This window comes from Parafrankia irregularis (assembly GCF_001536285.1).
GTDB lineage: Bacteria > Actinomycetota > Actinomycetes > Frankiales > Frankiaceae > Parafrankia > Parafrankia irregularis.
Genome location: NZ_FAOZ01000003.1, coordinates 230426 through 287649, shown reverse-complemented (window position 1 = coordinate 287649; position 57224 = coordinate 230426). Strand labels below are relative to the sequence as shown.

Annotated in this window: 49 protein-coding genes (1 of these 49 cut by a window edge); 15 read left to right on the top strand and 34 right to left on the bottom strand. The window is 70.5% G+C overall.

Features of this window, described 5'->3' with window-relative positions; all coding sequences use genetic code 11:
* Nucleotides 1–29: 29 nt before the first annotated feature.
* Complete coding sequence (locus tag AWX74_RS06170; protein WP_091272529.1) at nt 30–2594, bottom strand: MMPL family transporter; 2565 nt, start codon at nt 2592–2594, stop codon at nt 30–32.
* 518 nt (nt 2595–3112) lie between these two features.
* Between AWX74_RS06170 and AWX74_RS06165 the strand changes: the two genes are divergently transcribed.
* Nucleotides 3113–4750, top strand: a complete 1638-nt coding sequence (locus AWX74_RS06165; protein WP_397313022.1) for a dolichyl-phosphate-mannose--protein mannosyltransferase — start codon at nt 3113–3115, stop codon at nt 4748–4750.
* Between the two features lie 57 nt (nt 4751–4807).
* Here AWX74_RS06165 and AWX74_RS06160 read toward each other — a convergent pair whose 3' ends face one another.
* The 3 genes from AWX74_RS06160 to AWX74_RS06150 are packed head-to-tail and all read right to left on the bottom strand — an operon-like array spanning nt 4808 to nt 7888.
* Complete coding sequence (locus AWX74_RS06160; protein ID WP_242666101.1) at nt 4808–6181, bottom strand: acyl-CoA synthetase; 1374 nt, start codon at nt 6179–6181, stop codon at nt 4808–4810.
* Between the two features lie 38 nt (nt 6182–6219).
* The gene (locus AWX74_RS06155) at nt 6220–7152 is read right to left on the bottom strand and encodes a sigma-70 family RNA polymerase sigma factor (RefSeq protein ID WP_311983562.1); all 933 of its coding nucleotides are present in this window, start codon (nt 7150–7152) and stop codon (nt 6220–6222) included.
* A gap of 40 nt (nt 7153–7192) precedes the next feature.
* Nucleotides 7193–7888, bottom strand: a complete 696-nt coding sequence (locus AWX74_RS06150) for an NAD(P)-dependent oxidoreductase (RefSeq protein WP_091272525.1) — start codon at nt 7886–7888, stop codon at nt 7193–7195.
* Between the two features lie 323 nt (nt 7889–8211).
* Here AWX74_RS06150 and AWX74_RS06145 point away from each other — a divergent pair, with 323 nt between their 5' ends.
* The gene (locus AWX74_RS06145) at nt 8212–9825 is read left to right on the top strand and encodes an acyl-CoA synthetase (RefSeq protein WP_091272523.1); all 1614 of its coding nucleotides are present in this window, start codon (nt 8212–8214) and stop codon (nt 9823–9825) included.
* A gap of 67 nt (nt 9826–9892) precedes the next feature.
* Here AWX74_RS06145 and AWX74_RS06140 read toward each other — a convergent pair whose 3' ends face one another.
* Nucleotides 9893–10261 (bottom strand): hypothetical protein, encoded by a 369-nt coding sequence (locus AWX74_RS06140; protein ID WP_242666100.1) that lies wholly within the window; start codon nt 10259–10261, stop codon nt 9893–9895.
* Nucleotides 10262–10689: 428 nt separating this feature from the next.
* Between AWX74_RS06140 and AWX74_RS06135 the strand changes: the two genes are divergently transcribed.
* The 3 genes from AWX74_RS06135 (at nt 10690) to AWX74_RS06125 (ending at nt 14503) form a co-directional block, all read left to right on the top strand.
* On the top strand, nt 10690–11916 hold the full coding sequence (locus AWX74_RS06135; protein ID WP_091272521.1) for an NAD(P)/FAD-dependent oxidoreductase: 1227 nt from the start codon (nt 10690–10692) through the stop codon (nt 11914–11916).
* A 149-nt stretch (nt 11917–12065) separates the two neighbouring features.
* Entirely contained in the window at nt 12066–13352 is a 1287-nt protein-coding gene (locus AWX74_RS06130; protein ID WP_091272927.1) for an MFS transporter, read from the top strand.
* 119 nt (nt 13353–13471) lie between these two features.
* Complete coding sequence (locus tag AWX74_RS06125; protein ID WP_479724493.1) at nt 13472–14503, top strand: dolichyl-phosphate beta-glucosyltransferase; 1032 nt, start codon at nt 13472–13474, stop codon at nt 14501–14503.
* Nucleotides 14504–14650: 147 nt separating this feature from the next.
* Here the strand turns inward: AWX74_RS06125 and AWX74_RS06120 are convergent, their stop codons facing one another.
* From AWX74_RS06120 to AWX74_RS06055, 14 genes are all read right to left on the bottom strand, one after another.
* Nucleotides 14651–15565, bottom strand: coding sequence for an alpha/beta hydrolase (locus AWX74_RS06120; RefSeq protein ID WP_091272921.1), 915 nt, complete (start codon nt 15563–15565; stop codon nt 14651–14653).
* A 95-nt stretch (nt 15566–15660) separates the two neighbouring features.
* Nucleotides 15661–15984 (bottom strand): helicase associated domain-containing protein, encoded by a 324-nt coding sequence (locus AWX74_RS06115; protein WP_091272518.1) that lies wholly within the window; start codon nt 15982–15984, stop codon nt 15661–15663.
* Between the two features lie 117 nt (nt 15985–16101).
* Nucleotides 16102–17226 (bottom strand): uroporphyrinogen decarboxylase/cobalamine-independent methonine synthase family protein, encoded by a 1125-nt coding sequence (locus tag AWX74_RS06110; protein ID WP_091272516.1) that lies wholly within the window; start codon nt 17224–17226, stop codon nt 16102–16104.
* The gene (locus tag AWX74_RS06105; protein ID WP_091272514.1) at nt 17219–17680 is read right to left on the bottom strand and encodes a GlcG/HbpS family heme-binding protein; all 462 of its coding nucleotides are present in this window, start codon (nt 17678–17680) and stop codon (nt 17219–17221) included. Before AWX74_RS06105 ends, AWX74_RS06110 begins: the two co-directional genes overlap by 8 nt.
* On the bottom strand, nt 17677–18480 hold the full coding sequence (locus tag AWX74_RS06100; protein ID WP_091272511.1) for an alpha/beta fold hydrolase: 804 nt from the start codon (nt 18478–18480) through the stop codon (nt 17677–17679). Before AWX74_RS06100 ends, AWX74_RS06105 begins: the two co-directional genes overlap by 4 nt.
* A gap of 3 nt (nt 18481–18483) precedes the next feature.
* The gene (locus AWX74_RS06095; protein WP_091272508.1) at nt 18484–18960 is read right to left on the bottom strand and encodes a VOC family protein; all 477 of its coding nucleotides are present in this window, start codon (nt 18958–18960) and stop codon (nt 18484–18486) included.
* A complete protein-coding gene (locus tag AWX74_RS06090) occupies nt 18960–19763 on the bottom strand; it encodes a fumarylacetoacetate hydrolase family protein (protein ID WP_091272505.1) in 804 nt (267 codons plus the stop codon). Before AWX74_RS06090 ends, AWX74_RS06095 begins: the two co-directional genes overlap by 1 nt.
* Before the next feature lie 41 nt (nt 19764–19804).
* Complete coding sequence (locus AWX74_RS06085; protein WP_091272503.1) at nt 19805–21292, bottom strand: NAD-dependent succinate-semialdehyde dehydrogenase; 1488 nt, start codon at nt 21290–21292, stop codon at nt 19805–19807.
* Entirely contained in the window at nt 21289–22221 is a 933-nt protein-coding gene (locus AWX74_RS06080) for a VOC family protein (protein WP_091272500.1), read from the bottom strand. The genes AWX74_RS06085 and AWX74_RS06080 overlap by 4 nt, the downstream gene beginning before the upstream one ends.
* A 159-nt stretch (nt 22222–22380) precedes the next feature.
* Nucleotides 22381–23310, bottom strand: coding sequence for a LysR family transcriptional regulator (locus AWX74_RS06075; RefSeq protein WP_076824476.1), 930 nt, complete (start codon nt 23308–23310; stop codon nt 22381–22383).
* Between the two features lie 170 nt (nt 23311–23480).
* On the bottom strand, nt 23481–25487 hold the full coding sequence (locus AWX74_RS06070) for a sugar ABC transporter ATP-binding protein (protein ID WP_242666097.1): 2007 nt from the start codon (nt 25485–25487) through the stop codon (nt 23481–23483).
* 26 nt (nt 25488–25513) lie between these two features.
* Entirely contained in the window at nt 25514–26656 is a 1143-nt protein-coding gene (locus AWX74_RS06065; protein ID WP_242666096.1) for a sugar ABC transporter substrate-binding protein, read from the bottom strand.
* Nucleotides 26657–26828: 172 nt separating this feature from the next.
* Nucleotides 26829–27977 (bottom strand): ABC transporter permease, encoded by a 1149-nt coding sequence (locus tag AWX74_RS06060; protein ID WP_091272492.1) that lies wholly within the window; start codon nt 27975–27977, stop codon nt 26829–26831.
* Nucleotides 27974–28570, bottom strand: a complete 597-nt coding sequence (locus AWX74_RS06055; protein WP_242666095.1) for a carboxymuconolactone decarboxylase family protein — start codon at nt 28568–28570, stop codon at nt 27974–27976. Before AWX74_RS06055 ends, AWX74_RS06060 begins: the two co-directional genes overlap by 4 nt.
* Before the next feature lie 221 nt (nt 28571–28791).
* Here AWX74_RS06055 and AWX74_RS06050 point away from each other — a divergent pair, with 221 nt between their 5' ends.
* Entirely contained in the window at nt 28792–29199 is a 408-nt protein-coding gene (locus AWX74_RS06050; RefSeq protein WP_091272489.1) for a cupin domain-containing protein, read from the top strand.
* Nucleotides 29200–29299: 100 nt separating this feature from the next.
* Here the strand turns inward: AWX74_RS06050 and AWX74_RS06045 are convergent, their stop codons facing one another.
* From AWX74_RS06045 to AWX74_RS06025, 5 genes are all read right to left on the bottom strand, one after another.
* Nucleotides 29300–30361: an Ldh family oxidoreductase gene (locus AWX74_RS06045; RefSeq protein WP_091272488.1), complete on the bottom strand. Its 1062-nt coding sequence runs from the start codon at nt 30359–30361 to the stop codon at nt 29300–29302.
* A 183-nt stretch (nt 30362–30544) separates the two neighbouring features.
* Nucleotides 30545–32242 carry a thiamine pyrophosphate-dependent enzyme gene (locus AWX74_RS06040; RefSeq protein WP_091272486.1) on the bottom strand — a complete coding sequence of 566 codons (1698 nt, stop codon included), beginning with the start codon at nt 32240–32242 and terminating at the stop codon, nt 30545–30547.
* A complete protein-coding gene (locus tag AWX74_RS06035; RefSeq protein ID WP_091272484.1) occupies nt 32239–33147 on the bottom strand; it encodes an amidohydrolase family protein in 909 nt (302 codons plus the stop codon). The genes AWX74_RS06040 and AWX74_RS06035 overlap by 4 nt, the downstream gene beginning before the upstream one ends.
* 103 nt (nt 33148–33250) lie before the next feature.
* Complete coding sequence (gene lhgO / locus AWX74_RS06030; RefSeq protein ID WP_091272482.1) at nt 33251–34483, bottom strand: L-2-hydroxyglutarate oxidase; 1233 nt, start codon at nt 34481–34483, stop codon at nt 33251–33253.
* Complete coding sequence (locus tag AWX74_RS06025) at nt 34480–35949, bottom strand: aldehyde dehydrogenase family protein (protein WP_091272480.1); 1470 nt, start codon at nt 35947–35949, stop codon at nt 34480–34482. The genes lhgO and AWX74_RS06025 overlap by 4 nt, the downstream gene beginning before the upstream one ends.
* 232 nt (nt 35950–36181) lie before the next feature.
* Between AWX74_RS06025 and AWX74_RS06020 the strand changes: the two genes are divergently transcribed.
* Nucleotides 36182–36469 carry a putative quinol monooxygenase gene (locus AWX74_RS06020; protein ID WP_091272478.1) on the top strand — a complete coding sequence of 96 codons (288 nt, stop codon included), beginning with the start codon at nt 36182–36184 and terminating at the stop codon, nt 36467–36469.
* A gap of 89 nt (nt 36470–36558) precedes the next feature.
* Here AWX74_RS06020 and AWX74_RS06015 read toward each other — a convergent pair whose 3' ends face one another.
* Both AWX74_RS06015 and AWX74_RS06010 read right to left on the bottom strand, forming a co-directional pair.
* The gene (locus tag AWX74_RS06015; RefSeq protein ID WP_091272475.1) at nt 36559–37848 is read right to left on the bottom strand and encodes a cytochrome P450; all 1290 of its coding nucleotides are present in this window, start codon (nt 37846–37848) and stop codon (nt 36559–36561) included.
* 306 nt (nt 37849–38154) lie between these two features.
* Complete coding sequence (locus AWX74_RS06010; protein ID WP_091272917.1) at nt 38155–38604, bottom strand: MarR family winged helix-turn-helix transcriptional regulator; 450 nt, start codon at nt 38602–38604, stop codon at nt 38155–38157.
* Nucleotides 38605–38622: 18 nt separating this feature from the next.
* Between AWX74_RS06010 and AWX74_RS06005 the strand changes: the two genes are divergently transcribed.
* Nucleotides 38623–39693, top strand: coding sequence for an extracellular catalytic domain type 1 short-chain-length polyhydroxyalkanoate depolymerase (locus AWX74_RS06005; RefSeq protein ID WP_242666094.1), 1071 nt, complete (start codon nt 38623–38625; stop codon nt 39691–39693).
* Nucleotides 39694–39732: 39 nt separating this feature from the next.
* On the opposite strand, the gene AWX74_RS06000 is transcribed toward AWX74_RS06005, so the two are convergent.
* From AWX74_RS06000 to AWX74_RS05990, 3 genes are all read right to left on the bottom strand, one after another.
* Nucleotides 39733–40398 carry a nitroreductase family protein gene (locus AWX74_RS06000; protein ID WP_091272470.1) on the bottom strand — a complete coding sequence of 222 codons (666 nt, stop codon included), beginning with the start codon at nt 40396–40398 and terminating at the stop codon, nt 39733–39735.
* 67 nt (nt 40399–40465) lie between these two features.
* On the bottom strand, nt 40466–41188 hold the full coding sequence (locus tag AWX74_RS05995) for a metal-dependent hydrolase (RefSeq protein WP_091272467.1): 723 nt from the start codon (nt 41186–41188) through the stop codon (nt 40466–40468).
* 166 nt (nt 41189–41354) lie between these two features.
* Nucleotides 41355–42464, bottom strand: a complete 1110-nt coding sequence (locus AWX74_RS05990; protein WP_242666093.1) for an ABC transporter substrate-binding protein — start codon at nt 42462–42464, stop codon at nt 41355–41357.
* Nucleotides 42465–43768: 1304 nt separating this feature from the next.
* Between AWX74_RS05990 and AWX74_RS05985 the strand changes: the two genes are divergently transcribed.
* Complete coding sequence (locus AWX74_RS05985) at nt 43769–44809, top strand: LLM class F420-dependent oxidoreductase (RefSeq protein ID WP_091272460.1); 1041 nt, start codon at nt 43769–43771, stop codon at nt 44807–44809.
* Nucleotides 44810–45001: 192 nt separating this feature from the next.
* Nucleotides 45002–45925: an alpha/beta fold hydrolase gene (locus tag AWX74_RS05980; protein WP_226930870.1), complete on the top strand. Its 924-nt coding sequence runs from the start codon at nt 45002–45004 to the stop codon at nt 45923–45925.
* Nucleotides 45926–46057: 132 nt separating this feature from the next.
* Here AWX74_RS05980 and tyrS read toward each other — a convergent pair whose 3' ends face one another.
* Nucleotides 46058–47284 carry a tyrosine--tRNA ligase gene (gene tyrS, locus AWX74_RS05975; protein WP_091272457.1) on the bottom strand — a complete coding sequence of 409 codons (1227 nt, stop codon included), beginning with the start codon at nt 47282–47284 and terminating at the stop codon, nt 46058–46060.
* Nucleotides 47285–48140: 856 nt separating this feature from the next.
* On the opposite strand from tyrS, the gene AWX74_RS05970 reads away from it, so the two are divergent.
* From AWX74_RS05970 to AWX74_RS05955, 4 genes are all read left to right on the top strand, one after another.
* Nucleotides 48141–49352 carry an ABC transporter substrate-binding protein gene (locus AWX74_RS05970; protein ID WP_091272455.1) on the top strand — a complete coding sequence of 404 codons (1212 nt, stop codon included), beginning with the start codon at nt 48141–48143 and terminating at the stop codon, nt 49350–49352.
* A 501-nt stretch (nt 49353–49853) separates the two neighbouring features.
* Nucleotides 49854–50717: an SDR family NAD(P)-dependent oxidoreductase gene (locus AWX74_RS05965; protein WP_091272453.1), complete on the top strand. Its 864-nt coding sequence runs from the start codon at nt 49854–49856 to the stop codon at nt 50715–50717.
* 21 nt (nt 50718–50738) lie between these two features.
* Nucleotides 50739–51296 (top strand): nuclear transport factor 2 family protein, encoded by a 558-nt coding sequence (locus tag AWX74_RS05960; protein ID WP_091272451.1) that lies wholly within the window; start codon nt 50739–50741, stop codon nt 51294–51296.
* A gap of 28 nt (nt 51297–51324) precedes the next feature.
* Nucleotides 51325–51879 (top strand): nuclear transport factor 2 family protein, encoded by a 555-nt coding sequence (locus AWX74_RS05955; protein WP_091272448.1) that lies wholly within the window; start codon nt 51325–51327, stop codon nt 51877–51879.
* Between the two features lie 141 nt (nt 51880–52020).
* Here AWX74_RS05955 and AWX74_RS05950 read toward each other — a convergent pair whose 3' ends face one another.
* From AWX74_RS05950 to AWX74_RS05935, 4 genes are all read right to left on the bottom strand, one after another.
* Complete coding sequence (locus AWX74_RS05950) at nt 52021–53205, bottom strand: amidohydrolase family protein (protein WP_091272446.1); 1185 nt, start codon at nt 53203–53205, stop codon at nt 52021–52023.
* Between the two features lie 41 nt (nt 53206–53246).
* The gene (locus AWX74_RS05945) at nt 53247–54515 is read right to left on the bottom strand and encodes an acyl-CoA dehydrogenase family protein (protein WP_091272444.1); all 1269 of its coding nucleotides are present in this window, start codon (nt 54513–54515) and stop codon (nt 53247–53249) included.
* On the bottom strand, nt 54512–55696 hold the full coding sequence (locus AWX74_RS05940; RefSeq protein WP_091272442.1) for an acyl-CoA dehydrogenase family protein: 1185 nt from the start codon (nt 55694–55696) through the stop codon (nt 54512–54514). Before AWX74_RS05940 ends, AWX74_RS05945 begins: the two co-directional genes overlap by 4 nt.
* A 113-nt stretch (nt 55697–55809) precedes the next feature.
* Entirely contained in the window at nt 55810–56418 is a 609-nt protein-coding gene (locus AWX74_RS05935; protein ID WP_091272440.1) for a TetR/AcrR family transcriptional regulator, read from the bottom strand.
* Between the two features lie 381 nt (nt 56419–56799).
* Between AWX74_RS05935 and AWX74_RS05930 the strand changes: the two genes are divergently transcribed.
* Nucleotides 56800–57224 carry the 5' end (the start) of a cytochrome P450 gene (locus AWX74_RS05930; RefSeq protein WP_397311293.1) on the top strand. The gene runs 859 nt beyond the window's last position, so 425 of the gene's 1284 nt are visible here — the first part of the coding sequence; it begins with the start codon at nt 56800–56802; the stop codon falls past the right edge of the window.

The following is a 57224-nucleotide window of genomic DNA, read 5'->3' as shown; positions in this document are numbered from 1 at the left end:
CCGACCTCCCCTGGGGCCGGGCGCAGGCTTCATCGCCGTCCGTCGCGCGGGACGCGGATTTCATAGAAGTAGGGCGTGCCGTTCCCGTGCTGCGCGGCCAGATCGGAGGGGGCCGGCGTGCGCGGTCTGGGCGGCACCCCGGACCTGAGACCCGGAGTCCTGGTTCGGTGGCCGTTCCACTTCTCGTTGCCGCCGGGATCGCCGGCGCGGCCGACGAGAAGCGGGGTGGTGGGTACTGTCTGCCGTTCGACGCTTCCCTCGATTCCTTCGACGGTCACCGGATTCGCCCTGCGTGCCCTTGGCGGTCTGTCCGTCCTGCCCGCGGTGTACGTGTCCTGACGGCTGGTCCGTGACGCGTTCTCGGCGTGTGACAGCCGGAACAGGTGCGCGATCGCCGGCAGTGCGGCCACGCGCAGGACGAGGGCGTCCACCGCGACACCTGCGGCCAGGCCGAAGCCCATCATCTTCAGTGTCCGCGGGGGCTGCGCCGCGATCGCGACGGCCACCAGGAGCATGACCATGTTCATGGTGAGGACGACATGCCCGAGCTCTGCGTGCCCGCGTGCGATGCCGTCCCGGGCGCTGCGGATGATGCTCCTGCGGCCGCCGGCGCGCTCCCGCGGGCGGTCCTGGCCGTTGCCGGAAGGCCCGCCCGCGGATCGGTCACTCGCGGCACGGTTCTGCTCGCGCAGCCGCCCGAGCAGGACGAGGTTCATCCCGGGGGCCAGGCCGAGCACCGCCACGAACACCGGAACGAGGACGAAGGGCTCGACCGGGCTCACCATCACACCGAGCCTCTCGGCGAAACGCTCGTTCTGGAAGAGGATCGTCAGGACGCCGCCCGCAGCCTGGACCGACAGGGTCGCGGACAGGCCGAGGAGGGCGGCCAGCACCGCCGACCGTGACACCACGAACGCCACCAGCGCGACGGTGAGCAGGACGATGCACAGCAGCGCGACCACGCTGCCCCGGAAGCCCGCCGCGGCGTCGTCGAACAGGGCGGTCGGACCACCGACGTCCGCGGTCGTCGCCGTGTCGCGCAGGACTGCCGGGAGAACTTCCGCGCGCAGCTGGTGGATCAGCTCGCTGGCCTCCTCCGACCGTGGGCCCGGCTGGGGGAGGACCCGGATGACCGCCAGCCCTTTGGCGGTGTCCTCCAGCATGACGGCCGCGTTGCGCACCCCGGGAGCCGCGGCGAGCGCGGCGGCGACATCCGCGGAGGTGACGGACCTCGTGGCCGGGCGGGCCTTCGCCGGCGCCTGCCGCACGGCCACCAGGACCGGCCCGTTCAGTCCGGGGAAGAAGCCTTCGCTGACAAGGTCGTACGCCCGTCGCGACGTTGTAGACGTCGGCTCGGCACCCGAGTCGCCACCGCCCAGGCGGATGCTGCTGGCCTGGACCGTCAGCCCCACCAGCAGCATCCCGGCGACCACCGCGACCTGGGCCGGGTATCGGCCGACCTGGGTGGCCCACCACGATCGCAGGCCGGGTCGGCGTCCGAGGCCGGCTCCGGCCACGGACAGGAAGCGTCGCTCGGTCCAGCCGAGCAGCCGCGTGCCGGCCAGCCCGAGCAGCGCGGGCAGCAGGGTGAGTACGACGAGGATGGTGATCGTGCCCACGGCGGCGGCAGCGAGCGCGATGCCACGGAAGCCGCTGAGCCCGACGATGCTCACCACCGCCATGGCCACCGTCAGGCTCAGCCCCCCGACTGCCAGCGCCGCGCCCGAGGTGGCGGTGGCGGTCTCGGCGGCCTGGATGCCGTCCTCGCCGCGCAGCAGGGCTGACTGCGCTCGGTAGACGATGACCACCGCGCCGCCCAGGCAGATGCCGAACGCCAGGAGGCCGGCGACCATCGGCGCGAACGGGGTCATGACCACCGTGTGCGCCAGCTTCGCGGTCGCCGCGACCGCGAGCGTGGCGGCGACCGCTCCCGACACAAGACAGATGAGCAGCCCGGACGGGGAGCGGACCGCGGCAATGACGAGTAGCAGGCCCGCGAGCAGGGCGAAGATCAGCGGAGTGGTCGAGATGCCGGCGGTCTCGATCGCCGTGATGCCTGGCCCGGACATCTCGACCTGGAACTGCGGGTCGTCGTAGGCCAGTGCGAGGTCCTGCACGCGCCGTACCGCGGCCAGGTCGGGTGCGAGGGCGGTGCCCTTCAGCACGACGGAGATCATCGCGGTCCGCCGGTCGGCGCTGATCGGGGTGACCCCGACGGTGGCCGGCCCGAGCGGTCCGCCCGGATCCGCGACGAGGGCGACTCCCGGCAGCTTGCCGACCTGCGCGATGAGCAGGGTCATCCGGTCGCGCGCCATGCGGTCGTCGAGAGTGCCCTCCCGGGCCCGGACCACGATCGTCTCGACATCGGGTAGCTGGCCACCCGGCGAGATCGCCGTCACGTTGGTCAGCGCACGGTCGGATTCCGAGCCCGTCGGCGCCACCTGCTGGGTGTACTGGGCGCCGGCACCGCGCACGTAGAGGGCCGCCGACGCGAGGACGATGATCCAGGCGACCAGCAGGAACCCGCGGTGACGTGCGCAGCCGCGCGCGAGCCTGCCCACCGCACCGGCGAGTGAACTGTCCAGAAAAGCCACTGGCGCACCCTAAAAGGACGTAGTTAAGTCGTATAACTCATTTGGCTCGCGGGGACCTCCTCGAACGCGCTTCGTCGAACGCGCTTCGGGGAACGTGCCGACGCGACCGCGAAGGAGGGTGACCGGACAGGTCATTCCCACCAGCAGGGACCATCACGGAGGTGCGGGGGTGTCGGGTCCTCACCGGCGAGTGGTGGCTACCGCTACCAGGCCAGATCCCCACACGGCCGGATGATCCGCGCAAAACGGACGATAATTCGGTCTTACGGATGAAACAAGTGTGATGGAATGCAGTTAAGCTCGACCGTTGCGTGAAATCTCGCGAGGACGCCCGAAAGTGCCGTCGGCTGGGTGCTTTACTGCCGTGCCGTGAACACCGCCGTCAGAGCGGGGAGGCCGGCGTGGTGCTGCCTGCGACCTGCGCCGCGCCGGCGGGCCCGCGCCGACGGCCATGGGGACAGGGTGGGAAACGCCCTGTCAGCAGGCACAGGCTCACGACCTAGGCTGAGCGCGTGAGCGTGACCGCACTGACGACGGCTGACCCCTCCGCGCCAGAACCCGGCCAGACCGCGCGGGCCGTCGCCGCGTCGGCCGGCACGCTGCGCGCACGGCTCTGCCCGCCGATGCCCGCCGACCGGGTACTGGGCTGGGCCGCCGCGCTCGCCGTCACCCTGCTCGCCGGGATCCTGCGGTTCTGGCGGCTGACCGAGCCGAAGGGCATCTACTTCGACGAGGTCTACTACACCAAGGACGCCTGGGGCCTGATGACCCACGGCTACGAGGTGGACAGCAACACCTGCTCCGGTCCCGCCTTCGTGGTGCACCCGCCGCTGGGCAAGTGGTTCATGGCGGCTTCGGAGAAGCTCTTCGGCTACCAGGACTGTGCCGGCGCGGTGCACGGCAGCCCCGAGCTCGGCTGGCGGTTCGCCTCCGCGTTCTTCGGCACGCTCGCGGTGCTGGTCTTCACCCGGCTCGCCCGCCGCATGTTCCGCTCCACCCTGCTGGGCTGTTTCGCCGGCCTGCTGATGACCCTCGACGGGCTCGAGTTCGTCCAGAGCCGGATCGGCATCCTCGACATCTTCCTGATGACGGGGCTGGTGCTCGCGCTGGCCTGCCTCGTCCTCGACCGTGACCACGGCCGCACCAGGCTCGTCGACCGGCTCACGCGCACCGACGGTACCGAGAGCACCGACGGCACCGACGGCACCTACAGCACTGTGGGAGTTGCGGGCGGAGGCGCCGACGCCCGGTACGGGCCGCGGCTCGGCTGGCGGCCCTGGCGGCTCGCCGCCGGTCTGTGCCTGGGTGCGTCCATGGGCGTGAAGTGGAGCGCCCTCTACACCCTGGTCGGGTTCGCCGCGCTCGCGCTGGCCTGGGACATCGGTGCCCGCCGCACGGCGGGCTTCCCGGCGCCGGTCCGCGGTGCGCTGCGCCGGGACCTGCCCGCCTGGTTCGGCTGCTACATCGCCGTGCCGATCGTGACGTTCCTTTCCACCTGGACGGGCTGGTTCCTCACCGACGGCGGATACGACCGGCACAGGTACGGCGACGGCTTCGTCGCCGCCTGGCGCGGATGGTGGTCCTACCAGCAGGCGATCCTGGAGTTCCACGAACACCTGTCCGCCCGGCACGTCGCGCAGTCCACGCCGATGAGCTGGCTGGTGATGGGCCGGCCGGTGGCCTACGACTACGAGGGCCCGAAGTTCGGCGAGCAGGGCTGCCGGGCGGTCGAGGGCTGCGCCCGGGAGGTGCTGGCGCTGGGCAACCCGGCCGTCTGGTGGGTCGGGACGGCCGCACTGGTCGCGATGATCGCGCTGTGGGTCGTTCGCCGTGACTGGCGGGCCGCTCTCGTGCTGGTCAGCTTCGGGACGTCCTTCCTGCCCTGGCTGGCCTTCCCCAACCGCACGATGTTCTTCTTCTACGCCCTGCCGCTGCTGCCGTTCATGATCCTGGGGATCACCGCCTGCGCGGGCCTGGTGCTCGGCCCACGCGAGGCCTCCGACACCCGCCGCCTCGTCGGGGCACTGATCTTCGGTGTGTACCTGATCGCCGTCGTGCTGCTGTTCGCCTACTACTACCCGATCCTGGCCTGGGAGACGATCCCGCTGGACGACTGGCGCGACCGCATCTGGTTCCCCGCCTGGATCGTCGCCTGAACCCGCGAGCCGCGAGAAACCGGCCGGTGCGGAACTGGCCGGTGCGGAACCGGCCGGTCAGGTGAGCAGCTTCTTCTGGACCTTGCCCAGGGGGTTGCGCGGCAGCGAGGTGACGAAGCGGACCTCCCGCGGGCGCTTGTGCGGGGCGAGGGCCGTGGCGACATGGTCGACGAGCACCGCGGCGTCGACGGTCTCATGCGGGACGACGAACGCGACGATCCGCTGGCCGAGATCGTCGTCGGGAACGCCGATGACAGCGGTCTCGGCGACCGCGGGATGGGCGAGCAGCGCGTTCTCGATCTCCCCGGCCCCGATCTTGTAGCCGCCGGACTTGATGAGGTCGGTGCTCTGACGGCCGACGATGCGCAGCTGGCCGTCCGGCTCGAACAGGCCGAGGTCGCCGGTGGCGAACCACCCGTCGGGCGTCAGCGCCGCCGCGGTCGCGGCCGGGTTGCCGAGATACCCGGAGAACACGTTCGGGCCGCGCACCTCGACCGGCCCGAACTCGTCGGTGCCGGTGACCCGGACGTCGACGCCCGGCAGCGGTGCGCCGACGAGGCCTGGCCGGCGCTCGCCGTCGGCGCGGGCGGCGGTGTTGATGAGGGTCTCGGTCAGCCCGTAGCGTTCCGCCACCCGCTGCCCGGCCAGCGCGACGAGCCGCTCGAACACGGGCACGGGCAGCGCCGCCGAGCCGGAGACGAGCAGCCGGGCGGACGCGAAGGCAGCCGGCTCCGGCACCCGCGACCACATGGTCGGCACCGCGAAGTACAGCGTCCCGCCCGGGGTGGGCGCGAACCGCCCGGTGTGGTGCAGCGCGGACCCTAGGCGCAGCGGGCCGAGCGTCCCGAGCACGAGCCCGTGCACGTGGAACAGCGGCAGGGCGTGCCCGAGGACGTCCTCGGGTGTCCAGGCCCAGGCCTGCGCCAGCGCGTCGATGTTCGCCGCGATGGCGCGGCGCGGGATGACCGCGCCCTTCGGGGGCCCGGTGGTCCCCGAGGTGTAGATGATCAGGGCGGGTGACTCGTCCCCGCCCCGCCCACCCGGCCCGCCCTGCCCGCCCGGCAGGTCCGCCGCTCCCGCCGCGCCGGCCGCCGGTTCGGGCTCCGCCGGCAGCGCGGCGCGGGCGGTGAGGTCGACCTGGTCGAGGATCAGGTCGGGGGCGCTGTCCTGCAGGACGTACGCCCGTTCGGTCTCGCCGGACTGCGGGTTGATCGTGACCACGGTGACCCCGGCCTCGACGGCGCCGGCGATCGCGACGACCGTCTCCATCGTCGGGGTGGCCACCACGGCTACCCGCCGCAGGCCGCGCAACCGCTGCGCGACGGCACCCACCGCGCCCGCGAGATCGTCTCCCTCCAGGGAGACGTCCGACATCTGGACCTTCGCCTCGCCTCGGCGCAACGCAGTCAGCACGCTCTCATTGTCGGGCACGCAAGCCGACCGGGGCGCCGAACTCGGGTCTTCGGGGCTCAGGAACCGGTCGCGATGTGCAGCGCGGCGAGTCGCTCGGGGTCCAGCAGGAGGTCGATCTCGATGATGCGCCCGCCGCTGACCGTGACGCCCGCGACGGCGAGGACGCCGTCCGCCGACGCGGCGAGCACACCGGCCGCGCCGTTGACCAGGGCGGTGCTGCACAGACGGGCGAACCGGATGGCGTGGGTGGAGATGTGGCCGGCGACGTCGGTGGCACCGGCGAGCACCGTGGGGCCGACCCAGGGCCGCGAGCCGGGGTCGACTCGCAGGACGATCGCGGGATCGAGCAGGGTCAGCAGCCGCTCGAAGTCGCCGGCGCGGGTGGCGGCGAGGAAGGCGTCGACGACCTTTCGCTGCCGGGCAAGGTCGGCGTCGGGCGTGGTGACCGTGCCACGCAGCCGGCGCCGGGCCCGGCTGGCGAGCTGCCGGGCCGCCTCTGGGCTGCGTTCGACGATCGGGGCGATCTCGGCGAACGGCACGCCGAACATGTCGTGGAGCACGACGGCGAGGCGCTCGGCCGGTTCGAGGCTGTCGAGCACGACGAGCAGGGCGAGCCCGACGGAGTCCGCGAGCAGGCTGGCCTGTTCGGGGTCGAGGCTCTCGCCGGTGCTCACGACGGGCTCGGGCAGCGTGGTGCCCATGAGGCTTTCCCGGCGGGCGGTGCGGGCCCGGAGCATGTCGATGCAGACCCGTCCGACGAGTGTCACCAGCCAGCCGCTGATGTTGTCGATCACCGTGCTGTCGGCGCGGATCGAGCGGATCCACGCCTCCTGCAGCGCGTCGTCCGCCTCGGTGAGCGAACCGAGCATCCGGTAGGCCACCGCCCGCAGCCGGGCGCGATGCCGGTCGAACTGCTCGGCGAACCAGAGCATGTCATCGTGCTCCGGGGAGGCCCCGCCGCTCACGGCCGGGAGGGATTCGCCAGTCAACGCTTGTCGTCCTTCCGTCGTCGGTCGGGTTGGCGGTGGCTCAGCCGCGGGAGAAGGCCTCGCGGCGCATCATGCCCAGCAGGGTCGGGGCGCCCTCGGTGGTGTTGACCGCGACGCACCTGCCGACCCACTTGTCGTCGCCGGCCAGCGCGAGCATGCTCGCGGCGAGGTCGGCGCGGCTGGTGAAGATCCGGTCGGAATGGTCCTCCTGTAGCTCGTAGGCGGTCGGTTCGGGGGCGTCGAACAGGCCCCCGGGGCGCAGCACCGTCCAGTCCAGGCCGCTGGTGCGCAGGAACTCCTCCATGGCCCGCATGTCGCGGTAGGTGGTCCGCCCCATCGTCGCGGTGAGGAGCGGCTGCATCACCCGGTTCAGCAGGAATCCGCCGTCGGCGTGCCGGGTCGGGTAGGCGGCCGACGAGCTCACCGCGACCACCCGCCGCACATCGTGGCGCCGCATCGCCGTCGCGATGATCTCGATGCCCTCGCTGTAGACCGTGATCTCGCGGCGGCTGAACGGCACACCCAGGGTGGAGAGCACGGCGTCCGCACCGCCGACGATCCGGGTGACGGCCGCCCGATCGTGGACGTCCGCCTCGGCGACGAGCAACCGCGGATCGCTCAAGGGAAACCGGGCGGCGTCGCGGGTCACCGCCACCACGTCGTGCCCGGCGTCGACCGCCTGCTGGCACAGCACCCGTCCGGTGCCGCCGTTCGCTCCGAACACCACGTATCGCATGCCGCCGCTCCTCGCGCCTCGCTCCGGGAGACACCGGGACGTCCCACGCCCGGCGGTGCGCCCCGAGCGAGGCGCACACAGAGGAGTCGAAGCCCGCGGCCCGGATGTGACCGGGCCCGGATGCGACCGGGCGCCGATGCGACCGGGCGCCGATGCGACCGGGCGCCGATGTGACCGGGCGCCGATGTGACCGGGCGCCGATGTGACCGGGCGCGGAGCCGGCCGGCCCGGAGGTGACGGGTGCGGGCAAGGGGTGGGCCGGTGCTCCGGTGGACGGCGACAATGGCGGCGGGGGAGATCACGACGTGGAGGAGAATGAGTCGATGTATCCCGGAACGTTCGCTGCGAGGTTCGCCGACAAACCGGCTGTGATCATCGCGGAGACGGGGGAGCGGCTCACCTACCGTGAGCTCGAGGACAATTCACTACGTTTAGCCCGGTATCTCTACGACGCGGGCTTCCGGCGGGGCGACCATGTCGCGCTGCTGGCGGACAACACTCCGCAGGCCTACGAGGTGTACTGGGCGGCGGTGCGTTCGGGCTTCTACATCACCGCGGTCAACTGGCATCTCGCGGTGCCGGAGATCAGCTACATCGTGAACGACTGCGGGGCGCGGGTACTGATCGCCTCGGCCGCGCTGCGGGACGTCGCGGCCACCGTCGTCATGGACACGCCCGCCGTGGATGTCCGGCTGATGTTCGGTGCCCAGGCCCAGGCCCAGGCCCAGGCCCAGGCCCAGGCCCAGGCCCAGGCGCAGCCGCAGGCGCAGACCCAGGCACAGCCGCAGCCGAGCGGATCCCTTCCGGGTGGCTTCGGCTCCTATGAGGCGGCGTTGGCGGGCGCCTCGCCGGAGCCGCTGCCGGCGCAGCCCCGCGGGGCCGACATGCTGTACTCGTCAGGCACCACCGGCCGGCCGAAGGGAATCAAGAAGCCGTTGCCGGAACGGCAGGTCGACGAGCCGGGCGACCTCTACACCGAGCTTCTCCCGCGTATGTACGGCTTCGACGCCGACACCGTGTACCTGTCTCCCGCGCCGGTCTACCACGCGGCGCCCCTGCGGTACTCGACCGTCATCCACGCCGTTGGTGGAACGGTCGTCCTGATGCGTGCTTTCGACGCGCAGTCCGCGCTGGCTGCCATCGAACGCCACCGGGTCACGCACAGCCAGTGGGTGCCCACGATGTTCGTCCGAATGCTGAAGCTGCCAGCCGAGGCGCGGGAACAGTACGACCTGTCGAGCCATCGGGTCGCCGTGCACGCCGCGGCGCCGTGCCCCGTCACGGTGAAACAGGCGATGATCGACTGGTGGGGCCCGATCCTCCACGAGTACTACGCCGCCACCGAGGCCATCGGCACGACGCTCGCCAGCAGCGAGGAATGGCTGCACCGTCCGGGAACGGTGGGGAAGGCGACGCTCGGCATTCTGCACATCTGCGCGGATGACGGTACGCCGCTGCCGCCGGGCGAGACCGGGACCGTGTACTTCGAACGCCACGACCCGCTGTTCGAATACCACAACGACCCGGAGAAGACGGCCCAGGCACGGCATCCGGACCACCCGACCTGGAACACGACAGGTGACGTCGGGTATCTCGACGCCGACGGCTATCTCTACCTCACCGACCGGAAGGTGTTCCTCATCATCTCCGGCGGTGTGAACATCTATCCGCAGGAGATCGAGGACAGTCTCGTCCTGCACCCCAAGGTGTTCGACGTCGCCGTCGTCGGAATGCCCGACGAGGAGATGGGTGAATCCGTCCGGGCGGTGGTGCAGCCCGCCGCGGGCATCATGCCGGGGCCCGGTCTGGCGGCCGAGCTGACGGAGTTCCTGCGCGGGCGGATCGCCTCCTACAAGATCCCGCGCAGGTTCGACTTCGTGACCGAGCTGCCGCGTACACCGACCGGCAAGATGGCCAAGAAGGCGCTGCGCGGCTGATCCGCTCCTGCGGTGGCCGAGGGCGGAGGCCGAGCGCGGAACGTGGTGCTCGGCCTCCGCGTCGGGCTCAGGCGAGGGCGGGCATCACCCTGTCGACGACGATCCGCAGGTAACGCCACGCGATCTCGGGGGGCAGGCCGCCCACCAGCGGGTGCAGGTTGATCGTCTGGCCGCCGCGGGCCAACTCGACCGCCTCCTCGACGGTCATCACGCGGTGGCTGCGGTTCTCGGCTCGCAGCTCGTCCACCGTCGTCGCGAAGGAGAGACTGGTGGTGGTGGTGTCGGTGCGCTGATCAGCCTCGTTCCAGCTGGCGTAGCTGACGGCGTCGTGCAGCAGGTGCGGGCCGACCTCCTCCCACGCCCGGTCGACTCCCGGGACGGGCGGTCGGCCGTGCGGGCACCCCTGGGTGTGGCGACCCGGTTTGGAGAGTCGCAAGAGTGAACGATTGTGGTCGTTCCAACGACCAAAATCCTTCTTTCTTGCGGGTGGCCGGGTGAAGCTTCGCCTTTTTTGTTGCTTTTGATGTGAATTTCCGGTGCTGCGTGGTGGCGGTTTGGGGTTGGCGATCTCATCCGCGCCCTCCCGGCTGTCGATCTTGTTCGACGTCCGGCAGGTGTCAGGAAGTTCCGGGGCGGGTTGTCGCGGCCGTGCGCGGCACCGACGCAGGCGTACACGGCGTCGACGCGGCGGACCCGACGTACCGCGGCCGCTGAGCCGTCTGGCCTGCCCGGCCCGTCCGGGTGCCTTGTCCGCCACTACGACGGGCGCACGACGTCGCTGTGCGCATCCGGAACGTAGCGTCGGACCGAGCGAGTGGACGGGCAGAGGAGCGACTCGGTACCCGCGGGATCGGGAGGTCCACCATGAGTGGCAGCACAGGCAGGCACCGAGTACTGATCGTCGGCGGCGGGACGGCGGGAATCACGGTCGCGGCGCGGCTGCGCCGGGCGGGCGTCACGGACGTCGCGTTGATCGAACCGTCGAACACGCACTACTACCAGCCCATGTGGACCCTGGTCGGCGGCGGCCGGGCCCCGGTGGAGCCGACCGCCCGACCGGAGCAGGACGTCCTGCCGCGCGGCGTGCGCTGGTACCGCGACGCTGCCGTCGAGATCGACCCCGACGCGCACACGGTCGGGCTCGCCGGCGGCGGCCGGGTGGCCTACGACTTCCTGGTGGTGGCGCCCGGCCTGCAGCTGCGCTGGGACGCCGTCCCCGGGCTGGAGCGGACGCTGGGCCGCGGCGGGGTTTCCAGCAACTACAGCTACGACTTCGCCCCGGCGACCTGGAACTTCATCCGCAACCTGCGGTCGGGGACGGCCGTGTTCACGATGCCGTCGACGCCGGTCAAGTGCGGCGGGGCACCGATGAAGATCGCCTTCCTGGCGGCCGACTACTGGCACCGGACCGGTGTCGCCCGCGACATCAGGATCGTCCTGGCCTTCGGTGCGTCGGCGCTGTTCCGGGTCGCGGCGTACCTGCCGGCGCTGGAGGCCGCCGTCGAGCGCTACGGCCTGGACCTGCGGCTTTCCACCGAGCTGGTGGAGGTCCGTCCCGAGCGCCGCCAGGCCGTCCTGCACGAGCTGGCCGCGGGCGCGACCGGAGGCACCGGTGGCATGACCGAGCTGGACTACGACTTCATGCATGTCACTCCGCCGCAGCAGGCCCCGGACTGGATCAGGTCCGGCCCGCTCGCGGGAGCGGACGACCCCGGCGGCTACGTCACCGTCGACCCGGCGACGCTGCGGCACAACCGCTACCCGGACGTGTTCGCGCTCGGTGACGTGGCGGGCCTGCCGACGTCCAAGACCGGTGCGGCGATCCGCAAGCAGGCACCGGTGGTCGTGGCGAACCTGCTGGCCCTGCTCGACGGCCGCGAGCCGCGGGCCCGCTACGACGGCTACACGGCCTGCCCGATCGTGACCGCCCGCGACCGGATGGTGCTCGCCGAGTTCGACTACGCGCTGCAGCCGCGCCCCAGCATCCCGGTGATCGACACCACCCGGGCGCGCCGCGACATGTACCTGCTCAAGCGCTACGGCCTGCCGGCCTTCTACTGGAACCTGATGCTGCGCGGCCTCGGCTCGTGAACGCACGGGCGGTCCAGGGGTTTCCGGCACCGGGACGGATCGGGTTTCCCGGACGGATCAAGGTTTCCCGGTAGGAACCAGGGTGTCAAAGTAGGTCGGTGAAGGACACTTCCGACCGGCGTGTGCTGGCCCGGGCGAGGGCCGCGACGATGGTGACCCACTTCGTGCTGGCGCTGGTCCTCGCCGCGTGGGCGCCGCGCATTCCGCAGGTCCGCAGCGACCTCGGCCTCTCCGACGGTGAGCTGGGCCTGGCCCTGCTCGGCGGTCCGGTGGGTGCGCTGGCCACGCTGTGGGCCGCCGGCACCCTCGTCAGGCGGCTGGGCAGCCGGCGGATGGTCGTCGCGTCGCTCGTCGGCTACTGCACCGCGGGCACGCTGCTGGCGGTGGTGTCCGGGGTGCCGTCGCTGTTCGCGGTGCTCGCGGTGTGGTGTGCGCTCAGCGGTGCGCTCGACGTCGCGAGCAACGCGCAGGCAGCCATGATCGAGGAGCTGTTCGGCCGGCGGATCATGATGACGGTGCACGCGGCCTGGACGGGAGGCGCGCTTGTCGGCGCGGGTCTCGGTGCGGGCGCCGCGGCGCTCGATGTTCCGCTCGGCCTGCAGACCGCCGTGCTGGGCGCGGTCGGGCTCGCCGTCGCCCTGCCCGCGACCGGCTGGATGCTGGACGGTGACCACGCTGTCGCGGCACCTCGCGCCTCGCCGCGCGGGCACCGCCGGTCGGCGGAGCTCCGGGCTTCGGTGCGGTGGGTGGTGCCGTTCGTCCCGCTCTGCGTGGTCGCGTTCGCGAGCTTCCTCGGGGAGGGGATCGCGGCGGACTGGAGCGCGGTCTACCTGACGGACGTGACCGGTGCGTCGCCCGGCCTGGCCGGGGTGGGCCTGGTCGCCTACATGACCTGCATGCTGGGCGTACGGCTGGTGGGTGACCGGGTGGTGGAGGCCCACGGCGTCCGGCGGACGATCCGGCCGCTGGCGCTGGCCGCGGGGGTCGTGTTCGCCTGCGCCCTCGTCCTCGGCGGGACGGCGGCGGGCACCGCGCTGGGGATCGTCGGCTTCGCCGTGCTCGGCGCCGGCCTCGCCTGTGTGGTACCGGCGGCGTTCTCCGAGGCGGGACGTCGGGCGACCCGCGCCGGGGCACCCGCCGGGCCGGCGATCGCCCTGGTCGGGTCACTGGGCTATGCGGGCTGGCTCGCGGGGCCGCCGCTGATCGGCGGCGTGGCCGAGCTCGTCGGCCTGCGCACGACCATGTGGGCGGTGGTCGGGCTCACCTGCGCCATCGCGGCGCTCACCGGTGTCCTCGCCACGGCCAGCTCGCCCACGCCGCCCGAATCACCCACGCCGCCCGATTCGCCCGTGCCGCCCCGTCCCGATTCAGCCGTGCCGCTGCCGACCACGGCGAGCCTGCCGCCCGCGACGACGTCGGCGTCCGCCGCGGGTTAGCCGGGAGGGGCTGCTGGACAGGCGGTTCGGCCCCCCTCCGACCTGGCATCGGCCCATCTCACAGTCGTCGCACAGGGACAGCACAGCGGTGCCGAAGGCTCGGCGCCGACGGTGGACCCATGACATCCTCACTGTTCGTCGGGGCACCGGTCGCCGGGGTGCCGGCCGCGCGTCGCCACAACGGCGGGGCCTCGAACACCGACGCGACGCTCCCGGCCCCGGTCGTCGGCTCCACGCCCGCGGTGACGACGGCCGTGGCCGCGGTTGTCGGGGCCGCGGTTGTCGGGGCCGCGGTTGTCGGGGCCGCGGTGGCAGCGCCCGGGACGGTCGTTCCGGCACCGGGCGGGGAAGGGCTTGCCCCGGTGCTCGACCTGGTCGTTCCCGTGTACAACGAGGAGCGGGATCTCGCTCCGAGCGTGCGGCGGCTGCACACCTATCTGAGCGCGACCTTCCCCTACCCGTTCCGCATCACGATCGCGGACAACGCCAGCACCGACACGACCCTGGCCACGGCACACGGGCTCGCCGCCGAACTGCCCGGTGTCGCCGTGACGCACCTCGACGCCAAGGGCCGCGGCCGGGCGCTGCGTACGGTGTGGGCGGCCTCCGACGCGGCGGTGCTCGCCTACTGCGACGTCGACCTGTCCACCGATCTCGCCGCGCTGCTCCCGCTGCTCGCGCCGCTGCTGTCAGGCCATTCGGAGCTGGCGATCGGCAGCCGGCTGGCCCGTGGCTCGCGGGTGGTGCGCGGCCCGAAGCGGGAGGTCATCTCCCGCTGTTACAACCTGCTGCTGCGTGCGACGCTGCGGGTGCACTTCACCGACGCGCAGTGCGGGTTCAAGGCCATCCGGGCCGACGTCGCCGCCGCGCTGCTGCCCCACGTGGCCGACAACGGATGGTTCTTCGACACGGAGCTGCTGGTCCTGGCGGAGCGGTGCGGGATGCGCATCCACGAGACGACCGTCGACTGGATCGACGATCCGGACAGCCGGGTCGACATCGTCTCGACCGCCCTGGCCGACCTGCGCGGGATCCGGCGGATCCGGCGCGAGATCGCCCGGGGAACGGTGCCGTTGGCGCAGCTGCGCGCGATCTTCGGCCGGGAGCGGCTGTCCGCCCGGCCGTCCCGGCCCGTCGTGCCCGCCTGCTGAACGGCATCGATCCCGGCACCTGCGGCCCCGACGGCGATGCCCGGCCAACTGGCTCCTCGGCCTGCTCGGTGCTCCCACCACCGAGCAGGCCGAGGCCGCCGGGGCGGATCGTGGCTCCGCCCGACGTGGGTGTCCCAGTCGCGGCGGTCAGGCGGTGCGGGCCAGCGCCGCACCGACGAAGGTCAGCTGGGCCGGCGTGACGGAACGCCAGTAGCTGGGAGTGTGGCCGCCGGGCCCGAAGTTCCGTTCCTGCGCCCGCAGCGTCACAGCGGCCTCGCGGGAGACGCTGATGAAGGGATCCGACCCGCCGCAGTCGATCCGGTAGGCCACGCCGGGGGCGGGTGCGGTTCCCAGCACCGGGTGGGCGGCGAAGTCGGCCTTCGAGTCGAACGCGCCGGGGGCGCTGGCACCGTAGGAATGCCACATCGCCGGGCTGCTCGCGGCCACGGCGACGACCAGCTCGGGGTGGCGGTGCGCGAGCAGTAACCCGCCGTAACCGCCCATCGACCAGCCCGTCACCGCGATCCGGCTGGTACGCAGACCCAGCTGGTCGAGCCGCGGCAGGACCTCGTCGAGGATCATCGCCTCCGGGTCGTCGCCGGAGGCCCGGCGATGCCAGTACGTCTCGCCGCCGTCCAGGGTGACGAGCGCGAACGGTGCCACCCCGGCCGCGAGCACCGTGCCGAGCTGGGCTTCCAGCCCGAGCAGGGAGACGGCCCGCGCGGCGTCGTCACCGCGCCCATGCAGGACGAGGCAGACCCCCAGCCCGTCCGCGACGCGCGGCGCGACCACCGCCATGCCGACCTCACGGCCCCGCGCCGCGCTCGTGAACCTCGTCCGACGCACCTCCACCGGACCACGGGTCGCCGCGGCACCGGGCGTGGACGTCGACGTGGAATGCGAAGCAGGCGGCGAAACGGGCGTGGCCGGAGTGCCGACCGGGCGTGGGGGGTCACTGACGACGAGACCGTGGGAGGGCTGGGAATCCGTCCCGCAGGCCGTGGGAAGACCACCGGCCGCGGTGACGGTCGCGATCAGCAGCGCACGCCTGCTTGGGCCCATGCTGCGGATGTTCTCATCACGCGGCGGACCACCGCGACCACGGTACGGTGGTCCGCCGTTGCGCCGTTGCGCCGGTTCCTCGGTGCGCGGCCCGTTCAGCGATGCGTGGCCGGCTCCCACTGCCAGCCGGGGATCCGTTCCAGCGCGGACCGTCGCGCCGGTGGGAGCCGATCCTCCAGGTGCGCCACGCGCTGACCGGCGACCCAGGTCGCGAGGGGGAAGCCGCTCGGATCCAGCTGACCGTCCGGGACCCGGGTGTGGCCGTGGCTGTGGCTGAACTCGCGCAGCGCCGCCAGGCCGAGGCGGAACTCGTCCTCATCGGCCTGGACCTGCGCGTCGGACAGCTGCTGGACGCTGTGTTCCAGCCGCTCGCGGCGCCGGGCGCGATCCGCGGCGGCGATCTGCGGTTCGTTGTTCACAGTGCTGACCTTCCTGCCGGCAGCTTCTGTCGAACACTCTCCTCTCCGTGCATGCCCGCTGTTCGACAGGTCGCACGTGCCCGGCGGGGACGAGATCCGGCCCCGCCGGGCGGGCGGTCAGAGCTCGTTGCCCCAGAAGTAGCGGGCGACCATCTCGACCCGCTGCAGCTTCGCGCGCTGGTGTGCCGCGTCCAGCGGCACGGTCGTGGCGTGGAACCCGCCGTTCGTCGAGATCGCGATGTCGTCGACGTCGATCAGGGCGGCCGCGTCGTCGATCCGGCCGACCAGTTCGTCGACGGGCTCCAGCTCCGGGTCGTCGACGTCGACGATGCCGAGTGACACCACCAGGCCGGCGGGCAGCTGCCCGAGCGGGAAACGCTCCGCGGGTGCCGCCGGGTATTCGACGCACAGCCGGCCGAATCCGAGGCCGCCCAGGAACCGCTCGACGGCAGCCGGGTCGTAGCCACCGCCGACCGCACCGGTGGCGGTGATGTCGAGGCCGACGCGGAACTCCGCCGGGGTCTCCAGGCCGGCGAGGACCTGGGCGTCGACCTGCGACATCCGTTCGATGGTCGAGTCCGGATCGATGCCGCGCGACCGGGCCTGCGACCGCCCCTGCTCGGTGAGCAGGAAGGTGTACGCGGGGTTGGTCAGCAGGATGTAACGGATGCCGTCGGCGGCCAGGGCGGCGATCTCCGCGCCCAGGATCCGAGCGAGATCCGCACCGACCTGCTCGACCTGCCCGGCCGCCCCGGACGTCCCGCCCTGCCCGGCTTCACCGCCGGTGACGGCGACGCCTCCGGCCAGCTCGGCGAGGAAGCCCGGGGACGGTAGCGCCACCAGCGTCGGGCGGTCGGTGCCGGACAGCAGACAGTCGGCCTCGTGCTTGGCCAGCCGGCCCTGCCCGACCGGGCGATCGGTCAGCCCGCGGACCTCCGGCGCGTGCGCGATGCCGACGAGGTCGGCGAACGCGCCGCCGGGCAGCGGCTTGTCGGTGAACCCGGCGACCCCGTCGTAGACGACGGACAGATGGTTGCGCCGGCGGAACTCCCCGTCGCTGAGCGCGGCCAGGCCCAGCCGGCGCTGGGCGAGCAGCGCCTGGCTGATCGCGGTCTCCTCGGCGGCCAGCAGCGCCGCACCGTCGACGGCTCCGCGCAGCTGTGCCGCCCGGGTCTCGACCAGCTCGGCCGGTGGCAGCAGGCTCGCGTGGTGGTCGATGTGGTACTTGAAGTCGTCAGCCATGTCCGTTCGCCTCTCGGCGTGCCCCGGCCCAGGCCGGGAAGTCGACGGCGAAGCCGGCGGCCGCGACGACGGCTTCGCAGATCTGCTGGTCCTCGTCCGGGCTGCCACCGGAGATGCCGATCCCGCCGAGGATCGCGCCGTCCCGCTTGAGGGTGTAGCCACCCTTGGTGGCGACGATGGGGTGCTGTCCCATCCGTCCCACCTGGGTGAAGAAGACCGGGTCGGACTGGCGCCAGTTCTCCAGCATCTCGGTCGGCCGCTGCATGACGGCCGCCGAGTAGGCCTTCGACAGGGCGATGGCCGGCGTCATGGGGCGGGCACCGTCCATCCGCTCCACCAGAACGGTGAAGCCGCCGTAGTCGACGACGGCGATGCTCAGCGCCTTGCCCAGTTCGAGCGCGCGCTCCCGGGCGTCGTCCACGAGGGTCCGGGCATCACTGAACAGCAGGGTCATGCCGACGCTCCAGCGGTCGCGAGCTCCGAGGCGTACGCCTTTTCCAGGAAGCGGATGAGGGCGGCGTTGAACAGGTCGGGCGCCTCCCAGTACATCGAGTGCGGCGCGGCCGGGACGAGTTCCAGCGTCGCGCTCGGGAGAAGTGCCGCCGCGGCGCGGACGGTGTCCGGGCGCAGCACCGCGTCGTTCTCCCCGGCGAGGAAACAGAGCGGAATGCCGGAGCCGGCGAGCTCGGCGACGGTCGGACCGTCGGTGTTGAGATTGCGAAGGTCCGCCATCTTCGCGGTGTTGAAGGTGCCCATCTGCCGGAACAGGAACGTCTTCTCCTGCTCCTCGGCCTGGAAGCGGGGAGTGAGCAGCCGGTCCAGGACGGGCAGCTTCACCGCCTCGGCCCGGTCGGCCTGGACCCGTGCGGCCAGGTCAGGATGGTCGATGCCGCCGAGCGAGTGCGCGAGCACCACACCGGCGGCGAGACCGGGCCGGCGCAGCGCGGCACGCAGCGCGGCCGCGGCCCCGATGGACTGCCCGACCAGCACCGCGCGCTGCACCCCGGAGTCGACGAGAACGGCGGTGATGTCATCGGGAAACGCCCGGCTGTCGAACTCGTCCATGGTGGAGTCCGAACGGCCGAAACCGCGCAGGTCGAGGGTGATGACGGTGAACCGGTCGCGCAGCACGGGAACCTGCTGCCACCAGGCGGCGTGGTGCCCGCCCGAACCGTGCACGAACAGGACGGCCGGGCCGGTGCCGTGCACCTCGTAGTAGATCCCGGTGCCGTCCGAGGACGTCGTGGTGGGCATGGGTCACGCTCCCTTGGCGGCGGAGTCGGCGGAGTCGTCGATGAAGGCGGGCGCGGCCGCGGGGGTGGGTGCGGGTGCGGCGGCCTGGCGGGGTGGCGCTCCGCCGCCGGCCCCGGGGCGGTTGCCGTGGTAAACGATCTCGATCATGGTGTGGTCGGGGTCGTGGATGTAGCAGAACTTCGAGTTGTTCTCGGGCCGCTCGATGGGCCGGGTGTGCCGGACGCCCAGTTCGTGCAGGTGGGCGAGAAAGCCGTCCCAGTCCTCCACCTCCATGGCGAAGTGGTAGGGCGACATGCGGTCCATCTCCTCGACCGGGGTGAAATGCAGGTCGAAGTTCCCGCGGGTCATCAGGACCACCCTGGTGTTGCTCTTCGGGGTGATCGCCCTGAGCCCGAAAACCTTCGAGTACCAGGCCTTCGTGCGCTCCGGATCGGTGGTCGGGAAGTTGACGTGATGGATATAGGCGGGTCGGTTGCTCATCATTTCTCCTCGGCCGCTGCTGACGACTTCTCCAGCTCCACCGGATTGCTCAGCGTGCCGATGCCGGAGATCGTCACGCCGACGGTCTGGCCCGGTTCCATCGCCACGACCGACTCGGTGCCCATCCACAGGACGTCGCCGGGCATGAGCGTGATGTAGCGGGAGATCTCGCGGATGTAGTCGTAGGGATCGAAGATCATGTCTCCGGTGGCGAACCGCGCGACCTCCGTGTCGTCCAGACTGACCGTGGTGGTGGCGGCCAGAGCGTCGACGTCGGTCTCGATCCACGGACCCATCGGCTTGAAGGTGTCGCTGTTCTTGGACCGCCACAGGGTGCGGTCGCTGCGCTGCCACTCCCGGGCACTGACGTCGTTGCCGATCGTCCAGCCGAACACCGCGTCGACGGCCTGCTCGCGGGAGCAGTGCCGCACCCGGCGCCCGATCACCGCCACCAGCTCGCCCTCGGTCTCGAACCGGCCGGTGCAGTCGGCCGGTTTGACGATGGCCTCGCCGGGCCCGATCAGTGCGCTGTTGGCCCGGTAACCGATCTCCGGGCGCTCGGGCATCACCGCGAGGGCGTAGCCGCGTTCCCGCGCGTGCTCGATGTGGCTGGCGTAGTTCAGGCCGACGGCGAAGAAGGTCGGGGGCAGCACCGGCGCCAGCAGCCGCACCTCGGCCAGCGCCACGGGCTCGCCGCTGGGCCGGTGCCCGGCGAACGGGTCACCGTCGACGGGGCAGACCTGCTCGTCGACGATGACCCCGAAGCTCGGCACGCCACCGCGTTCGAAACGGCACCATCGCATCAGATCGCCCGCATCAGATCGCCCGCATCAGATCGTCCGCATCAGATCGCCAGCCGGTGCGAGACGCGCTTGGTGACCAGGTAGCCGTCCAGGCCCTCGGATCCCCCCTCGCGCCCGTGGCCGCTCTCCTTGAAGCCCCCGGACGGCGCCTGCGGCACGGACCCGCCCACATGGTTGATCGACAGGATCCCGGCCTCGAAGGCGTCGGTGAGCCGGGCGACGGTGTCCGCCCGGTGGGTGAAGCCGTAGGCGGCCAGGCCGTAGGGGAGCGCGTTCGCCTGCGCGATCGCGTCGTCGAGCGCGCGGAAGCGGATCACCGGAGCCACCGGGCCGAACGGCTCGTCCCGCAGGATCTCGGCGTCGGCGGGGACGTCCGCCAGCACGGTCGGGCGGTAGAAGAATCCCGGGCCGGGGAGGTCCTCGCCGCCGGTCAGCACGGCCGCCCCGCGGTCGCGGGCGTCGTCGACCAGGCGCCGGACGGCGGCCCGGCGGCGCTCGTTGGCCAACGGGCCCATCTGGACGCCCGGCGCCAGGCCGTCCCCGACCACGACCGCCTCGGAGGCCTTGACGAACGCGTCGACGAACTCGTCGTGGATGCTGTCGTGCACGAAGAAGCGGCTCGGTGAGGTGCACACCTGACCGGCGTTGGTGTACTTGCCGCGGGCGCAGGCGGCGGCCGCGGCCGCCGGATCGACGTCGTCGCAGATGATGACCGGGGCGTGCCCACCCAGTTCCATGATCGTCGGCTTCATCACCGCGGCGGCGAGCCCGGCGAGCTTCTTGCCGACCGGCACCGACCCGGTGAACGCGACGAACCGGATCGTCGGCGAGGCGACGAGATGTTCGGACACCTCCGCCGGGACGCCGAAGACCAGGTTCAGGACCCCGGCCGGAACCCCGGCCTCCTCGAAGCACCGCACCAGCGCGCAGGCGGTTGCGGGCACCTCCTCCGAGGCCTTGATCACGATCGAGCAGCCGGCGGACAGCGCGGCCGCGATCTTGCGCATGGGGCTGCCGGCCGGGAAGTTCCAGGGCGTGAAGGCGGCGACCGGGCCGATCGGTTCGCGGCGCACGGTGAGGGTCTCACCGGGCCCGGTCGGGATGATCCGCCCGTAGGCGCGGCGGCCCTCCTCACAGTCCCAGTCGAGCAGGGTCGCCACCCGCTGGACCTCACCGACGGCCTCCGACAGTGCCTTGCCCTGCTCGAGCGTCATCACCCGGCCAATCTGGGGGGCGCGTTCACGCAGCAGGTCCGCGGCCCGGCGCAGAATCCGCGACCGTCGCTCGACCGGCGTGTCGCGCCAGATCCGGTAGCCGCGGGCCGCCGCCGCGAGCGCGGCGTCCAGGTCGGCCTTCTCCGCCAGCGGAACACTGCCCAGCGGCGTGCCGGTGGCCGGGTTGATGACGGCCTCGCGGCGGTCACCGCTGCCGTCGGTCCAGCGGCCGTCGATGTGCATCGCGAGGGTCGGATAGTCGGTCGCGACCGCAACCGGCTCGGGCACCTCGTAAATGCCCGGCTGCGTCGTCATTGTGCGCTCTCCCTGTTGGTCTGCAGCGTCCAGAGGTGGTGCGGCGGGGTGACCTCGTGCGTTCGGGGCGCGTACGAGTCGTCGACGCGGTCCATGTCAGCCGCGTATTCCACCCGCCCGCCGCACGGCGCGTGAACAAAACGAAAGACGTTCGACCCGACGGTGTGCCGGCCGAGCCGCCTGGCCTCGCGCCAGCCGGCCTCGATCATCTGGTTCCCGCCCAGGATGACGTCGTCGAAACTGTTCACCTCGTAGGAGGTGTGATTGATTCCGGCGCGGTCGGGCCGGTGGCACAACAACAAGGTGTGCTGGTCGAAGTCACCTTCGCAGCGCATGAAGGTTCCCATCGGCAGCACCTGGTCGGTGATGCGAAAACCCAGCCGGTCGGTGTAGAACGCGACCGCCTTCTGCCAGCCGTTCTTGGGGATGTTCAGCGCCACATGACACAGGCGCAGCGGGCGCACCGGTGCGAACGGGTCGAGGCCCCGGTTCCAGCGCCCGACGGCACCGAACCGGTTGACCGGGATCTCGACGGCCGGTGGCTCGGCGGGGGCGGCCACGGCGAGCCCGAGGCCGAAGCCCGTCTCGTCGAACAGATGCGCCACACCCGCGGCGTCCACCCGGACCTCGTGGTCGGTCCGCAGGTCGCGGACCAGCTGGTCGAGGTTCTCCTGCGTGTCGACGCCCCAGACCACCTCGCGGATCGTGGGTCCGGGCTCGACCGGCGGGGGAAGGGACGGGTCGTCGGACCGCCGGAGCTCGACAGCCTGGTTGCTCAGGGTCGTGAACACGGCCCGGTCCTCGTTCTCGTCCTTGTCCGCGTCATCGTGGGCGGCTGACAGGGTGAGGCCGAAGTCCTGGAAGAACCTTGTGCAGGTGGGTAGATCGTCGACCGCGTAGACGGCGCGTTCGATACGCAGGATCGTCACGGGTGCAGTGCTCCTCAGCTGGAAACGTGCGACTTTGCTGCCCCACGCCGATACGGTGAGCCTAGGGCCGTTGTACCGGTCGAACCATCCTCCCGACTGTGCGCACGGCGAAGGCTAATGATGCGGATCCGGGACGCAGGCGGCTTGGTAAAGCTCGGTTCAGGCCGGTTTGCTCAGCTCGGCCGAACTGACCGTCATCGGGTTCCGTGTGAACCACGCGGTGATGTAGTCGAGAAAAACCCGGACCTTGCGCAGGGTGTGCGCCCCGGGTGAATGGACCGCATAGAGTGACCGGGCCGGCCCCTGGTAGTCCGGAAGGGCTCGTTCGAGCAGCCCGCTCGCGAGATCGGCGGAGACGGTGCGAATGGGCATCAGTGCCAGCCCCCGGCCGCGGACGGCGGCCTTGCGCAGGGTGAGATAACTGTTCGAGGAGTAGACCGCCGTCGGCACCTTCGAATGGATCTCCTGACCGTTCCCGCGCAGGTGCCAGATCGGGTCGTTGAGATGAATGAGGCAGTCGTTCTCGGCGAGCTGCTGGGGATCCTTGAGCGGTGGTCGTGCGGCCAGGTACTCCGGCGCTGCGCACAACACGTACTCGATGTCCGCCAGCTTTCGGATCAGCATGGTCGAGTCGCGAAGATCCCGGGTGTGAAAGGCGACGTCGTAGCCCTGGTCGAGAAACTCGAACGGGCGGTCCGACATTCCACCGACCTCGAATCGCACGTGAATCTTCGGGTGGTCGACGGCGAAGTCCGCGATCGCCTCGCCGAGGTCGAGATTTCCGATCCATTTTGGGCAGATTACTGCCAGCGGGCCTTCCACCCGCTCCCGCAGGCCGCGGAGTGCGGCGTCCTCCGCATCCATTTCCTGAAGCATGCGGTCGGCGAAGTCGCGGTAACGCCGGCCGGCGGCGGTCAGGGTCACGGCCCGCGCCGTGCGGTTCACGAGTCGAATGTCGAGTTGTTTCTCGAGTTCCGCGACATGGCGGGAGACCAGCGATCCCGAGATGTTCAGCTGTCGTGCCGCGCGGCTGAAGTTTCCTTCGTCCGCGACTCGGACAAAGCTCCGCATTACGGTCAGGCGATCCATCTGTAAATCCCTTTTTTCGCCGAGACAAGGTTCCGATGGTAACGCCCGGCCGGACTGGTCGTAAACCTCTCACCGACCGTGACAAGAGCAGGGTCGCGGTAGGTGAGAGATTCGTTTCCCAGCGGTATGCGGGCCGGCGTCGTTCCCGGTCGGGCCCGCCCTGAATCGGGTTACCCGGCGCCGGTCAGGCTCGCCGCCGACGCGGATGCCGGTGCCTCGCCGCTGTCCGTTCTCTCGACACGTCCGGTGTCACCATCCGTGTCACCGGACGTGTCAGCGGACGTGGCGGAGTCGTTCTCGGCGGCACTCGCGGTGTCGTCGACCGTGGTGGTGTCACTGTTGGTGATGCTGTCGTGGTCGTCGACAACGGCGCCGTCGGGCGCAACGGTTCCGTCGTCGATACCGTTGGCGGGGGTGGCGGTATCGCTGTCGGTGGCAGCGACAGCCTCCGCCTGTGCGCGGGCGGAGGGGCGGAGAGCCTGGCGGGCGGCCGAGGTGAAGGTGGCCGCCACGATCGCGTCCGGCGAGATCCGGTCGGTGAGCTCCTCGGCCACCGCGCCGTCACGCAGGACGAGCACCCGATCACACAGCAGCGCCAGCTCGTTCTCGTCGGAGCCCGCGACCAGCACCGCGCAGCCGGTGGCGGCCGCCGATCTGATCGTCTCGACGATCGTCTGCCGCGCTCCGACGTCCACCGCCTGAGTTGGCTCGTGCAGGGCCAGCAGCCGTGGGTGCGTGGCAAGCCATTTGGCGAGCAGGACCTTCTGCTGGTTGCCGCCGCTCAGCTTGCCGACCGGCATCGACGGCCTGGGGGGCCGGACATCGAGCGCGCCGATCCAGTGCCGCACCATCGAGTGTTCCGCGGTGCGGTTCACCGGTTTCCACCCGCCGTGCCCCTGCGACCGCGGCAGCGCGATGTTCTCCGCGACCGACAGCTCGAACGCCAGCCCCGCGTGCTCGCGCCCCTCGGGAACAAGCGCGACGCCGGCGGCGATGGCCCGCTGGGTGTCGAGTTCCGTCAGATCCAGGTCGGTGCTGCCGACGGTGAACCGGCCGGCCCGGGCGGGACGTGCCCCGGCGACGAGGTAGGGGAGCTCCTCGTAGCCAGAGCCGGCGAGGCCCGTGACGCCGAGGACCTCCCCGGGCTCGATGCACAGATCCACCTGGTCCAGGACCTTGCCCGAGACTCCGCTGAGCCTGATCGTGGCAGGCCTGGTGCCGCTGGCGGGCGTGCCGCTGTCGGCGGGCGGGTTGCTGTCGGCGGGCGCGGTGCCGTCGGGGTCTTCCGACCTGTCGGTGTCAGCGACCGCGTGGGCGGCGGAGACGTCAGCGGCACCGGAGATCCCGGGGGAGTCGCCGACAGCCTCGGTCTCGACGATGGCCGGCCCACGCCCCAGCCGGTGGGTGGGCACGTCGCTGGCGACCTGCGCCCGATGCCCGACCACGAGCTCGGCGAGATCGGCCTCGCGCAGGCCCGCGGTGGGCAGGCCCGACTCGACCGCGCACCCGTCGCGCAGCACCGTCACCCGGTCGGCCGCGTCGACGACCTCCTCGAGCCGATGGGTGATCACGAGCGCCGCCGTCCCGGACGACACCACTTCGTCCAGCATCTCGTAGAAGCGCTCCAACGAGCGCCGGGTCAGCGACCGGGTCGACTCGTCGAAGATGATCAGTCCGGAGCCTTCGCGTGCGTCCTGGATCGCCCGCGCGATCGCCACGGTCGCCCGGTCCTCCTCGGGCAGGGATCCGACCTTGGCCTCCAGCGGCACGGAGCGACCGAAACGATCGAGGACCTCTCGGGCCTCGGTGAGCTCGTGCCTCCAGTCGATCCGCCGGGAGAACCGGCTGGCCCGCAGCCGGCCGGCCCTCAGGTTCTCGACCACCGTGTAGTCGTTGACCAGGCCGAGACTCTGATGGACGACGGCCAGCCCGTGCGCACGCGCGTCGAGCGGGCGGATGGGCAGCCGCAGCAGGGTGCCGTCGACCAGGACCTGGCCGCCCGGATCGGGCGCGTGGTAGCCGGTGAGCACCTTCGCCAGCGTCGACTTTCCGGAGCCGTTCTGCCCGATCAGGCCGTGGATCTCACCCGGGTGCAGATCGAGCCCGACCTCGCGCAGGACCCGGGCGCGGCCGAACGTCTTCGAGATCCGGTCGATCCGCAGCCGTGGCACCGTCATCGCACTGGATTCGGCCGCCTTCACGGTCAACCGAGGCCCCACAGCGCGCGGAACTTCGCCGGGAAGTCCGTCGGGCCGAACCACTCGCCGGTGGCCTCCGCCTCACTGCTGACCGTGATGTCCTTGACGTTGTCCCGGGTGAAGAGCCGGATCGGGATCTCGTACTCGGGCAGCGGCAGGCCGAGCATCATCCGGATGGCCGCGTCGGCGTCGACCCAGCCCTGGAACACGTTGGCCTGGCCGGAGTCGACGTGGAGGAACTTCCCGGAGGCCAGCATCTGCAGGCCGGTGATCTGAGCGGATCCCGCCGCGCCGCGGATGGACGACGCCTTGCCCGACTGCTGCACACCGTTCAGGGTCGGCTGCAGGTACTGCTCGAACTCGGACACCACGTAGCCGACGCCCGGGGTCGTGAGAATCGCGGAGCTGGTCGAGGACGCGATCAGGCTGAAGTTCGCCGAGGAGATCTTGTTGACCTTGACCTCGCAGTCCGGGCAGTGTGCCCTGTACTCCTCCTGCGCGGCGGCGACATAGGCCTGGGTCGACGGCGAGTCCGTGCTGCCGTTGATGACGACGTTGGCCTTTCCGCCCGAGTCCACGATGATCCAGTCGGCGATGGCACGCTGCTGGGCCTTGCCGGCACCCTCGATGTAGCCCAGCCTGTCGCCGGCGGGGTGGGCGGAGTCGGGGATCTGGTTCGTGATCAGTACCGGAATGCCCTTGCTCTGGGCGGCGCCGAGTGCGTTGCCGGCCAGTGCGTAGGGGATCGCGTCGGTGATGATGGCGGCGGCGCTCGCGCCCGTCGCCTGGTTCACACAGGAGGTGATGTCCGACGGGTTGGAGTTGCCGTTGCAGACGTGGACGTCGACGCCGGCGGCGGACAGCGCGGACGTCAGCGCGCGTGCCGTGACCGTGAGCGCCGGGGCCTGCTGGGTGATCGGAATGTAGTAGACCGTCTTGCCGCGCAGCCTGTCGACGCCCTCGACCTCGTCGGTCGGGATCGGCAGGGTCTTCCGCGGGTTGCTCAGCTCCGTCACCTTGGCGGCCAGGTCACCGGCGGCCGTGCTGACACCACCACCACCGCCAGCCGTGGACGTGCCGTCGCTGTCGGTGGAGTCCGAGCCGCAGGCGGCCAGTAAGCCCGCCGCGGTTAAGGCAGCGACCAGCATGGCCCATCGCTCCCGGCGAAACCGGGTGGCCGATCGCGACGCACGTGCGGTAGTGATCATTTTCATCCTCCAGGCGGAGACTCCCGCGGCCGCGGCTGCGGGACTGGCTGAGCGGGAAGCAGGGGTCGCGGAGCTGGGACTGGGACTGGGTCACAGACCCCAGGAGCGTCGGTCAGCTCCCGGATCGGGCATGCAACAGCGTCGAGATCGTCACAGCGACGATGAGGACCCCGCCGTAGAAGACGTTCGAGATCCAGGCGGCCACGCCGAGCAACTGCAGGCCCAGGATGCCGGTGGCGAGGAAGTAGACGGCGATGAGTGTGCCGAGCGGGTTGAACCGACCCGGCTGCAGGATCGCGGTGCCGAGGAACGTGGCCGCGAAGGTCGGCAGCAGATAGCTGTTGGCGACCGTCGGGTCGAACCCGCCGGTCGCCGCCGCGGCCAGGACACCGCCGACACCGTTGATCGCGCCGGCCGTCGTGAAGGCGCCGAACCGCACCCGGTTGACCCGGATGCCGGCGAGCCGGCTCACCTCGCGGTTCGCGCCGACGAACCGCATGTTGCGGCCCAGCGGCGTCAGCATCAGCACGTAGGCGAAGACCAGCATGAGCCCGACGCCCTCGTAGAAGCTCACGGGCAGCCCCAGCACGTCGAACAGTGCGATCTTCGAGAAGCCCGTGCTCAGCCCGCTGATCGGCGTCATGTTGCTGATCCACAGCGCGATGCCGAGCAGGAGCGTGCCCATCCCCAGCGTCACGACGATGGTGTTCACGCCGAGCCGGACGACCAGGGCGCCGTTGATGGCGCCGCACAGCGTCGCGATGGCGATCGCCGCCAGGCTCGCGAGCCACACGTTCCATCCGTGGTCGACGTTCAGGACCGGCACCAGGATCGCGGACAGGCCGAAGACGGCGGCGACCGAGAGGTCGACGAACTCGCCCACGCAGATGGTGCACAGCAGCGCGGCGGTGAGGAAGACGAGGGCCTGCTGGCTTCCGAAGATCGTCTTGGCGGTGCCGGAGGTCAGGAAGGTCTCCGGCACCGCGATCCCGTAGACGACCGCCATGATGAGCCAGACACCCAGCACCGCGAAGCGGGCGCCGTGCTGGCCGAGCCCCGCGGCCCCGCCAGGCCGCCTCCCGCGGCCGCGCCCGTGTCCCGCGCCGTGGCCTTCGCCGTGCCCCTGCCCGTGGCCGTCCGCGTGCCCGTGACCGTCCGCGGCCCCCTGGTCCGGGCTGAGCACAGCCGTGCCATGCCGGTCGGTGGACGACCCGGGCCGCCGGGGTGACCGGATGCCCGGAAGGGACGACGCCATGCTCATGCGGACGGCGCCCCGTTCGACACCGGGCCGACCCGGGTGAAGCCGGAGATGTCCGGGAACGGGCTGGTGCGGTCCTTCTGAAGATCGACCTGGAAGGTGTTGAGCAGCATCGCGAGCATCGAGAAGTTGCCCAGGCTGCCGATCAGGTCGACCAGGCCCTGCTCGCCGAACGCGGCCAGGCCCGCGGCGAAGGTCTCGTCGCGGACGAAGTGCTCGGTGAGGACCTCGGTCGCGAACTGGTAGAGCAGCTGCTCGTCCGGGGCGGTGAAGGCCGGGTCCTCGCGGCGGGCGAGGCGCTCCAGCGCCGCGCGGTCGACACCCGCGTCGGCGGCCTTGTCGACGTGCGCGTTCCAGGAATACTGCGCGTCGAAATGACGGGCGGCGATCAGCAGGCTGAGCTCCCGCAGCCTCAGCGGCAGCGCCGACTCGAACCGGCAGAACGCGCCGAGTGCCTCGACCCGCTCACAAAGCTCGGGGCTGCGCAACCAGACCAGGAAAGGACCGCGGGTGCCGCCGCGCCGGCTGGTGATTCGATCGCTGATCTCCGCCTGCCGGGGGGACAGTGTTTCCAGCGGCTTGAGTCGCACGAACATCCTCCTCGATGTCGACCATGACGAAAGACGAAAGCTGTGATTGGGGTAACGATGATGAACGTTCGACGTTGTGTCCAGAGCTGTCCGACGGCTGTTGGTGAAGACCCCGAAACATTAGAGTTCCGGATCGCCGATCGTGGCCCGCGACCGGCCCACCTAACCTCAACCTGGACGATCCCGGGCTGTTCGGGGGCTTGACTAGAGAGAGCTGAGGACTCGAGATGACGATCATCAGGACGCGAAACGTCACGCGCCTCGATCGTGGTGGTGCCGTGTGCACGATACCGCTGATTACCAGGTCCAGCGCCATCGAGAAAACAACGCTGACCTCCGGTATCAGCACCTACCCGGTGGGCTCCGGAGCGCCGCTGCACACGCATAACTGCGTCGAGCACGTGACGCTGCTGAGCGGTCTCGCCGAAGTTGAGATCGACGGTGAGCTGACCGCGCTGGAACCCCACGACACCACCTATGTCGAAGCCGGAATTCCGCATCTCTTCCGCAACATCGGGGACGTCCCGATGGTGATTCTGTGGGTATACGACTCGGCGTTCGTGACACGCACCTTCATGGCGACCGGTCAGACCGTCGAGCATCTGTCGGAGGCCGACAGGATGGTCAACGACTGAGCATGGTCAACGACTGAGCCGTCCGCACACCGTTCCCGCCCTCCCGCCCTCCTGGACGCCATGGCGACCAGGAGGGCGGCGTGCACCCGGGCGGGGGCGGTCAGGCCGGGCGCACACCGTCCGGGATCGCCACACCGAGCGCGGCGGCCTGGTCGCAGAGCTTGTTGACCATCGGAACGGGCAGTGGAATGCCGCCGGTGAGCCGGTCGGCGAACGTGCGGGTGCCCCGCTCCCCGGGGACGAGGATCTCCGCGGACGGGTCGTTCGCGGGCAGCCTCTTGATGGCGTCGACCGTTTCGTCGACGATTCCCCGGAACTGGTCGACGGGCAGGAACGCCGAGATGTCGACGGCGAGCAGGGCCGCGTTCTGTCGGTGCCGCCGGCCCTCCGGGCTACCGCTGTGGAACGGGCTGACGATCGGGTTGGCCGTGAGGCCGCTGGTCAGCAGCTCGAAGACGAGCGACATCCCGGCGCCTTTCGCGCCGCCCATCGGCAGAGGCACGGCGGCCTCCGCCGGGTCGGTGGTGGGCCGGCCGTCCTTCGTCAGGGCCGCGCCTTCGGGCAGCGGCCGCCCGCTGCTCCTGTGCTGGGCGATCCGGCCGAGCGCGATGACCGCCGTCGCCATGTCGAGCAGGACGATCGGATGGCGTCCGGCGGGCACCGCGACGGAGAGCGGGCTGGTTGCCACGCCGGCGCCGGTGCTGCCGGTGTAGGCCATGTTCGGCACGCCGGCGACGATGCCGAGGCCGGCCATCCCGTACTGGGCGGCGCATTCGGTGTAGTAGCCGATCGCGCCGGTGTGCACCGTGCCGCGCACGGCGACCCAGGCGATGCCGCTCGAGCGGGCCATGCTGACGGCCTGGTGCATGGCCATCGACAGCGCCACCGGGCCGGGGGCCGAGTCCGCGTCGATCACCGCGACGGCCGACCGCAGCTCGTCGACCGCGATCTGGGGCCGCGGGTTCGCCTCGCCCTTGTCGAACAGCTCGAGGTAGCGGGGGATGCGGGAGACTCCGTGCGAGTCGACACCGCGCAGGTTCGCCCACACCAGGACGTCCGCGATCGTGTCGGCGTGCTCGCGGCTGGTGCCGGCCGCGACGAAGATGTCACTGACGAGTGTGCGCAACGCCTTGTCCGGCACGATGGTGCGGGGGGCAGGCATGGGGAACCTCCGATGGCTCAGGCGGCGATGGCGGCGATGGCGGCGATGACGGCGACGCTCGCCACACCGTCCGTCCGGCGTACGTGCGCCGGACGGACGGCGACGAGGCCGAGTGCACGAACGGGGAGCGAACGGGCCGGGACCGAGGATGTGGCTCGGCTTCGCCCGGCCGGCGGGTGGCGGCTACAGCGGGAGATGCACGTCGACCAGCGCGGTGACGCCGGCCCGGACGCTTGCCAGCGCCGCCTCGAGGACGGGGCGTAGCTCCTCGGGCCTGGTGACGGTGTGCCCCACCATGCCGAACGGTGTGACCAGGGAGGCCAGATCGGGCTGGTCGGTGAGGTCCACACCGCGGAAGTCGTCCTCGGTGACGGCGGTGCCCTGTGGGTAGAAGCGCAGGTGGTTGAGCTTCATAGACCGGTACTGCCGGTTGTTGAAGACCACCACCAGCAGCGGGAGGCCGAGAGCGCGCGACGCCGCGAGGGACTGCACGATCGGGTTGTAGAGGAACGAGCCGTCGCCGATCGTGAGGACGACCTCACGATCCGGATCGGCGAGCTTGACTCCGAGTGCCACGCCGAGCCCTTGGCCGAGGCCGCCCTGGACATAGGAGTACCGGCCCGGCTCCTCGGCCCGCAGATGCTGCGCGATGGCCCGGCTGTGCGTGATCGTCTCGTCGACGACGGCGGCTCGCGGGTCGATCAGGTCGCGCAGTTCCCTGACCACGGCCGCGGCGTCGAGGCCTTCGCCGGCGGCGGCTCGTGCCGGTCGGGGAGCGGCGAGTGCGGCGCGCCGGGCGGCGACCCGCTCGTCGTCGACACCGAGCTCCAAGACGTCCGAGACCAACGCTCGCAGCGTCGGCCCGACATCGCCCTCCAGGTACTGGTCCGCGGTGAGGACCTGGTAGTCGCTGTACGGGCGGTGCGGGACGTCGTCGATGACCAGCACCGCGGCGTCCGCGGGGCGGTTGCTGGGCGGGTACCAGGGGGCGCGGCAGCAGACCAGGACGATCAGGTCGGCCTCGGCGAACAGCGCGCCGCCCTCCCCGCCGCGGTGCAGCTCACTGGTGCGCGGGAAGTTGGCGCACACCGCTGACTGCGGCTCGATGACGGGGATCGAGAGCAGCTCGGCGAGGTCGACGAGCGCGGCGAAGCCGTCGGGATGCCGGCCGGCCGACTCGGTGACGATGACCGGGCGCTCGGCGGCGACGAGCCGGCGGGCGGCCTCGGCCAGCTCGGGCTCGGTGCTGACCCGGCTGCCGGGCAGGGCCACGGGCCGGACGGCCGTCGCCGACGGCTCCCATGGTTCGAGCAGGACCTCGACCGGGACGTTGAGGTACACCGGACCGGCCGGCCCCCGGCGGGCGATCTCGGCTGCCCGGACCACGGAGCCGTACAGCGTGGACACGCTGCCGACCTGGGTGGACCACTTGACGAAGGGTGCGGCGACCGCCTGCGTGCCGCCGACGATGGACAGGTTGCGGTACCACTGCGAACCGGGATCGGTCCCGGTCTCGCCGTAGGTGATCGACTCGGAGGAGCAGACGACCATGCCGACGTTGGCCAGCAGCGCGCCGTGGATGCCGCAGGCACCCTGTAACAGACCGGGCACCGCGTGCAGCAGGACCATCTGAGGTCGGCCGGTGACCAGCCCGTATCCCGTCGCCATCGCCACGGCGAGGGTCTCGTGCAGCAGATCGAGGTAGCGCGGCCCAGCCGTGCCGTTCTTCTCCTGCCGGGCGAGCGCCTCCCACACCGGCGCCCACTCGGAGCCCGGCGAGGAGAAGATGACATCGACCCCGAGGTTCCGGCAGGCCTCGAGGATCGCCTCCCCACCGTCCTTCGGGTCCTTCGGGTCCTTCTCGTCCGTCAGGTCCGTCACGACGCCGCCTCCGCGCCGCCGGCACCTGAGCCGACCGTGAGCTGGGCGTCCTCGATCGGCCATTCGAGGCACTCGCAGATCCCGCGGCCCATGATCCACTCGAGTTCCTCGGCGGTGAAGCCGAAGTGCTCGGTGAACTGCTCGATCGTGTCGGTGTAGGTCAGGCCGTGGCCCATGAGACGGGTCAGGTCCGTGCCCCAGAAGCAGCGCTGCGGACCCATCGCGTCGACCATCTCGCGAACGTACTTCGCGAGGTTGAGGTTCGGGAACGGCTGGGTCGAATAGCCCGGGACGGCCGAGACCTTGACGTAGATGTTGGGGTGTTTGTGCAGGTCAGCGGTCTCCTTGACCCAGTAGCCGATGGCGTCGTCGACGCACCGGGCCATGATCCCCATGTGGTCGATGATGATGCGCAGGTCGGGGTGGCGGGCCGCGATCGCGCCGAGCTCGGCCTTCCAGATCGGCGCGTGCACCATCGTCTTGATGCCCAGCTCCTCGGCCAGCGGCCAGTACCAGTCGTTCGTGCCGTCGATCATCCAGTTGCGGTCGATCGGCCGGTGGAACGTCAGCCGGGTGCCCTTCACGTACGGGTTCTGCGCGAAGTCGCGCATCATCGCCGCGCCCTCGGCCGGCTTGTTCTGCGGGATCCGGGCCATGATCCCGAAACGGTCCGGGTGCGCCTCGCACGCCTCGAGGGCGTAGTCGATGCGGTCACCCTCCCACGACGGCGGCAGGATGAGCGCCCGGTTGACCCCGGAGGCGTCCATCAGCCGGAGCGCCTCTTCGTAGCTGAACGCCTCTTCGCGGTGCCCGTTGAGACGGATCCGCTCGCGGGCCCCGGGCACCCACGGCCGGTCGGGGGTCTCCTCGAGCCAGACGTGGATCTGCGAGTCGACGATGAACATCTGTGGCGTCCTCGATTCGGGATGGGGGGACGGGTCGCGGCGCCCACCGGGCCACCGCTGGGAACGTGGGAACTACGGAGAGAAAACGGAGAGAAAGTCGTGGTCAGGAAGGCTGACGCGCGGTGATCTGGTCGACGACGTGCTCGGCGATCGCCAGCGACGAGGTCGCGGCCGGCGACGGGGCGTTGCGCACCGCGGTCACCGGGCCGAGCCTGCTGATGCGGAAGTCGTCCACCAGGGAGCCGTCGGCGTCGACGGCCTGCGCGCGGACCCCGGCCGGCGCGCGGACGACGTCGGACGTCCGCAGGTCAGGGACGTATTCCCGGGCCGCCGCGAGGAAGACCCGCCTGGACAGCGATCCGCGCATCTCCCCGAGGCCGGCCCGCCAGTGCTGGCGGAACAGCCTGCGCGCCCCGGGCCAGCGCAGCACGGCCGCGAGGTCGCCCGGGCGCAGGTCGCGGCGCCGGTAGCCCTCACGCGCCAGCGCGAGCACCGCGTTCGGGCCGATGTCGACGTTCCCGTCGACCCGCGGGGTGAGGTGCACGCCCAGGAACGGGTAGGCCGGGTCGGGAACCGGGTAGACCAGCCCGCGGACCAGCCCGGTCCGCGCGGGCACCAGCCGGTAGTACTCGCCGCGGAACGGCACGATGGCCGGCCCCGGGTCGTCGCCGGCCAGCCGGGCCACCGAATCCGCCTGAAGCCCCGCGCACAGCACGACCTGGCCCAGCTGGTGGGTCTGGGAACCGGTGGCCCGGGAGCCGGCCGTGACGGTGACCGCGTCGGCGCCGGCCGGGCTGATCCCGGTGACCGTCGTGGCGAGCAGGATCTGGCCGCCGGCGGCGACGACGTCGTCCGCCATGGCCCGGGCGATCGCCGGGTAGTCGACGATGGCGGTGGTCGGCGAGTGCAGCGCGGCCACACCGGTGACGTTCGGCTCCAGCTCGCGCAGTCCGGCCTGGTCAAGCCAGCGGATGCCGGGCACGCCGTTGTGCCGGGCGCGGCCCTCGATGGCCCGCAGCCGCCCGGCCTCCAGGTCGTCGCGGGCGACGACGACCTTCCCGATCTCCCGGAACTCAAGGCCGTGCTCGGTGCAGAACTCGCGCAGCAGGGCGACACCGCGACGGCACAGCGTCGCCTTCAGCGAGCCCGGCTGGTAGTAGAGCCCGGCGTGCACGACGCCGGAGTTGTGCCCGGACTGGTGGGTCGCGAGCTCGTCCTCCTTCTCGAAGACGACGACCTCCCGGCCGAGCTGGGCCAGCCGGCGGGCGACCGCGAGGCCGACGAGGCCGCCGCCGACCACCCCGACCCGTTCACGGGCCGTGCGAGCCGCGGTCAAGAGCCCGGCTCGCAGCGCATCGCGACGGTCTTGACCCGCGAGTAGAAGCGGAGGCCCTCGTAGCCCTGCTCCTTGACCGTCGACCCGCCGGAGTCACCGAAACCGCCGAAGGGCATGTGGACGTCCCAGCCCGAGGTCGGCAGGTTCACCGACACCTGGCCGGTGTCCACCCGGTCGGCGAAGGCGTGGGCGTGGCCGAGGTCGCGGGTGAAGATGGAGGCGGCCAGGCCGTAGACGGAGTCGTTCGCGGCGGCCACCGCCGCGTCGAAACCATCCACCACCTGCACGGCGAGGACCGGGCCGAACACCTCGTCGCGCCAGATTCCCATCGCCGGGGTGACCTCGGTGAGCACGGTCGGGGTGACGAAACAGCCGTGGGCCAGCGGGCCGTCCGCCGGGGCCGTCCCGCCGGTGGCGATCACCGCTCCCTCCTGGCGGGCGCGCTCGATGTGGCCCAGGACGTCGTCGCGGTGGCGCCGGCTGACGAGCGGGCCCACCACGACGTCCGGATCGGTGCCCGGACCGTAGGGGATCGATTCGGTGGCCTGGACCAGACCGGCGATGAACTCGTCCGCGATCTTGCGGTCGACGATCACCCGGCTGGTGGCGGTGCAGCGCTGCCCGGTCTGCCCGAACGACGCCGCGGCGACGGTCGGGACGGCGAGCGCCAGATCGGCGTCGGCGAGGACCACCGAGGCGTTCTTGCCACCGAGCTCGGCCTGCACCCGCACGGTGCGGTCCGCGAGCCGGCGCCTGAGGACTCGTCCGACCGCCGTGCTCCCGGTGAACGACACCGCGGCGATCCGCGGGTCGTCCAGCAGCGCCGCCTCGATCTCGCTGATGCGTCCGAGGGCGAGCCCGAGCACACCGGCGGGCAGACCGGCGTCGTGCAGGGAACGGGCGAGGTGCACCGCGACCAGCGGTGTCTCGGACGCCGGTTTGAGGACGACGGCGTTGCCCGCGATCAGGGCCGGGGCGGCCTTGCGGGCCGGGGTCAGCAACGGGTCGTTCCACGGGGTGATCAGGCAGACCACTCCGAGCGGCTCCGAGCGTACGGATGTCTCGGTGCCCGGGCGGCTGTCGGCCAGCAGGTGCCCGTAGGGCTGGCGGGCCATGCTCGCGTAGTAGTCGAAGAAGTCAGCGGCCTTGGTGACCTCGACCGTGGCCTCCGCGAGGGTCTTGCCCATCTCGGCCACCAGGTCGGCGGCGATCTCCTCGCGACGTCCGCGCAGGTCGGCGGCCGCGTCGATCAGCACCTGGGCGCGGCCGAGCAGTCCGGTGGCGCGCCACCGGCGTGCTCCCAGTACCGCCGCGTCGTAGAGCTCGGTCACCTCCGCCGCGGACATCGCCGGAACCCGCCCGACGACCCGGCGCACGTCCGCCGGGTCGACGACGTCGATGTGCCGGCCGTCGGCTGGCATCAGCCACTGCCCGTCGACGAGCCGCGGCACCGCCCTTGGTGGCATCAACTCCGACCGTCCTCTCGAATCCTGGAGACCTGCAACCTGGGGGCCAAACGGCCCTTCGGCAGGTAGGAACCGAGCCTAGGAGGCGGATCAGAACAGTGAAGACCATAAACCGGCAAACTAAGGTTTACGGTCCGCGTGCGGGCCGGTGCGGGCGAAGAGGCCCGGGTCAGGCGGTTCGGCGGCCATGATGGGTGGGCCCTCGAAGAAGCCGCGCGCAGCAGGAGAGAAGATGTCGTCCGTGATAATTGTGCACTATAAGGTGAAGCCTGGTTTCGAGGAGCGCGTCGCGCATTCTCTGGCGCGGATGGTGGAGCCCACCCGGGCCGAGCCGGGAAATCTCGCGTACAACGTCTGCCGGTCGCCGCGGGATCCGGCCGTCTTCGCAATCTACGAGGAGTACGTCGACGCGGCGGCGGTCACCGCGCACGCCTCGTCGGACTATTTCGAGCACTGGCTGAAGAAGGAGACGCTGCCGTATCTCGAGGAGCGGTGGCGGCATGACCTGGTCGCGCTCTGAGTCGCGCTCTGAACAGTGGGGGCGGTCAGGCCCGGAACCGATCCGGTCCCGGGCCTGACCGCCCCCACGTCATCTGTGGCTCAGGTGGCTCAGGCGGATCCGCTCGTGACCGGGGTGAACTCCAGGTGCAGCTCGGTCAGGCCGCGCAGCACCCAGGTCGGCTCGTACTTGAACCGGCGGTCGCCGGCCGGGCCGTGATGCTCCTCGGAAAGCCGGATGTCGCGGGTGCGGTCGAGGATGCGCTCCAGGCTGATCCGGGCCTCGACACGGGCGAGCGGCCCACCGGGGCAGGAATGGACCCCACGGCCGAACGCGATGTGCTGGCGGACGTTCTTGCGGTCGTGCCGGAACTCGGCCGGGCATTCGAAATGGCGCGGATCGCGGTTCGCCGCCCCGTTGAGGAGCATGACCGGGGTACCCGCCGCCACCTCGACGCCGCCGACCGTCGTGTTCCGCCGCGCCAGCCGGAAGTCGGCCTTGACCGGGCTCTCGACCCGCAGCGACTCCTCGATCAGGTCGGGGATCAGCTCACGGTTCGCCCGCAGCTCGTCCTGGACCTCCGGGTTCTCGGCGAGGTACTTCAGCACGGCACCGAGCAGCCGGGCGGTGGTCTCCTGCCCCGCGGCGAACAGGAAGGTCGCGGCACGGACGACCGCGATCACCTCCGGAATGCTCCCGTCGGGGTACGTCGCCGTCGCCATCTGGGTCAGGACGTCGTTGCGCGGGTTCTGGCGGCGGTCCTCGATGTACTTGCTGAACCAGTTGTCCAGCCAGCCCAGCGCGTTCAGCTCGCCGTCGGACTCCCCGCCGGCGCCGATCTGGCCGGGGCTGGTGCTCAGCCCGAAGCCCTTCCGGAAGCGCTCGTGGTCGGCCTCGGGAACACCCAGGACGTCGGCCACCGCGAGCATCGCGAACGGCTGCGCGTAGGCGCGGATGAACTCGCACCTGCCGGCGTCGATGAACTCGTCGAGCTGCCGGCCGGCCAGCCCCTGGATGAACTCCTCGTTCTCCTGCAGCCGTTTCGGTGTCAGCATCCGCATGACGAGCGCACGCTCGTTGGTATGCATCGGCGGGTCCATGGTGACCATGTGCTCGTTCATCGGCAACTGGTCGCGGTGCTCGTCGATGATGGCGCCGACGTCGTCACCCTCCAGCGGAACGGGGAAGACCGCGAAGGGGCCGACCACCGAGTTGCATGAGGAGAAGGTGTCGACGTCGCGGTACACCTCGGTGGCCTCGGCATAGCCGGTCACCGCGACGACCCCGAGATGCGGCAGCGGCAGCACCGGGCAGGTGGCACGTAGATCGTCAAAATACGGATACGGGTTTTCGACGAGCGATTCGTCGTTGAAGAAATCGATCGTCTTCCAGTCGGTCAACCCGCTCTCCCTCCGAGTGGCGCCGCGCGCGTCAGAAAACTCTTGGGCGAGTGCCCAATACGTGTTGGGCACCTGTCTAGCACACGCGCGGAAGCACGAGCAACCAGACCGGGTCTTTTCCGTCGTCGGCGCGGACCCGCGGCATCCGTGTCCATGCACCGCGAGAGGGAAAAGGCGCACCGGCCGCGCCGCACCCCCGCGCCGCACCCCCGCGCCGCAACGTCCGCGCCGCAACGTCCGCTCTGCCTCACCGCGACGCGGTCGGCGTCGGCGCGCATTCGGTGGCGAGCGGCACCGAAACCCGGCTCAGGGTTCGGCGAGGCCGTCGTCTCCGGCCACGAGCGCCATCAGCAGAGTGCGGAGCTGGTCGAGGCCGTCGGGGCCGAGGAGCTCCGACCACTCCTGCTCGACGGCGACCGCGGTGCGGCGCATCGCGCGCAACGCCGCCAGACCGGCGGCTGTCAGCTGCACCAGCCGGGCTCGGCCGTCGTCGGGATCGGCGATCCGCTCGACATACCCGCCCCGCTCCAGGGTGGTCACCACCTGGGCTGTCGCCTGCCTGGTCACGCCGAGGCCCTCGGCGAGCTCGGAGACGCGGCGACCCCCGCCCAGCAGGGGCACGAGCAGTAGCGCGTGGCCTGGGCGCAGGCCGGTGAGCCCGGCGGCGGCGAAGCCCTCGGCCACCCGGGCGGCTTGCAGCCTGGCGACTCTCTGAAGCAGGGCCGGTGTCGTCTGCGCGGCGACCGGCCGGAACATCTGGCTCACGGAGGTATCGTGCCATTGCAAATAGGCAAGGTACTTGCCTATTCTGGCGGCATGTCGATCTCGGTGCTCCGCGCACATCGGCGGGCTGTTCTGGGAGCCGCACTGCTCATGGCGGCCGTGCTGGTCGCTCTCCTGGTGTCCTGTGACTCGGGGGCGCGCAGGTCCGGTCCCCTACGGCAGCGCCTCGGCGGCTCGGATTCCCCGTCGGCACCCTCGCAGCCGGGCGCCGGGGCGCCGATTCCGGCGGGTCGGTCGAGCTTCGCGTTGACGGTGGCAGGGGCGAAGGAGGAACGGACGGTTCACCTCTACCGGCCCTCCGGGCTCACCGGCCAGGTGCCCGTGGTCGTCATGCTGCACGGAGGGTACGGCAGCGGAACGCAGGCCGAGAACAGCTACCGGTGGGACGATGCCGCCGACGCCGGCCGTTTCCTCGCCGTGTTTCCCGACGGGACCAGCCGCTCCTGGAACGCCGGTGGCACCTGCTGCGGCCCCGCCGCGGGTGACAACGTGGACGACGTCGCGTTCCTGCGGGACGTCCTCGCGACGCTGGGCGGCCGGATCGACGTCGACCCGCGCCGGGTGTACGTCACCGGGATCTCCAACGGCGGCGCGATGGCCTACCGGATGGCCTGCGAGACCGACCTGTTCGCCGCGGTCGCGGCTGTCTCGACGACGATGCTGGTCGACTGCTCGTCGGCGGCGAAGGCCTCCGTCCTGCACATTCACGGCACCGAGGACAAATCAATCCGGTACGACGGTGAGCAGGGCGACCCGTTCAGCCGTCGGTACCCGGGCATCGACGGCCCGCCCGTCCCCGAGGTGGCCGCCGCCTGGCGCGCGATCGACGACTGCCCGCAGCCGTCGGTGACCGTCGAGGGTGTGCTGACGACGTCCGCCGCGGCCTGTCCCGACGGCCGTGCGGTCGAGCTGGTCACGATCGACGGCGCGGGCCACCAGTGGCCCGGCAGCGACGCGAAGCCGCTCACGCAGCTGCTGGGAGCGGACAAGCCGTCGGACGCCCTCGACGCGACCACGCGCATCTGGGACTTCTTCGCCGCGCACCCCGCCCCCCTGCGCTGAGAGGCGGCAGGGGGGCGCAAACCCGATACGGCTACCGCGTTACCAGCGGTCGCGATGCAGGACGGTCTCCAGCGGCTCCCGGGACGCCGGGCGGAAACCGGTGCCGACGGTGTGGGCGACCGGCACGAGCGCACCCTGGGTGTAACCGGGCGGAATACCCAGGAGCTCCGCCACCTCCCCGGCATGGGTCAGGTGCAGGGTCGTCCAGGCGGTGCCGAGCCCGCGCAGCCGCGCGGCGAGCATGAAGCTCCAGACCGCGGGCAGCAGCGAACCCCAGAAACCGGCCTGTTGCGCGGCGGGAACCGAGGCGGCGTCACCCTCGATGCACGGAATGACCAGAACCGGAACCCGGTGCAGGTTCTCCGCGAGATAGCGGGCGGAATCGGTGACCCGGGCCTGGGTCGCGGCACGCTCGCCCTCGTACTGCTGGGCATTGGCCCGGTCCGCGGCGGCCAGATATCCGGCGGCACCCTTGCGGTAGGCGTCGGCGATTCCGGCCCGCAGGTCGGGGTCGGTCACCACGAGCCAGTGCCAGCCCTGCCGGTTCGACCCGCTCGGGGCCTGCAGCGCGATCCGCAGGCATTCGTCGATCAGCGCCGGCTCGACCGGGCGGTCCAGGTCGAGCCGCTTACGGACGCTGCGTGTTGTGGTCAGCAGCTGCTCGGGCGTCAGATCAGCGGTCAGGTCAGGCTCAGGCAGGGCCACCGGACGCTCCTTGCACGCCGCACCCGACAGGCGCGGTCCTCGGGAAAGGGGACACCGGCACGTTAGCTCAGCCCGTCGGGATGCGGCCGAACCAGAGGAACGGGTCGTCGCCGACCAGAGTGCCGGTCGTCAGGATGACCGCGGCGCAGAAAAGGACCGGGACGACGACCTTCCGCTCGACCGTGCCGTTCGTCCGGGGCACCAGGACCGTCTCCATCCGCCAGTTCACCGGCCACAGCAACGGGCATCCGCGTGGGGTGAGGCAGTCTCCGAGCAGATGGGCCAGGGCACCGATCGTGACGGCGTAGCCGGCGAAGCCCATGTCGAGGTCGCGCATCAGGTACACGGCGATCCCGGCCGTCAGGCAGTCCTTCAGCCCGGACCAGACGTCGTGCCCCTTGAAGTCCAGGCCGAGCCCACGCAGCCCGAAACCGACCAGCACGAACAGCGCGGCCCACCAGCCGTACCGGAAATGCTCCGCCAGCAGCCCCATGAGGATTCCCATGGCGACCGCGAACAGCAGCGAATGGGTGGCGTGCCGATGGCCGCCGGACAGGCGGCTCACCCACCGGCACAACGTCTTCGTCAGCGGCCCCAGCGTGTTGGCTATCCGGCCCGACGGGTGGTCGATGTCGGGCAGCAGGCCCGCGCCGGCGGCCACGACCGCACCGGCGATCAGCTGGCTGGAGGACAGCGACAGCGCGTGCGAACCCAGCAGCTCCTCCCGCGAGAGCAGCGGAGCGGCGGCCAACCAGGCCACTCCGCCGCTCAACACGTGCGTCTGCCCCATCACGTCGCATCATTCCCAATGATCGGCACCGGCGGACTTTAGCGGGTACGGCACCCACAGCGCACGTGACGCGCCAAGAGGACATCCCTGGACGAGATGGGCCCACCGGCCGGCGGTGGATGTCGGACAGCCGGTGCCCTCCACCGCCGCGCCGCAGGGGAGCGCCTCAGTCCAGCCGGTCCCCGCAGAAGTCGGTCTCCACGACTTCCATGCCGGTGCCGGCCGCGTTCACGCGGCTGAACGAGTAACACTGCTCGACCTTGCCGAAGTCCGCGTCGAAGTCGATCTTGTTGGTCAGGCCGCCGGCGTTGTAGTCCTTCACCGCGCGCAGGCCGTCGATGAAGCCCTGACGCGTCGGGCAGTCGCCGGACTCCTCCAGACCACGGACATAGATGTCCCCGACGAGGTAGCCGACCAGCGCCAGGGTCTCGTTGGGGTTCTGGAGCGAGGGCGCGTAGGCGGAGATGGCATTGCGGTAGGCGGTGTTCGCCGGTGACTCCACTTCCAGCGGCAGATAGCTGGTGAAGGTGGTGACGCCGGCAAGGTTGGTACCGTACTGCGCGAGCAGCTCCGGGGTGGGAGCCTGGGCGGCGCTGAGAATCACGTTGAGCTGCAGGCCCGCTTCGCGGACCGCAGAGATGATCTTCGCGGTGCCGGGCGCATCGAGGTTGCCGACGAACGTGTCGGCACCGTCCGTCCTGATGCGCCGGATGACCTCCGCGATCTGGCTGGCCGACGGGTCGTTGTCACCGGCCACCAGGACGGAGGGGATCCCGACCGCGTTGAAACTGGCCGTGAACTGGCGCGCGAGCGGTGTCGACACCGACGAGTCGAGACCGTTGTGGTAGATGATCGCGCGGGTTCCGCCGTGTTTCTTGGCGAACTTGCCGAAGGTGTTCACCGTGCCCGTGCCGGAGAAGTTGTAGGCGAAGGTGAACATGTTGCGGTTCTTCGCCCACACGTCCTCGACCGCGAGGCCGACAACCGGAACCCCGGCCTTCGTCAGGTAGTCGGCGCCGCCGCCGGTCACCACACTGCCCTCGAGGATGGCGAAGACCCGCTCCTTCTCGATCAGCTCCTGGCTCACCGAGAGATTCAGCGACGCAGTGCTCTCGTCGTTGCGCGGCGTGAGGACGAGGTGACGGCCGTTGACACCGCCGGCGGCGTTCGCGACCCCGAAGCGCGCATCCACCCCGGCCCGGAACGCGGTGAAGACGTCGGCCGCCATCCCGGTGTCCGGATAGATGAGGCCGGCGTTCACCTGATTGGCGGTCACGCCAGGCGTGTTGCAGTCCGCTCTGTTGGCTGCCGTTGTTCCTCCGAGGCAGGCCGATAACGTCGTCGCGCTGAACAAGGCCGCAGCACAGCACGCCGCCGAATACTTGATCCTCACTATGCGCATCTCCCGAGGCGGATCTTGACCCAGTTGGATGTCGTCCTTTTCGGGCCGCCGGCGTAGCGGACTATAGCAGCACGATCTCGGCGGTGGTGACCGTTGGGTAGTCGGACATCTCTGCGTTCAGGCGGGTGCGCCGGCCCGGTGTGGGTCAGATCTGCGCCGCGCCATGAAAGACCTCCATGTCGAAACCGCTGCAAGCAAGGTGTGTTTCGCTCCCTGTCTGCTTGTCCGCAGGCTTGTCTCCGCCGTGGGCACCTTACCTAACGGACGGTCAGTTGACCGGAGTGATGCGCGGGTGTTGTGCCTCCATCGTCCGTCGGAATTCCCGTCACTGCGTTTCGCCTGCGGCTGGGAGACCGATGACCACGGCCATCGTGACGCGAAGCGAGGAGTGATCGACAAGGCCGGGTGGAAACAGGCCGTCGGTTGTGGTCGCGGGTCGCGCCGCCGCGGTGGACCGCAGTGCGGATGATCCGGGCGCCGCGGCGCCCCCGTGATGGCACGCATGGATGCCTGAAAAGGCACGGTCAGGTGCCTGCCCGCAGCGGTAGGTCGGGACCGGAAAAGGGATCCCGTGGCCGGCGGCCGGATATCGGAAGAAGGTCGCGGGAAGTTTTCGGCGCGTCTACTCCGTGCTCGGATGATTCAAAGTCCGAGGAGGGATGACGGAGCCCGCGCCAACCGTGCCCGAACCCCCGGGTTCGGATTTCGTTTTCTCTCGACCTGGTTTGGCGTGGGCTTCCCCGTTCCGCCGCTGTTCGAGAGCCCGCGCGCTGGGGGATTCTCGGCGGATCGGCTGGTCGAGACCTTCTCGAAGGTCGAGTTCAGCGAGACCGCGAAGCCATCGCGTGGCGGCGTGACCTGACGCCCACTCAGGCCTGGCCTGAACGGGCCTGGCCAGACCTGGGGCGGCGCGAAGCTGCTGAGCCGGTCATCTCCCAAGGTGCCCGATCCGCCCCTGCTGGTCGGCCGGCAGGGGCGGATCGGACGGCGGCGTCGAGGTGTTGTTGCCATCGGCGGTGGACAAGTGGCCCGTGACGGGTGCTGCCGGTAGCCTGCCGATCGCGACATGCCGCGACGCGGCCGACCGCTTGACGACGCAACGGGCTGCCGGGCGGCCGGGTTGCCGTCGCCGGGACGCTGGACTGACCCACCGGGTACGGAGCAGGAGGCGAGTTCCCATGCGGATCGGGATGCCGCTGAACTACAGCGGAGGTTTCACCGAGACGGTCGCCGAGCTCGGTGACTTCGAACGGGCGGGTCTGGGGATCGTCTTCGTCCCGGAGGCCTATTCGTTCGACGCGGTGAGCCAGCTCGGATTTCTGGCCGCCCGCACCGAACGGGTCGAGATCGCCTCGGGGATCCTGCCGATCTACACCCGGACGCCCACGCTGACGGCGATGACCGCGGCCGGGCTCGACTTCGTCTCCGGCGGCCGGTTCACCCTGGGCATCGGGGCGTCCGGCCCCCAGGTCATCGAGGGCTTTCATGGCGTGCCCTACGATGCGCCGCTCGGCCGGACCCGGGAGGTCGTCGAGATCTGCCGAGCGGTGTGGCGGCGGGAGAAGGTCGAGTACAGCGGTCGCTACTACACCCTGCCGCTGCCGCCGGAGCGCGGCACCGGCCTGGGGAAGCCGCTAAAGATCATCAACCGTCCGGTACGGGAGCGGATTCCGGTGCTCCTGGCCGCGATCGGCCCGAAGAACGTGGCGATGGCCGCGGAGATCGCCGAGGGCTGGGAGCCCTTCTTCTTCCACCCGGAGAAGGCCCGCGAAGTGTGGGGCGAGGCGCTGGCCGACGGCACGGCCCGCCGTGACCCGCAGCTCGGCCCGCTGGACGTCGTCGTCGCGGCGCCGTTGGCGATCGGGGAGGATCTCGACGGTCTCCTCGACCTGATGCGTCCGTCGGTGGCGCTCTACGTCGGCGGGATGGGCGCGAAGGGACGGAACTTCTACAACGACCTCGCCCGGCGGTACGGCTACGTCCGGGAGGCCGAGCTCATCCAGGATCTGTACCTGGCCGGGAAGAAGAAGGAAGCCGAGGCGGCGGTTCCGATCGAGCTGCTGCGGGCGACCGCTCTCATCGGGCCGGCCGGCTACATCCAGGAGCGGCTCGCCGCCTACGCGCAGGCGGGGGCGACAACCCTGAACGTGACCCCGCTCGCGCCCGACCATCGTTCCCGGGTGGCCGCCATCGAACAGGTGCGTGGCTGGCTCTCCTGACGGCAGCCCTGACCGTGGCGCCGAATCCGATCTCGGGTGGGCTGTCCCACAGACCGCGCCCGGTGCCCGCGGTCGCGGGCCGCGCAGAACAGTGGCGTGGTTTGCTGGACAGGCCAGTGACAGGAGGGGCCGGCGGACGGAACGCCCGCGGTTGCGACAAGGCCTGGCGGGATGAAGGGGACGAAGCGACCGATGATTCTGCGAGAGCAGGTGTCCTTCGACGGTGCCGGGGTACGCCTGGCGGGCGACCGGTGGGATCCGCCCGGCGGCGAGCGCAGGGGCTTCGTCCTCCTGTTGCACGGTGGCGGGCAGACCAGGCACTCCTGGCAGCGGACGGGGGAGCGGCTCGCCGGCCTGGGGTGGGCGGCGATCTCCGTCGACGCCCGTGGGCACGGCGACAGCGAGTGGGCGCCGGACGGTGACTACAGCCATCGGTCCCTGGTGGCCGACGTCGGGGCGGTCGCGCGCCAGCTCGATGAACCACCGGTCCTCGTCGGTGCGTCGATGGGGGGCATGGCGGCGCTCGTCGCCCAGAGCGAGGACCCGGGGCTCGGCCGTGCGCTGGTGCTGGTCGACATCACACCGCGGATCGAACCCGCCGGCACGGACAAGATCTTCGCCTTCATGTCCTCGGCGCCGGACGGCTTCGCGTCGCTGGAGGAGGCGTCCGACGCCATCAGTGCCTACAACCCGCACCGCAAACGGCCCACGAACCTCGAAGGTCTGAAGAAGAACCTGCGGCACCGGGACGGGCGCTGGTTCTGGCACTGGGATCCCGCCTTCATGACCATTCGTGACGAGGCGGAACGCGGTTTCAGCGAGCTGGCCACCAAGCGGGCGGCGTACCCCGCCGAAGCCGTCGTGCCGGCGCCATCCGCCCAGCCCGAACTGCTGTACGACGCCGCCCGGGCGATCCGGGTGCCCGCCCTGCTGGTCCGGGGCCGTCAGTCGGACATCGTCAGCGAGGAGGGCGCGGCGGAACTGCTGCAGCTCATCCCGCACGCCGAGTACGTCGACGTCACCGGCGCGGGCCACATGGTCGCCGGGGACGACAACGACGTCTTCGCGGGCAGGCTCGGTGGATTTCTCGACCGGCTTCCGCCCTTGGCCGGCTGAGCGGAACAGCCGAGCAACGGTCGGAACCCGCGCCGGAGCCGCCTGCGCCGAAGTCATCGGTGCGGTGGGCTCCGGCGCCGACCTGTGCGGGCGGCCGCCGGCCGACGGGGGTGCCGGCGGACCGGGCGCCGCTCAGTCCGCCGGGCTGTGTGAGACCTGGAACCAGCGGCGCTTGCCGAGCTTCACCGGCACCGGCTCGGAGCCCACGGTGATGACGGCGTCGGTGTCGTCGATCCGGTCGTCGCCCACGGTGACACCGCCCTGCTGGATGAGCCGCCGCAGGTCGCCGTTGGAGGGCCCCGCCCCGAGCAGGGTGCGCATGAGATCGAGGACCTTCATCGATGCGGTGTCGAGCACGACGCGCTCGGCGTCGGCGGGCACCTGACGGCGGCTGAAGGTCGTGATGAACCATTCCCGCTCGGCGGCGGCCGCGGACTCGCCGTCCCAACGGGTCACGATCGCGGTGGCCATGTCGTACTTCGCCTCGATCGGCGCGGTCTCCTGCTTGCTCAGCACCGCGCGGATCGCGTCCTCCGGCAGATCGCTGTAGACCGTGAGGTACTGGCCGACGTACTGGTCCGGAACCCGCATGAGACGACCGAACTTCTCGCGCGGGCTGTGATTGATGGCGACGTAGTTGCCGAGGCTCTTGCTCTGCTTCTCGCCGCCGTCGATACCCGGGGTTATCTTCGTGGTGATGACGACCTGCGGGGCCTGCCCCTCCTTCTCCTGGAGCGACCGGCCCATCATCTCGTTGAAAAGCTGGTCACTGCCGATGATGGTGAGGTCCGCGCGCAGGCACACCGAGTCCCAGCCCTGGATGATCGGGTATACCAGCTCGTGGGCGGCGATCGACTGGCCCTCGCTCATCCGCTTACGGAACATATCCCGCGAAAGCAGCCGGTCCACGGTGACCCGGGACATCACGGTCAGCAGCTCCGACGGTGTCATCGCGTTCAGCCACTCGGAGTTCGGCCGGATCTCGAGTAGTTCAGGATCGGTCCGCAGCACCCGGGTGGCCTGCTCCTGAATCTGCTTCGCGTTCGCCTCGATCTCCTCGCGGGCGAGGACCGGGCGCGTTTTGCTCTTACCGGTGGGGTCGCCGATCTGCGTCGTGAAGTCGCCGAGCAGAAGTACGACCCGGTGCCCGAGGTCCTGCAGCGCCCGGTACATCCACAGATTCACCGCATGGCCGATGTGAAGATGCGGCGCGGTCAGGTCGACACCGTATTTCATAATCAGCTGCCGGCCACTCAGCAGCCGCGTGCGCAGCTCTTCGAGCGTCAGTATCTCGTCGGTCGTGCGCGCGAACTCGCTGAGGAGGCGGTCGACGTGCGCCCGGTCATTGATGACAGACATCTGGATCCTTGTGAGAGCTGATAATGAATCATCGTATCATGGTCGAGGTGGGCGACCGCTGATCCGGGTGGCCGGCAAGGCGGCGGTGCCGGCTCCGTGCATTGACCGAAACTCCGTCCGGGAACCGCCGCTGAAGCGGTGCCGAAATCAACGGATTGGTCGTCGGCGTGTGATATCGGGTTCCACTCCCGGGGTGGTTGGACGACGGGTCCGGGTGTCACGGGTGACTGCGGTGCCCCTGGCCTTGTCGGACCCGAGGTGTCTGGGGCCGGACCCGAGGTGCCGGGTGAGCGGCCTGGGGCCGGCGGAGTCGGGGTGGCTGTCCTCCTGCCGCCGGCCTCGGCGTGCACTGTCCATAACGCGGTGCCCCAGGCCCATGGCGCGGTGCCCCGGGCGTACCGCGGGTGCCGGGAGGTGGCCGGCGGCCAGGTCTGATGGGCGCGGTGGTGGGCATCCGGGCAGTGCGGCGAGCCCCGCTTCTTGCTAGCCGTTCGGTAGGTACTGGGTGCGCTCTCATCGCAGTCGTTCGGGCCCGGAGGGTGATCGGCGAGTGCCGTGACGGGCCTGCTCCGCGGCAAGACTGGTTCGGATGGGCACCACGGGTAGCGACCGGCCTGCCCGTGGCTGGATTTCCGGTAACCGTTGATTGCGGCTCCGTGGGTTCTGTTGGGATTTCCCTGTGATGCTGCGAACCTCACACAAAGACAACTGTCCCTGCTCGTTAACATGCGAAACCATGTGCCCGGTTAACGGGTTGCGTGGATGGCCTGCGCCGTGGCCCACCCGGGCATTCGGTCATCTGCGGCTGCCGGCTTCCAGGCTCCGTTGTCGATGTCGGGTTCGCGTTGGAGAACAAATGACCTCAAGAAGACTGTCAGGGCTGTCGGGGGCTGTGGTGGCAGTCACACTTCTGGCGGGTGCGGCAAGTTGCAGTTCCGGATCCGGCAGCGATGGTGTGGCGGCCTGTACCGGGCCCGGTGTGACCGCGGACCAGGTCAGACTCGGCATGGTTCTCTCTGATTCGGGCCCCGGCAGCGACGCCTTTTCGTCGGCGCGTGCCGGCGTGAACGCGCGGCTTGGCGTGGCGAACACGGCCGGCGGAGTGAATGGGCGCCGAATCACCTATGAATGGCGCGACGACACCAGCTCGCAGCTGGAGAGCAATCAGGTGGCGCAGGACCTGGTCAAGGACGGGGTTTTCGGTCTTCTCCCGGTGACCACGGTGTTCGGTGACGCGCTGGAAAGCCTGAAGGACGCCGGTGTTCCGGTGGTGGGCTTCGCGTCACTGTCGACATGGGCGCGCTACCAGAACTTCTTCTCCTACGGGTACGTCGTCGACCCGACGGCCATCGCCCGCTACATCCAGCAGGCAGGTGGCAGCAAGGTCGGCTTCGTGATGACCGGTTCGGTGGACTCCGCGCTGCAGACCGCCCAGGAATACCGAGACGCCTTCGAGCGGTCCGGACTCAGGACGACCGAGACGGTTCCGTACGTGCACGGGGTCGACAGCCCGAACCAGACGATCTCGAAGCTGATCGCCGCCGATGCCGACACGATCATCGGTTTCACCGTCCCGACCGACCTGGCCGAGCTCGTCGTCGCGGCGCGGAACATGGGGATGAACCTGAAGTCGACCGTCTCGCTCGTCGGATATGACCAGAGCCAGCTGCCGACGGTGGGGCGGGATCTGGCGGGCGTCTCGTTCGACGTGCATTTCCGCCCGTTCGAGTCGTCCGACCCGGCCATCGAGAGCTACCGGGCCGCAATGGCCAAGTACTCGCCGGAGACCCAGCCGGCCCAGCAGTTCGCCATGCTCGGCTACATCTACGCCGACATGTTCGTCAAGGGGCTCGAACAGGCCGGCACCTGCCCGACCAGGCAGAGCTTCATGACCGGGCTGCGTGCGGTGCACGACTACAACGCGGGCGGTCTCATCGAGACGCTCGACTTCGCGACGAACGCCTCCGTTCCCCTGAGCTGCTACGCCTTCGTGCGTATCAACGCGACGGGCACGGATTTCGAAGTGGTCAACGAGCGCCTCTGCGGCGGCGGCACGGGCGGTCAGTAACCGCTGGTCCCCCGCGCGGCCCTGGAGTCACCTCGCCCAGGGTCGCGCGGGGCCGTGCCCCACCCCGCGTGGCCGAGCCTGGACGTCATCACGCCAGCGCCGTGACCCGCGTGCCGCGCGCGCCCGGCGCATATCGTCTCCCCGCGCCCCGCGCCCCGCGCCCCGCGCCCCGCGCCCCGCGCCCCGCGCCCCGCGCGGGGTCTTGCCTCTCGCTGGACGCGCGATGTTGATTCTGCGTCGGACCTGAATCGTCCCGAGTTCTATCACGCCTTGTTGACATGAAACAGATCTATCCTTGCAAGGATTGTGCCTTGTATCCTGACGTGCGTCGCCCACAGCACCGCCATCCGTGGGATGGAACCGCCCGCCCATCAGCCTGATGGCCGGTGGTGGCGGCACGCCGGACATCCGCGCACGCCGAGAACCGCCTTGGCGGCAATCCCGGGTGCGCCGCGGCGGGGCGCGAACAACCGAGGCATGAAAATCCAGACTGGAGTACTCATGGGCTCCCTTGTGGGAAAGGTCGCCGTCGTCACCGGCGCCAGCAGAGGAATCGGGAAGGGAATAGCACTCGCGCTCGGTGACGAAGGTGCCACGGTCTACGTCACGGGACGATCGGTGCAGCCGGGGTCGCATCCACTGCCGGGAACGGTGGGTGAAACCGCGGCCGAGGTGGACCGCCGCGGCGGCCGGGGAATCGCCGTGCAGGTCGACCACGCCGACGACGAACAGGTTGCCGCGCTGTTCGAACAGGTCGAACGTGAACAGGGCCGTCTGGACCTGCTGGTGAACAACGCCTTCTCGCTGCCCGAGGACCTGACGGAGCCGCGCCCGTTCTGGGAGAAACCACTTTCGAACTGGGAGATGGTGGATGTCGGGGTCAGGTCGAACTTCGTCGCGGCGTGGCACGCGGCCCGGCTGATGACCCCTCGACGGCAGGGGCTCATCGTCGCGATCTCAGGATTTGTCGGGGTGACCTACACCTACGGCGTCGTCTTCGGAACCTGCAAGTCCGCGGTCGACCGGATGGCGCGGGACATGGCGATCGAGTTGCGGCCGCACGGTGTGACCTCGTTGTCGCTGTGGCAGGGGCTCACCTTCACCGAGCGGGCCCGGCGGAACCTGGCCCGGGACCCGTCGATGACGTCGCAGCAGGTCACGGACCCTGCGATCGGCTGCTCGCCGGAGTTCCCCGGCCGCGTCATCGCCGCCCTGTCGGTGGACCCGGACCTGTTGGAACGGTCGGGCGGCACCTTCATCACGGCCGAGGTAGCGGCTGACTACGGCATCACCGACATCGACGGCCGGGTGATCCCCTCGGTGCGCGCGCAGCGTGGCTCGCCGATCTGGTCACCGGTGCGGTGAGAACCATCCCAAGGAGGAAAGATGACGACGGAGACAGGCCAGGAGAAGCTCGCGAGGCTTCTTGAGGTGCTTGACCGGCAGGACATCCTGGACTGCCTCACCCGGTTCAGCCGAGGTATGGACCGCTTCGATCGGGAGCTTTTCCTGTCCGCCTTCCACGACGATGCCGTCATCGCGGCTGGGCCGTTTGTCGGTGGGCCCGGAGAACTGTACGACTGGGCTTCGGCGCTGCACGACCAGGGGCAGGTGGCGACCCATCACAACCTGTTGAACGTCACGTATGACATCGACGGGGAGACGGCACACACCGAGACCTACTATCTGTTCGTCGGCCGTAACCGCGACGAGACCAACTGGATCGCCGGCGGTCGCTATCTGGACCGCCTGGACAAGCGTGCCGGAGAGTGGCGCATCTCGCTGCGTACGAACGCGGTGGAGTGGTCGGGGCTGGTTCCCACGCTCGACATCCCGTTCACCGACATCCCGGATATCCACCTCAACGGAACGCCTGGCCGCGGAAAGGGTGACCCCTCCTACCGGCGGCCGCTCACGAATCTGCGCGCCCCGCAGATCCCCTGAGCCGAGAAAGAACGAGGACCTTCAGGACATGAGCATCAATGCCGACACCGACAGTGCGACGGACACCGACGACCTGAGGTACGTCGTCGACCAGGCGCGGATCCGGGACTGTGTGGTCCGCCTCGCCCGCGGCGAGGACCGGCGCGACGCCGACCTGATCAGCAGCGCCTACTGGCCGGAGGCGACCGATGACCACGGTGTCTTCGTCGGGGCGCTGAACGAGTACCTGGACTGGGTGGTGCCGGGTGCCGAGGCGATCTCGGTGACCTTACACACGCTCGGTCAGAGCCTGATCGACATCCAGGGCGCGCAGGCATCGGTGGAAACCCATGTGACCGCCTACCACCGCATCGACCTGGGCGAGCAGGAACATGACATCGTGATCGGCGGGCGGTATCTGGACAGGTTCACCCGACGTGGGCGGGAGTGGCGCATCGAGCATCGCACGATGCTCTACGACTGGCTCCGGGACTTCGGGGAGTCGGTCGACTGGTCGCAGGGGGTGCTGGGCATGCCGTTCGTCGGTAACCACTACGTCGGCCGGTCCACCGGTGACCACAGCGTGACGTTCTTCGCCGGCTGATCGCCCGGAAGCGGGTGGCCCGTACCGGCTGGACCGGTGCGGGCCACCCGCGCAGCGCGGCGCGCGCTGTTCCTGCGGTGCCGCGCCTGCGGGGCGGCGCGTGCGGGGCGGGGCGGCGCGTGCCGCGTGAGCGGTGAGCTGCTACCTGCTCGCGGGGAGGTTCATGAGCCGGGCGAGGTTCTCGCCCATCATCTTGCGGACCAGTGGCTCCGGCAGATGCGCGAGCTCGTCCACATAGCTGAGCGGACTGGCCAGGCCCTCCGGGTGCGGATAGTCGGAGCCGAACAGCACGTGGTCCTCGCCGAGGAGCTCGGCCAGGGTGCCGAGGTCCTCCTCCCAGAACGGGCTGATGTAGATGTTGCGCCGCACGACGTCGACCGGGTTCTCCAGGAAGTCCTGCGGCATCTTCTTGTACAGGTTCTTCATGGCCGTGAGCAGCGGCGCGACCCAGCTCATGCCGTTCTCGACGATGGCGACCTTCAGCCGCGGGAACCGGGAGAGCGCGCCGTGGCAGACGAGCGCCGAGACGGCGTCCTCCACCGGCCGCCAGGCCTGCAGCATCTGGAAGGTGTTGGGCTGGAACGGCAGCATCTCGCGGTTGCGGCCCATCCAGTCGCTGCTGTAGCGGGCGTAGCCGCTGTCGGAGGAGTGCAGGGCGACGAGGATGTCGGCCTCCTGCACCCGTGCCCAGAACGGGTCGAACTCCGGCAGACCGAACGACCGTGGCCCGCGCAGCCCGGGAACGGGCGCGGGCCGGATGAGAACGACCTTGGCGCCGCGCTCGAGGACCCATTCGAGTTCCTCGATGGCCTTGTCGACGATCGGCAGCGTGATGACCGGCGTGGTGAAGATCCGGTCGGCGTAGTTGAACTGCCAGGTCTCGTACAGCCATTCGTTGAGGGAGTGCACGACGGCGTGGACGAGGTCCACGTCATCGCGCATCCGCTCCTCGAGCAGGCTCGCCAGCGTCGGGAACATGAGCGTGCGCGCCAGCCCCTGTTCGTCCATGAGCTTCAGGCGGGCGGCGGGTTCCCGCCAGGCGTCGATGGACCGCACCGGCTTGCCGAAGATCTCCCGCGCGGACTTCCCCTCGGGGTTTCCGTGACGGTAGTAGTCCTCCTGTGCGCCGGGCCGGGCGACGACGTCGAAGGTCGGGTTCGGAATGTAGTCGCTGATCTGGCCACGCACGACGATCTTCGTCCGGCCGTGCACGTCGACGTAGTCGATGGCGCCCTTGTAGCGTTCGGGCAGGAACTTCGTGAACGCGTCCCGGGTCTCGTATAAATGGTTGTCGGCGTCGAAGACCGAGATGTCGTGGATGGACATCGCACCTCCTGGGTGAACCTGTGAGGGGAGCTGTGGGGGAACTAACGGCCTGATCCGCCGCGCGGGACGTCGCGGAAGGCCCGGTCGCGGTCCATCGCCACCTCCCGCGGCATTCCGAGCACCCGCTCGCTGATGACGTTGCGGGCGATCTCGGTGGTTCCGCCGCCGATGCAGGTCGTCTGGCGCAGCAGGAAGTCGTTGCCGCACTCTGCGACGGAGCCGTCGTCCGCCGCCCAGGCGGCGCCGGCCGATCCGGCGATCTCGAACGCCATCGAGGTCACCCGGGTCGAGGAGAGCCCGGCGAACAGCCGCCCGATCGCCGCGGACTGGTCGGGCATCCGCCGCGCGGCGATACCGCGGCCGATCCGGCCCTGCAGCGCCTCGCGGACGAGGTCGATCACCCGGCCCTCGCCGATCAGCTCACGGGTGCGCGGGTCGTCGAGGCGCCCGGCGTCACGGGCCACATCGACCAGGAAGGTCGCGTCGACGCCGCCGTAGGACCAGCCGGCGGGCACGGTGACGAACGGCGAGTTGTGCAGCATCCGCTCGTGGAACATCCAGCGGGTGCCGACCGTCCAGCCGTCGTCGACCTCGCCGACCCGGTCGCTGTCGGGGACGCGGACGTCGGTGAGGAACTCCTGGCAGAACTCCTTGTTGCCGTTGAGCATCTCGATGCGCTGCACGTCCACGCCGTCCTGGCGGATCGGCAGGACGAAGACCGTCAGGCCACGGTGCTTCGGGGCGTCCCAGTTGGTCCGGGCCAGGCACAGCGCCCAGTCCGACCACCAGGCCCCGGTCGTCCAGATCTTGGAGCCGTTCAGGATCCAGTCATCGCCGTCCCTGACCGCGCTGGTCAGGACCCCGGCGACATCCGAGCCGCTGCTCGGCTCGGACAGGAACTGCATCCAGATCTCGTCGCCCCGCAGAATCGCGGGAAGGTGGCGCAGCTTCTGTTCGTCGGTGCCGAACTCCAGCAGCACCGCGGCGCACGGCGAGAACGTCGGGGCCTGAATGCGGGCCGGGTACTCGTAGCCCGTGATCTCCTCGTTGAACGCACGCTGATGGGCCGGGGTGAGGCCCTGCCCGCCGTACACACGGGGAAAGCAGATCCCGGCGAGCCCGGCGTCGAACAGCATCCGCTGGATCTCCCGCTCGCGGGCCACCTCGGCGAGCTCCTCGGCGTCCGTCAGGCGTGCCCGCATCACCCCGGTCTTCTCGCTCGTGACGAGCGGCGCCAGGTTCGCGCGAATCCAGGCCCGGGCCCGCGCCCGGAAGTCCTCGACGCCTTCCTGATCGGGGGAGGAAGTCATTCCTGCTCCTTGCGATGCTCGACGAGGCCGGCGACTCGCTGGCGGTGCTCGGCCGGAGTTCCGTACATGGCCCGGCTGACCGTGCCGCGGCGCAGGAAGAGATGCAGGTCGTGCTCGTACGTGACGCCGATCCCGCCATGGAGCTGGACGCATTCCTGCAGCAGCTCGGTGCCGTTCTCGCCGATGTACGACTTCGCCGCGCTGACCAGCTCGGCGGCCTCGGGCGAGCGGGCGTCCACCGCGGCGGCGGCCGCGTCGCTGATGGCGTGGGCGGCTTCCAGCCAGGTCTTCAGATCGGCGAAACGGTGCTTCAGCGCCTGGTAGGAGGCGAGCGGGCGCCCGTAGGAGTAGCGCTCGAAGGCCCACCGGACCGTCAGCTCGAAGGCGGCCTGCATGGCGCCGACAGCCTCGGCGCCGCTGATGACGATGGCGCGCTGGAGCTGGCGTTCGACCTGGTCGGCGGCCTCACCCACCGCGCCGACCACCTGGTCGAGGCCGACGCGCACGTCGTCGAAACTCACGGTGGCGAAGCGCCGGTTCAGCTCGACCGTGCGTAGCGGCTCGATGGTGAGCCCCGCGACGCCCGGGTCGCCGGCAGCACCGGTACCGCCAGTACCGCCGGGGGAGACCAGCACCTGGGTCAGGCCCCGCTCCCCGTGGGCGGTCACCAGCAGGTGGTCGGCCTGGCCGGCGGCCTCGACCGGGCGGGCGACGCCGCGCAGGACGAGGCTGTCGCCCTCCACCCGGTAGCTGACCCCGGTGCTGCCGAGCCGGTCCAGCGGCGGCGGGCCGCCCAGACACCAGGAGGCCACCGCGGTTCCGGCCAGCAGCTCGCCCAGCGCCGAGGCCTGTGCCGGGTGGTTCGCTCCGCCGGCCTCCGCCAGCGTCGCGGCCACGACGTTCGTCGAGGTCAGCGGCCCTGGTGCGGAGCGCAGCCCGAACTCGTGCGCGACCAGGGTCAGGTCGACGAGCCCGGCGCCGCTGACGGAGCCGCCGCCCTGCTCCTCACCGACGAGCAGGGACGTCCACCCCAGCTCGGCGCCGTCGCGCCAGTAGTCGGGTTCGAACCCCGCGGCGTTGGTGCGCAGCGCGCGCACGACGTCGGCCGGGACCCGATCGGCCAGGAAGCGCGCTGTCGCCTCCCTGAGCACCTCCTGGTCAGGACTCAACTCCAGCAGCATGACTCGTCACCTTGCGTCACGTGGCTCTCCGGCTCTCCGGCTCTGCCTCTGGCGCTGGCTCTGCGCCTCTGCATGCGCCTGTGCCTGCGCCTGCCGGTCGTCTGGTCAGCTCGTCACGATACGGACCGGCGGTCCACATCGGCAAGGGAAGGCGGCGCGACGCTGGGGAAGGCGAGCCGGTGCAGCCCGGTGCGGACCTGGTCGAGGGCCATGCCGCGCACGGACACCAGGTAGTCCACGACGTCGGCCCGCAACGCCGTGGACAGGATGTGGGTCAGGTACTCGGTGTCGTCGTGCGGGTGCGTGATGGTGAGCCGTCGCGCAAGCTCGTCCAGCCAGTACCGGCTCGACGAATGCGCGTAGTACGAGTGCGGCACCCGGTGCTCGAGGGCGCGGATCAGGGTGCGGTTGGCCCACACGAAGTCGAACAGCGTGTCGAGCAGGGCGTGCAGCGCCTCCAGTGGCTCACCGCCGGGCCCCACCGGTGGCGGGCCGTGGTGGACGAGCCGGCGCATCGCGGCGGCGCGGGGCAGCAGCACCGCCTCGATCAGAGCCGTGCGGTCGCCGAACCGCCGGAAGATCGTTCCCTTGCCGACCCCGGCGTGGCGGGCGATGTCGTTCATCGACACCTCCTCGACGCCGTCGCGGTCGAACAGCTCCGCGGCCGCCGCGAGGATCGCGGCCCGGTTACGGGCAGCATCGGCTCGCTCCGGTCCGGTCACCCTGCACCCCCTTCTCCATGGTTGACGAGGACGATCTTCCCGTCGACCTCTTGCCGATGTGGACCGCCGGTCCGTATCGTGACGGCCTAGTTCGTACGGCTGGCCGATCACGATGCGACATCCCCTACGCCCCAGGGCGGACCGTGGTGAGGCGTGGTGGTCGCCGGGCGATGATCCGGGGTGCCGGGCACCTGTCACCGGGCGCCCGCCCCGAGTCTGACCAGCACACCGGCATCGGTGCGCCGACAACAGCAGACCAGAAAACGACCGCCGGGGTCGCCCACTTCCCCGACGAGCAGGACCCACCTTCATGACCAGCAGGACACGACCAGCAGGACACGGCCAGCAGGACACACCGCCAGGCGGTGTCGAAGGGATGCGGTGCAGACGGTGAAAGACATCGAGGCCATCGACTTCTTCCGGGGCGACGAGCTCGTCGAGGACCCGTACCCGTACTTTCACGCGCTGCGTAACGAGTGCCCGGTCCGCAAGGAGCCGCATCACGGCGTCGTCATGGTCACCGGCTACGACGAGGCGGTCTCGGTCTTCCACGACTCCGAGCACTTCTCGTCCTGCATCTCGGTGACCGGCCCGTTCCCGGGCTTCCCCGTCCCGCTGGTGGGCGACGACATCTCCGAGCTGATCGAGCGGCACCGCGCCGAGCTCCCGATGAGCGACCAGCTGCCGACCTTCGACCCGCCGGTGCACACCGACCACCGCGCGCTGCTCATGCGGCTGATCACGCCGAAGCGGCTGAAGGAGAACGAGGAGTTCATCTGGCGGCTCGCGGACCGCCTGCTCGACAC

Bases quoted from the DNA above. Each gene is read 5' to 3' on its own strand.
- AWX74_RS06130 (WP_091272927.1), top strand. From the start codon at position 12,066: ATGGTGACCCACTTCGTGCTGGCGCTGGTCCTCGCCGCGTGGGCGCCG.
- AWX74_RS06135 (WP_091272521.1), top strand. From the start codon at position 10,690: ATGAGTGGCAGCACAGGCAGGCACCGAGTACTGATCGTCGGCGGCGGG.
- AWX74_RS05995 (WP_091272467.1), bottom strand. From the start codon at position 41,188: ATGGGGCAGACGCACGTGTTGAGCGGCGGAGTGGCCTGGTTGGCCGCC.
- AWX74_RS06055 (WP_242666095.1), bottom strand. From the start codon at position 28,570: ATGTTCGTGCGACTCAAGCCGCTGGAAACACTGTCCCCCCGGCAGGCG.
- AWX74_RS06085 (WP_091272503.1), bottom strand. From the start codon at position 21,292: ATGACGACGCAGCCGGGCATTTACGAGGTGCCCGAGCCGGTTGCGGTC.
- AWX74_RS06110 (WP_091272516.1), bottom strand. From the start codon at position 17,226: ATGGCTGACGACTTCAAGTACCACATCGACCACCACGCGAGCCTGCTG.
- AWX74_RS06060 (WP_091272492.1), bottom strand. From the start codon at position 27,977: ATGAGCATGGCGTCGTCCCTTCCGGGCATCCGGTCACCCCGGCGGCCC.
- AWX74_RS05945 (WP_091272444.1), bottom strand. From the start codon at position 54,515: ATGACTTCCTCCCCCGATCAGGAAGGCGTCGAGGACTTCCGGGCGCGG.
- AWX74_RS06035 (WP_091272484.1), bottom strand. From the start codon at position 33,147: ATGTTCATCGTCGACTCGCAGATCCACGTCTGGCTCGAGGAGACCCCC.
- AWX74_RS06020 (WP_091272478.1), top strand. From the start codon at position 36,182: ATGTCGTCCGTGATAATTGTGCACTATAAGGTGAAGCCTGGTTTCGAG.
- AWX74_RS06095 (WP_091272508.1), bottom strand. From the start codon at position 18,960: ATGAGCAACCGACCCGCCTATATCCATCACGTCAACTTCCCGACCACC.
- AWX74_RS06075 (WP_076824476.1), bottom strand. From the start codon at position 23,310: ATGGATCGCCTGACCGTAATGCGGAGCTTTGTCCGAGTCGCGGACGAA.
- AWX74_RS05955 (WP_091272448.1), top strand. From the start codon at position 51,325: ATGAGCATCAATGCCGACACCGACAGTGCGACGGACACCGACGACCTG.
- AWX74_RS06120 (WP_091272921.1), bottom strand. From the start codon at position 15,565: ATGGGCCCAAGCAGGCGTGCGCTGCTGATCGCGACCGTCACCGCGGCC.
- AWX74_RS06105 (WP_091272514.1), bottom strand. From the start codon at position 17,680: ATGACCCTGCTGTTCAGTGATGCCCGGACCCTCGTGGACGACGCCCGG.
- AWX74_RS06070 (WP_242666097.1), bottom strand. From the start codon at position 25,487: ATGACGGTGCCACGGCTGCGGATCGACCGGATCTCGAAGACGTTCGGC.
- AWX74_RS06150 (WP_091272525.1), bottom strand. From the start codon at position 7,888: ATGCGATACGTGGTGTTCGGAGCGAACGGCGGCACCGGACGGGTGCTG.
- AWX74_RS06100 (WP_091272511.1), bottom strand. From the start codon at position 18,480: ATGCCCACCACGACGTCCTCGGACGGCACCGGGATCTACTACGAGGTG.
- AWX74_RS05985 (WP_091272460.1), top strand. From the start codon at position 43,769: ATGCGGATCGGGATGCCGCTGAACTACAGCGGAGGTTTCACCGAGACG.
- AWX74_RS05960 (WP_091272451.1), top strand. From the start codon at position 50,739: ATGACGACGGAGACAGGCCAGGAGAAGCTCGCGAGGCTTCTTGAGGTG.
- AWX74_RS06050 (WP_091272489.1), top strand. From the start codon at position 28,792: ATGACGATCATCAGGACGCGAAACGTCACGCGCCTCGATCGTGGTGGT.
- tyrS (WP_091272457.1), bottom strand. From the start codon at position 47,284: ATGTCTGTCATCAATGACCGGGCGCACGTCGACCGCCTCCTCAGCGAG.
- AWX74_RS05950 (WP_091272446.1), bottom strand. From the start codon at position 53,205: ATGTCCATCCACGACATCTCGGTCTTCGACGCCGACAACCATTTATAC.
- AWX74_RS05965 (WP_091272453.1), top strand. From the start codon at position 49,854: ATGGGCTCCCTTGTGGGAAAGGTCGCCGTCGTCACCGGCGCCAGCAGA.
- AWX74_RS06145 (WP_091272523.1), top strand. From the start codon at position 8,212: ATGTATCCCGGAACGTTCGCTGCGAGGTTCGCCGACAAACCGGCTGTG.
- AWX74_RS05940 (WP_091272442.1), bottom strand. From the start codon at position 55,696: ATGCTGCTGGAGTTGAGTCCTGACCAGGAGGTGCTCAGGGAGGCGACA.
- AWX74_RS06125 (WP_479724493.1), top strand. From the start codon at position 13,472: ATGACATCCTCACTGTTCGTCGGGGCACCGGTCGCCGGGGTGCCGGCC.
- AWX74_RS06025 (WP_091272480.1), bottom strand. From the start codon at position 35,949: ATGCCACCAAGGGCGGTGCCGCGGCTCGTCGACGGGCAGTGGCTGATG.
- AWX74_RS06065 (WP_242666096.1), bottom strand. From the start codon at position 26,656: ATGCTGGTCGCTGCCTTAACCGCGGCGGGCTTACTGGCCGCCTGCGGC.
- AWX74_RS05970 (WP_091272455.1), top strand. From the start codon at position 48,141: ATGACCTCAAGAAGACTGTCAGGGCTGTCGGGGGCTGTGGTGGCAGTC.
- AWX74_RS06045 (WP_091272488.1), bottom strand. From the start codon at position 30,361: ATGCCTGCCCCCCGCACCATCGTGCCGGACAAGGCGTTGCGCACACTC.
- AWX74_RS05980 (WP_226930870.1), top strand. From the start codon at position 45,002: ATGATTCTGCGAGAGCAGGTGTCCTTCGACGGTGCCGGGGTACGCCTG.
- AWX74_RS06090 (WP_091272505.1), bottom strand. From the start codon at position 19,763: ATGCGATGGTGCCGTTTCGAACGCGGTGGCGTGCCGAGCTTCGGGGTC.
- AWX74_RS06010 (WP_091272917.1), bottom strand. From the start codon at position 38,604: ATGTTCCGGCCGGTCGCCGCGCAGACGACACCGGCCCTGCTTCAGAGA.